General features: G+C 75.5%; 49 protein-coding genes (2 of these 49 cut by a window edge). 14 read left to right on the forward strand and 35 right to left on the reverse strand.

What is annotated here, in order from left to right; translation table 11 throughout:
• Positions 1-718, forward strand: partial view of an FAD-dependent oxidoreductase gene (locus ABEA04_RS22230; protein WP_345464251.1) — the 3' portion only. The gene continues 368 nt to the left of window position 1, outside the view; only the last 718 of its 1086 coding nucleotides appear in the window; the start codon falls outside the window, past its left edge; it ends in the stop codon at positions 716-718.
• On the opposite strand, the gene ABEA04_RS22235 is transcribed toward ABEA04_RS22230, so the two are convergent.
• From ABEA04_RS22235 to moeZ, 17 genes are all read right to left on the reverse strand, one after another.
• Positions 708-3977 carry an ATP-dependent helicase gene (locus ABEA04_RS22235; protein ID WP_345464254.1) on the reverse strand — a complete coding sequence of 1090 codons (3270 nt, stop codon included), beginning with the start codon at positions 3975-3977 and terminating at the stop codon, positions 708-710. The genes ABEA04_RS22230 and ABEA04_RS22235 overlap by 11 nt on opposite strands.
• On the reverse strand, positions 3974-7249 hold the full coding sequence (locus ABEA04_RS22240; RefSeq protein ID WP_345464257.1) for an ATP-dependent helicase: 3276 nt from the start codon (positions 7247-7249) through the stop codon (positions 3974-3976). The genes ABEA04_RS22235 and ABEA04_RS22240 overlap by 4 nt, the downstream gene beginning before the upstream one ends.
• Positions 7250-7354: 105 nt before the next feature.
• Positions 7355-10654 carry an Ig-like domain repeat protein gene (locus ABEA04_RS22245; RefSeq protein ID WP_345464260.1) on the reverse strand — a complete coding sequence of 1100 codons (3300 nt, stop codon included), beginning with the start codon at positions 10652-10654 and terminating at the stop codon, positions 7355-7357.
• A 108-nt stretch (positions 10655-10762) separates the two neighbouring features.
• Positions 10763-11434, reverse strand: coding sequence for a lysophospholipid acyltransferase family protein (locus tag ABEA04_RS22250; protein WP_345464262.1), 672 nt, complete (start codon positions 11432-11434; stop codon positions 10763-10765).
• Positions 11435-11582: 148 nt separating this feature from the next.
• A complete protein-coding gene (locus tag ABEA04_RS22255) occupies positions 11583-12788 on the reverse strand; it encodes a VWA domain-containing protein (protein WP_345464264.1) in 1206 nt (401 codons plus the stop codon).
• Entirely contained in the window at positions 12781-14994 is a 2214-nt protein-coding gene (locus ABEA04_RS22260; RefSeq protein ID WP_345464267.1) for a DUF5682 family protein, read from the reverse strand. Before ABEA04_RS22260 ends, ABEA04_RS22255 begins: the two co-directional genes overlap by 8 nt.
• Before the next feature lie 15 nt (positions 14995-15009).
• The gene (locus tag ABEA04_RS22265) at positions 15010-16110 is read right to left on the reverse strand and encodes an ATP-binding protein (RefSeq protein WP_345464270.1); all 1101 of its coding nucleotides are present in this window, start codon (positions 16108-16110) and stop codon (positions 15010-15012) included.
• Positions 16107-17597, reverse strand: a complete 1491-nt coding sequence (locus tag ABEA04_RS22270; RefSeq protein WP_345464273.1) for a DUF5691 domain-containing protein — start codon at positions 17595-17597, stop codon at positions 16107-16109. Before ABEA04_RS22270 ends, ABEA04_RS22265 begins: the two co-directional genes overlap by 4 nt.
• The gene (locus ABEA04_RS22275; RefSeq protein ID WP_345464276.1) at positions 17594-18940 is read right to left on the reverse strand and encodes an SWIM zinc finger family protein; all 1347 of its coding nucleotides are present in this window, start codon (positions 18938-18940) and stop codon (positions 17594-17596) included. Before ABEA04_RS22275 ends, ABEA04_RS22270 begins: the two co-directional genes overlap by 4 nt.
• Before the next feature lie 953 nt (positions 18941-19893).
• Positions 19894-20229: an MGMT family protein gene (locus ABEA04_RS22280; RefSeq protein ID WP_425577064.1), complete on the reverse strand. Its 336-nt coding sequence runs from the start codon at positions 20227-20229 to the stop codon at positions 19894-19896.
• 2 nt (positions 20230-20231) lie between these two features.
• Complete coding sequence (locus ABEA04_RS22285; RefSeq protein ID WP_345464279.1) at positions 20232-20783, reverse strand: hypothetical protein; 552 nt, start codon at positions 20781-20783, stop codon at positions 20232-20234.
• Entirely contained in the window at positions 20780-22102 is a 1323-nt protein-coding gene (locus tag ABEA04_RS22290) for a DUF58 domain-containing protein (RefSeq protein ID WP_345464282.1), read from the reverse strand. Before ABEA04_RS22290 ends, ABEA04_RS22285 begins: the two co-directional genes overlap by 4 nt.
• Positions 22099-23091, reverse strand: a complete 993-nt coding sequence (locus tag ABEA04_RS22295) for an AAA family ATPase (protein ID WP_345464285.1) — start codon at positions 23089-23091, stop codon at positions 22099-22101. Before ABEA04_RS22295 ends, ABEA04_RS22290 begins: the two co-directional genes overlap by 4 nt.
• The gene (locus ABEA04_RS22300) at positions 23091-23585 is read right to left on the reverse strand and encodes a hypothetical protein (protein WP_345464287.1); all 495 of its coding nucleotides are present in this window, start codon (positions 23583-23585) and stop codon (positions 23091-23093) included. Before ABEA04_RS22300 ends, ABEA04_RS22295 begins: the two co-directional genes overlap by 1 nt.
• Positions 23582-24349: a DUF4129 domain-containing protein gene (locus ABEA04_RS22305; RefSeq protein WP_345464289.1), complete on the reverse strand. Its 768-nt coding sequence runs from the start codon at positions 24347-24349 to the stop codon at positions 23582-23584. Before ABEA04_RS22305 ends, ABEA04_RS22300 begins: the two co-directional genes overlap by 4 nt.
• A gap of 106 nt (positions 24350-24455) precedes the next feature.
• Positions 24456-25346 (reverse strand): hypothetical protein, encoded by an 891-nt coding sequence (locus ABEA04_RS22310; protein WP_345464291.1) that lies wholly within the window; start codon positions 25344-25346, stop codon positions 24456-24458.
• Positions 25347-25554: 208 nt separating this feature from the next.
• Positions 25555-26754, reverse strand: coding sequence for an adenylyltransferase/sulfurtransferase MoeZ (gene moeZ / locus ABEA04_RS22315; RefSeq protein ID WP_345464293.1), 1200 nt, complete (start codon positions 26752-26754; stop codon positions 25555-25557).
• 137 nt (positions 26755-26891) lie between these two features.
• On the opposite strand from moeZ, the gene ABEA04_RS22320 reads away from it, so the two are divergent.
• Positions 26892-27542: a TetR/AcrR family transcriptional regulator gene (locus tag ABEA04_RS22320; protein WP_345464296.1), complete on the forward strand. Its 651-nt coding sequence runs from the start codon at positions 26892-26894 to the stop codon at positions 27540-27542.
• Between the two features lie 73 nt (positions 27543-27615).
• Positions 27616-27837, forward strand: a complete 222-nt coding sequence (locus tag ABEA04_RS22325) for a DUF3107 domain-containing protein (RefSeq protein WP_345464299.1) — start codon at positions 27616-27618, stop codon at positions 27835-27837.
• Positions 27838-28010: 173 nt separating this feature from the next.
• Here the strand turns inward: ABEA04_RS22325 and ABEA04_RS22330 are convergent, their stop codons facing one another.
• Positions 28011-28709, reverse strand: a complete 699-nt coding sequence (locus tag ABEA04_RS22330; protein ID WP_345464302.1) for a ferritin-like fold-containing protein — start codon at positions 28707-28709, stop codon at positions 28011-28013.
• Between the two features lie 151 nt (positions 28710-28860).
• On the opposite strand from ABEA04_RS22330, the gene ABEA04_RS22335 reads away from it, so the two are divergent.
• Complete coding sequence (locus tag ABEA04_RS22335) at positions 28861-30393, forward strand: DEAD/DEAH box helicase (protein ID WP_345464305.1); 1533 nt, start codon at positions 28861-28863, stop codon at positions 30391-30393.
• Between the two features lie 549 nt (positions 30394-30942).
• Here the strand turns inward: ABEA04_RS22335 and ABEA04_RS22340 are convergent.
• A complete protein-coding gene (locus ABEA04_RS22340; RefSeq protein ID WP_345464308.1) occupies positions 30943-31716 on the reverse strand; it encodes a L,D-transpeptidase in 774 nt (257 codons plus the stop codon).
• Positions 31713-32516, reverse strand: coding sequence for a ParA family protein (locus ABEA04_RS22345; protein ID WP_345464311.1), 804 nt, complete (start codon positions 32514-32516; stop codon positions 31713-31715). The genes ABEA04_RS22340 and ABEA04_RS22345 overlap by 4 nt, the downstream gene beginning before the upstream one ends.
• Before the next feature lie 68 nt (positions 32517-32584).
• On the opposite strand from ABEA04_RS22345, the gene ABEA04_RS22350 reads away from it, so the two are divergent.
• On the forward strand, positions 32585-33352 hold the full coding sequence (locus ABEA04_RS22350) for an SDR family NAD(P)-dependent oxidoreductase (protein ID WP_345464314.1): 768 nt from the start codon (positions 32585-32587) through the stop codon (positions 33350-33352).
• A gap of 107 nt (positions 33353-33459) precedes the next feature.
• On the opposite strand, the gene ABEA04_RS22355 is transcribed toward ABEA04_RS22350, so the two are convergent.
• The 3 genes from ABEA04_RS22355 to ABEA04_RS22365 are packed head-to-tail and all read right to left on the reverse strand — an operon-like array spanning position 33460 to position 35611.
• Positions 33460-34326, reverse strand: a complete 867-nt coding sequence (locus ABEA04_RS22355; RefSeq protein WP_345464317.1) for a PHP domain-containing protein — start codon at positions 34324-34326, stop codon at positions 33460-33462.
• 26 nt (positions 34327-34352) lie between these two features.
• The gene (locus ABEA04_RS22360; RefSeq protein ID WP_345464320.1) at positions 34353-34988 is read right to left on the reverse strand and encodes a DUF6758 family protein; all 636 of its coding nucleotides are present in this window, start codon (positions 34986-34988) and stop codon (positions 34353-34355) included.
• A gap of 56 nt (positions 34989-35044) precedes the next feature.
• Entirely contained in the window at positions 35045-35611 is a 567-nt protein-coding gene (locus ABEA04_RS22365; RefSeq protein ID WP_345464323.1) for a histidine phosphatase family protein, read from the reverse strand.
• A 55-nt stretch (positions 35612-35666) separates the two neighbouring features.
• Between ABEA04_RS22365 and ABEA04_RS22370 the strand changes: the two genes are divergently transcribed.
• From ABEA04_RS22370 to ABEA04_RS22380, 3 genes are read left to right on the forward strand one after another with little or no spacing between them, the layout of a single operon-like run.
• Positions 35667-36254 carry a PadR family transcriptional regulator gene (locus ABEA04_RS22370; RefSeq protein WP_345464326.1) on the forward strand — a complete coding sequence of 196 codons (588 nt, stop codon included), beginning with the start codon at positions 35667-35669 and terminating at the stop codon, positions 36252-36254.
• A complete protein-coding gene (locus ABEA04_RS22375; protein ID WP_345464328.1) occupies positions 36251-36973 on the forward strand; it encodes an ABC transporter ATP-binding protein in 723 nt (240 codons plus the stop codon). Before ABEA04_RS22370 ends, ABEA04_RS22375 begins: the two co-directional genes overlap by 4 nt.
• Position 36974: 1 nt before the next feature.
• Positions 36975-39566, forward strand: a complete 2592-nt coding sequence (locus ABEA04_RS22380) for a hypothetical protein (RefSeq protein ID WP_345464330.1) — start codon at positions 36975-36977, stop codon at positions 39564-39566.
• Between the two features lie 183 nt (positions 39567-39749).
• Here the strand turns inward: ABEA04_RS22380 and ABEA04_RS22385 are convergent, their stop codons facing one another.
• The 4 genes from ABEA04_RS22385 to ABEA04_RS22400 form a co-directional block, all read right to left on the reverse strand.
• The gene (locus ABEA04_RS22385; protein ID WP_345464333.1) at positions 39750-40277 is read right to left on the reverse strand and encodes a MaoC family dehydratase; all 528 of its coding nucleotides are present in this window, start codon (positions 40275-40277) and stop codon (positions 39750-39752) included.
• An 82-nt stretch (positions 40278-40359) separates the two neighbouring features.
• Positions 40360-40542: a DUF5302 domain-containing protein gene (locus tag ABEA04_RS22390; protein WP_345464336.1), complete on the reverse strand. Its 183-nt coding sequence runs from the start codon at positions 40540-40542 to the stop codon at positions 40360-40362.
• 74 nt (positions 40543-40616) lie between these two features.
• Positions 40617-41585: an FkbM family methyltransferase gene (locus ABEA04_RS22395; RefSeq protein WP_345464339.1), complete on the reverse strand. Its 969-nt coding sequence runs from the start codon at positions 41583-41585 to the stop codon at positions 40617-40619.
• 10 nt (positions 41586-41595) lie between these two features.
• The gene (locus tag ABEA04_RS22400; protein WP_345464342.1) at positions 41596-42654 is read right to left on the reverse strand and encodes a DUF2332 domain-containing protein; all 1059 of its coding nucleotides are present in this window, start codon (positions 42652-42654) and stop codon (positions 41596-41598) included.
• Positions 42655-42769: 115 nt separating this feature from the next.
• On the opposite strand from ABEA04_RS22400, the gene ABEA04_RS22405 reads away from it, so the two are divergent.
• Entirely contained in the window at positions 42770-44065 is a 1296-nt protein-coding gene (locus ABEA04_RS22405; RefSeq protein WP_345464345.1) for a dicarboxylate/amino acid:cation symporter, read from the forward strand.
• A gap of 177 nt (positions 44066-44242) precedes the next feature.
• Here ABEA04_RS22405 and ABEA04_RS22410 read toward each other — a convergent pair whose 3' ends face one another.
• Positions 44243-45490, reverse strand: a complete 1248-nt coding sequence (locus ABEA04_RS22410) for a DUF480 domain-containing protein (protein WP_345464348.1) — start codon at positions 45488-45490, stop codon at positions 44243-44245.
• The gene (locus tag ABEA04_RS22415; protein ID WP_345464350.1) at positions 45487-46392 is read right to left on the reverse strand and encodes an aminoglycoside phosphotransferase family protein; all 906 of its coding nucleotides are present in this window, start codon (positions 46390-46392) and stop codon (positions 45487-45489) included. Before ABEA04_RS22415 ends, ABEA04_RS22410 begins: the two co-directional genes overlap by 4 nt.
• Before the next feature lie 55 nt (positions 46393-46447).
• On the opposite strand from ABEA04_RS22415, the gene ABEA04_RS22420 reads away from it, so the two are divergent.
• Positions 46448-47725, forward strand: a complete 1278-nt coding sequence (locus ABEA04_RS22420) for an MFS transporter (protein ID WP_345464353.1) — start codon at positions 46448-46450, stop codon at positions 47723-47725.
• A gap of 69 nt (positions 47726-47794) precedes the next feature.
• On the opposite strand, the gene ABEA04_RS22425 is transcribed toward ABEA04_RS22420, so the two are convergent.
• A complete protein-coding gene (locus tag ABEA04_RS22425; protein WP_345464356.1) occupies positions 47795-49096 on the reverse strand; it encodes a lanthionine synthetase LanC family protein in 1302 nt (433 codons plus the stop codon).
• An 85-nt stretch (positions 49097-49181) separates the two neighbouring features.
• Here ABEA04_RS22425 and ABEA04_RS22430 point away from each other — a divergent pair, with 85 nt between their 5' ends.
• Positions 49182-50225, forward strand: coding sequence for a type IV toxin-antitoxin system AbiEi family antitoxin domain-containing protein (locus tag ABEA04_RS22430; protein WP_345464359.1), 1044 nt, complete (start codon positions 49182-49184; stop codon positions 50223-50225).
• On the opposite strand, the gene ABEA04_RS22435 is transcribed toward ABEA04_RS22430, so the two are convergent.
• On the reverse strand, positions 50155-50688 hold the full coding sequence (locus ABEA04_RS22435; protein WP_345464362.1) for a 2'-5' RNA ligase family protein: 534 nt from the start codon (positions 50686-50688) through the stop codon (positions 50155-50157). The genes ABEA04_RS22430 and ABEA04_RS22435 overlap by 71 nt on opposite strands.
• A complete protein-coding gene (locus ABEA04_RS22440; RefSeq protein ID WP_345464365.1) occupies positions 50676-52175 on the reverse strand; it encodes a cryptochrome/photolyase family protein in 1500 nt (499 codons plus the stop codon). The genes ABEA04_RS22435 and ABEA04_RS22440 overlap by 13 nt, the downstream gene beginning before the upstream one ends.
• 99 nt (positions 52176-52274) lie before the next feature.
• Between ABEA04_RS22440 and ABEA04_RS22445 the strand changes: the two genes are divergently transcribed.
• The 3 genes from ABEA04_RS22445 to ABEA04_RS22455 are packed head-to-tail and all read left to right on the forward strand — an operon-like array spanning position 52275 to position 54314.
• Positions 52275-52814, forward strand: a complete 540-nt coding sequence (locus tag ABEA04_RS22445; protein ID WP_345464368.1) for a hypothetical protein — start codon at positions 52275-52277, stop codon at positions 52812-52814.
• Entirely contained in the window at positions 52811-53554 is a 744-nt protein-coding gene (locus ABEA04_RS22450; protein ID WP_345464371.1) for a DUF2510 domain-containing protein, read from the forward strand. Before ABEA04_RS22445 ends, ABEA04_RS22450 begins: the two co-directional genes overlap by 4 nt.
• Before the next feature lie 25 nt (positions 53555-53579).
• The gene (locus tag ABEA04_RS22455) at positions 53580-54314 is read left to right on the forward strand and encodes a dienelactone hydrolase family protein (RefSeq protein ID WP_345464374.1); all 735 of its coding nucleotides are present in this window, start codon (positions 53580-53582) and stop codon (positions 54312-54314) included.
• A gap of 190 nt (positions 54315-54504) precedes the next feature.
• On the opposite strand, the gene ABEA04_RS22460 is transcribed toward ABEA04_RS22455, so the two are convergent.
• The 3 genes in view from ABEA04_RS22460 to ABEA04_RS22470 are tightly spaced (each overlapping or abutting the next) and all read right to left on the reverse strand, a layout consistent with a single transcriptional unit that may run on beyond the window.
• The gene (locus ABEA04_RS22460; RefSeq protein WP_345464377.1) at positions 54505-55248 is read right to left on the reverse strand and encodes a hypothetical protein; all 744 of its coding nucleotides are present in this window, start codon (positions 55246-55248) and stop codon (positions 54505-54507) included.
• Positions 55245-55832, reverse strand: a complete 588-nt coding sequence (locus ABEA04_RS22465; RefSeq protein WP_345464380.1) for a phage tail protein — start codon at positions 55830-55832, stop codon at positions 55245-55247. The genes ABEA04_RS22460 and ABEA04_RS22465 overlap by 4 nt, the downstream gene beginning before the upstream one ends.
• Positions 55829-57272, reverse strand: partial view of a putative baseplate assembly protein gene (locus ABEA04_RS22470; protein ID WP_345464383.1) — the 3' portion only. It continues 515 nt past the right edge of the window; the window shows 1444 of its 1959 coding nt (coding positions 516-1959); its start codon lies beyond the right edge, outside the window — the gene reads right to left on this strand; the stop codon is at positions 55829-55831. Before ABEA04_RS22470 ends, ABEA04_RS22465 begins: the two co-directional genes overlap by 4 nt.

Raw genomic sequence — 57272 nt, forward strand, 5'->3', positions numbered from 1 at the left:
GACGACGCGCACGCTCGTCAACGCGACCGGCACCTGGACCCGGCCGTTCGTGCCGCACTACCCCGGTGCCGAGACGTTCGGAGGCACGCAGCTGCACACCGTCGACCACCCCGGCGCGGAGTGGTTCCGTGGCCGGCGCACCGTGGTCGTCGGGGGCGGGGCGTCGGCGGTGCAGCTGCTCGGTGAGATCGCGCCGGTGACCGACACGCTGTGGGTCACCCGCCGCGCGCCGGTGTGGCGCACCGACGACTTCACGCCCGAGGCCGGGCGGGCCGCCGTCGCGCTGGTCGAGGACCGGGTGCGGCGTGGTCTGCCGCCGGCCAGTGTGGTGAGCGTGACCGGGCTCGCCCTGCGCGAGCAGGAGCGGGCCGCCGAGGCGCTCGGCGCGTACGTGCGGCGTCCGATGTTCGCCTCGCTCGAGCCGGATGGCGTGCGCTGGGCCGACGGCACGTTCGAGCCGGTGGACGTCGTGCTGTGGGCCACCGGGTTCCGCCCGGCGGTCGGCCACCTGGCCCCGCTGCACCTGCGCAGCCCGCACGGCGGCATCCGGCTCGACGGGACCACCGCCGTGGCCGACCCGCGGGTGCAGCTCGTGGGCTACGGGCCCTCGGCCAGCACGATCGGCGCCAACCGCGCCGGGCGGGTCGCGGCCCGCGGGGTGGCCACCTGGCACGACGGCCGGCACGGCGGCGCCGACCGGGCCTCGCTCACCGCCTGAGGAGCGCCTCGAGCCCGGCGCGGTCGAGCAGGTCGGTCGGCTCGACGAGGCGCCCGTCGCGCACGTAGAGGAACCCCGCCCGCACGTGCTCGACCGGGACGCCGCGCAGCTCGGCCCAGGCGAGCCGGTAGACGGCGAGCTGCAGCGGGTCGGCGGTGTGACCCCGGCTCGTCTTCCAGTCGACGAGCAGGAAGCGGTCGGCCTCGCCGGGGCGGTCGGGGTCGGCGTAGACGGCGTCGATGCGCCCGCGCACGACCTGTCCCTCGAGCACCAGGGCGAACGACGGCTCGACCGCGAGCGGCACCCGCTCGGCGAACGGACCGGCCTCGAAGGCGTCGACCAGCTGCTGCAGCTCGTCGTCGACGAGGTCGTCGTCGCCGCGCCCGGCGATCTCGTCGGCGTCGAGCAGCGCCGGCTGCCCGAAGCGCGCCTCGACCCAGGTGTGGAACCGGGTGCCGAACCGCGCCGCGGCCGACGGACGACGGGGCATCGGCCGCGCGAGGTCGCGGGCGAACGAGGCGGGGTCGTCGCGCAGCCGTGCCAGCGAGGTGGCCGAGAGGCTGGGCGGAAGCGGGACGACGACCTCGGGCCCGCGGTCGCGGCGGGCCTCGACGAGGAGCCGCTCGATCTCGTCGTCCCACTCGGCGACGAGCGCGGAGGCGACGAGGTCGAGCCCGTCGTCGGGCGCCTGCGGGTCGGCCTCGGCCACCATCGCGGCGGAGGCGACGCGCAGGCGCGCCTCCTCGTTGCCGGTGTTGGTCGGCCAGGGCCGGGCGGGGTCGACGCCGTCGTAGGGGTTGGGGTCGCCCTTCTCGGGCTTCTCGCGCCACAGCGGCGGGGGCTCGTGCCACTCCTCGAGCTGGTCGGCGACCACGCGCTGGTAGGCGGAGGGGCCGAACGGGGTGGTGCGCTCGCTCCAGCAGTAGGAGCTGACCGACAGCAGGTGCGCGGCACGGGTGAAGGCGACGTAGCCGAGCCGCAGCTCCTCCTCGGCGTCGTGCTCCTTGGTGGCCGCGCGGTAGGCGTCGACAGCGGCCTTGTCGTAGCCCTGCAGCTGCGGCAGGTCGGCGGAGTCGCCCCGCAGCGGGGCGGGCAGCACGGCCGGCGAGGAGATCCACAGGGTGCGCGACCGGTTGGAGGGGAACCGCGTCTCGCACGCCCCGACGACGAACACCGCGGCCCACTCCAGGCCCTTGGCGCGGTGGACGGTGAGCAGCTTGACCGAGTCGGCCTCGGTGGGCGTGGCGATGTCGAGGCCATTGCCCTGGTCGTCCTCGGCGGTGAGGTAGGCCAGCAGGGCCGGCAGGGTGACGTCGCCGTCGACGGCCTGGAAGTCGGCGACCGCCTTGACGAACAGGTCGAGGTTGTCGCGCCGGGCCGCGGCGGCCGGGCTGACGGCGGCGGCCAGCTCGACGTCGACCCCGCTCGCGTCCATGATGCGGCGCACCAGGTCGAGCAGCGGCTCGCCGACGAAGCCGCGCAGGTAGCGCAGCTCGCCGGCCAGCAGCGCGAACCGCTCGCGGGCGGCCCCGGAGTAGTCGGCCTCGCCCGGGTCGGCCAGGGCGTCGTCGAGCGCGGCGATCTCGGCCGGGTCGATGCCGTCGGCGATCTCGACCAGCTGGGCGGCGACGTCGGGGTGCTCGGCGCGCGAGGCGCGTCCGGCGTGCCCGGCGATCTCGGCCGCGCGTCGGCTGAGCAGCCGCAGGTCGCGCGGACCGACGGCCCACCGCGGGCCGGTGAGCAAGGTGAGCATGGCGGCGTTGGCGGTGACGTCGTGCAGCAGGTGCAGCGTGGCGACGACCTCGGCGACCTCGGGCAGCCGCAGCAAGCCCTTGAGGCCCACGATCTCGACCGGGACACCGGCCGCGGTGAGGGCGTCGAAGACGTCCTCGGCGTGGGCGTTGTCGCGGGTGAGGACGCCGATGTCGGCCCAGGTGCCGCCGGCGTCGTGCACCTGGTGGACGGCGGCGGCCAGGGCGGCGAGCTCGTCGGCGTGCGTGTCGTGGACGGCGACGCGCACCTCGCCCTCCCCCGCGCCCTCGGCGGCCGAGAGCGGCTCGACCTGGTCGAACCGCTCGTAGAGCGGCTGGGCGAGCCGGTTGGCGACGTCGAGGATGCGCCGGTCGGAGCGGCGGCTCACGCTGAGGTGGAACAGCCCCGCCTCGCCGGCGGTGGGCCGGAAGGTCTGGCCGAAGCCGAGGATGTTGCTGACCGAGGCGCCGCGCCAGCCGTAGATGGCCTGGTTGGGGTCGCCGACCGCCGTGACGGCGTGCCCGCCCCCGAACAGCCGCGCGAGCATCTGCGCCTGGGCGACGGAGGTGTCCTGGTACTCGTCGAGCAGCACGACGCGGAACCGGCCGCGCTCGGCCTCGCCCACCTCGGGCCGCTCCTCGGCCAGCCGGGCGGCCAGCTCGATCTGGTCGGAGAAGTCCATCAGCCCGAGGTCGCGCTTGAGCCGGCGGTAGTCGGCCACCAGGCCGAGCAGCTCGCCGCGCCGCAGGATCGCCGAGAGCGCCTTGTCGACCGGCTCGAGGTAGGTCTTGCGCGCCTTGCCGGCCAGCTCGTCGGCGCGGGCGCGCTCGAAGCCGCGCCGGTGCTCGGCGTCGAAGGCGCGGACGTCGTCGGGGCCGACGAGGTGCTCGCTCAGCTGCCCGTCGAGCGCCAGCAGGTTCTGGATGGCGGTGGCGGGGTGGTCAGTGAGGTGGCGGACGTCGCCGGTGTGCCGGTCGACGACCCGCGCGCCGAGCTGGTAGCGGGCGGCGTCGGTGACGACCCGGGTGTCGGGCTCGTGGCCGATGCGCAGGCCGTGCTCGGTGAGCAGGGTGGCGGCGTAGGCGTTGTAGGTGGCCACGGTGGGCTCGAGCGGCTCAGCGGGCTGCTCCGGCTCGAGGCCGCCCCTGGGGTCGACGGCGGCCCGCGGACCGGCCGCCGGCAGCGCGCCGGCGGCGACGAGCGCGTCGCGGATGCGGCGTCGCAGCTCGCTGGCGGCCTTGGTGGTGAAGGTGAGGCCGAGGACCTCCTCGGGGCGCACCTGGCCGGTGACGACGAGGTAGACCACGCGGGCTGCCATCAGCGTGGTCTTGCCGGAGCCCGCGCCCGCGACGACGACCGCCGGCTCGAGAGGAGCCGAGATGGCCGCCCACTGCTGGTCGCTCGGCGCGTAGTCGGTGCCCATCACCTGCTGCAGCTCGCGCGGGCTGCGGATCGGCCGGCCGGCGGGCGCGCCGGTGCGGCCGGGGGCGTCGTCGAGGACGGTCACGGCGCGGTCACCGCCCCGGCACTGCGCGAGGGGCAGACCGGCACGAAGCCGCAGTCGCGGCACTGCGGGCCGACGACGGCCGGGAAGGTCTCGCGCCGCAGCAGGTCGGCCGCGCGCGCGAGGCCCTGGCGGAGGGTCTCGCGCGGCTCGCCGCCGTCGTCGTGCGGCGACTGGCCGGCGACGTCGGCGGTCTCGGAGGTGGACTCGATGCCGAGCTGCACGAGCTCGGCACCGCCGCTGCGCGCCGGTCGCTCGGCGCCCTCGGGCAGCAGGTGGTCGACGGCGCCGCTGTCGACGGCGTACTGGTAGAGCGCGAGCTGCACGTGCCGCTCGGCGTCCTTGGGGCCGACCCGGGTGCGGGCGGTCTTGAAGTCGACCACGACCACGGCGCCGTCGCCGTCGAGCTCGACGCGGTCGGCGTAGCCGGTGAGGCGGACGGCGACCGGCTCGCCGTCGGGCGTGTCGAGCCGGACGACGGCGTCGAACCTCTCCTCGGTGCCGAGCACCGTGCGGGTGTCGGCGTGGTGCCAGCGCAGGAACCGGGCGAGGGCCTGCCGGATGCGCTCGTGCTCGCGCTGCCGCGACCAGGGGGTGCGGAACTCGAGGCGCTGCCACACCTCGTCGACGTGGGCCATGAGCCGCTCGCCGTCGTCGACGTCGGCGTCGATCTCGCCCCGTGCGACCCGCTCGGCCAGGGCGTGCACGATCAGGCCGAGGTTGGCCGACTGGTGCTGCCGCGAGACGCCGCCCGCCTCGCTCTCGAGGAACCACTGCATCGGGCAGGTCAGCATCGAGGTGAGCACGCTGGCCGAGACCGGCACGGGGCGGTCGGGCTCGCGCAGCGGGACGGGCGCGTGGCTCAGGGCCCGGGTGCCCCACCAGGTGGCGGGGTCGGCGGCGGGCACGAGCCGCCGCTCGCCGGACGGCGTCGTCACGGTCTCGGCCGCGAGCCTGGCCAGCCGTCGGGCCGCGGCCTCGCGGAGCGCCGCGGGCTGGGCGGGGTCGGCGGCGCGGCGGCGCAGCTCGCCGACGAGGCCGTTCATCGACAGCGGCCGGGTGGGGCGGCCGACGACGTGCCCGACGTCGCGGACGCCGAGCTCGTCGAGGAAGCGCGACGGCTGCTCGCCGTCGTCGTCGGGCGAGGCGACCGCGGTGACGACCAAGCGCTCGCGGGCACGCGTGCAGGCGACGTAGAACAGGCGTCGCTCCTCGAGCAGCAGCTCGCGGACGGTGACCGGCAGCACGAGGCCCTCGGCGCCGATGCGGTCGGCGCCGAGCAGGGTGGCGCGGCGCCGCAGGTCGGGCCAGCCCTCCTGCTGCACGTGGGCGACCACGACCACCCGCCACTCCAGGCCCTTGGACCGGTGGGCAGTCAGCAGCCGCACCGCGGAGCCGCGGGTGCCGCGCTCGGCCAGGGTGTCGGCGGGGATCTGCTGGGCGGCCAGGTTGGCGAACAGGTTGGCCACGCTCACGTGCACCCGCTGCTCCTCGGTGCGGGCGACGGCCTCGAACAGGGCGCAGACCGAGTCGAGGTCGCGGTGGGCGCGGCGGGCGCCGCCTCCCCCGGCCTCGACCGTGCGCCGCAGCCGCTCGGGCCAGCGGGTGCCCGACCACAGGTGCCAGAGCACCGCCTCGGCCGAGGCGCCGTCGTCCAGCTCGGCGCGGGCGGTGGCGAGCAGGGTGGCGAGCGCGCGGGCCTTGCCCACCTCGGGGCCTTCCAGCCCGTCGAGGAAGCCGGGCTCGACCAGCGTGCAGCGCAACAGCGAACCGGACGGCGCGGGCGGGCCGCCGTGCTCCTCGGCCTGCGTCTTGGCCCGCGCACGCAGCAGCCGCACCAGGCGGCGCAGCTCGCCCGCGTCGAGCCCGCCCAGCGGGCTGAGCAGCAGCGACTCGGCCCGCGAGGGGTGCAGGAAGTCGACGTGGTCGAGGTCGTCGTTGTCGAGGTTGACCACGGCGCGGACGGCGTCGAGCAGCGGCAGCACGGCGGGGTCGCGCACCAGCGGCACCTCGTCGTGCGTGACCTCGACCGGCACGCCGGCGGCCCCGAGCGCCCGCCGCAGCGGCGGGATCGAGCCTCGGCCCGAGCGCACCAGCACCGCCATCTCGCTCCAGTCGACGCCGTCCTCGAGGTGGGCGCGGCGCAGCAGGTCGGCGAGGTGCTCGGCCTCGGCCCGCTCGGTGTCGAAGGTGCGCACGGTGACCCGGCCCGGCGTGGGCGCCTGCGCCTCGGGCTCGAGGAAGGCCTGCTTGGCCTGCTCGGGGATCGAGCCGGGCAGGGCGAGCCGCGAGGCGACGCGCTGCGAGGCCGCGAGCAGCCGCGACCCGAACCGGCGCGTGGTGCGCAGCGCCACGACGTCGGCGGGGCGGCCGTCGGCGTGCGGGAACTGCGCCGGGAAGTCGAGGATGCCGCGCACCTCGGCGCCGCGGAAGCCGTAGATGGACTGGTGCGGGTCGCCGACCACGACGAGGTCGCGCCCGTCGCCCGCCAGCTGGCGCAGCAGCGCGACCTGGCCGGGGTCGGTGTCCTGGTACTCGTCGACGAAGACGTGGGCGAACCGGGCGCGCAGCTCGGCGCGGTGGTCGGCGGCCTCGACGGTGGCGCGGCGGATCAGGTCGGCGTAGTCGGTGGCGCCGACGGAGTCGAGGTTGTCGAGGTACTGGTCGAGGAAGAGCCCGGCGGCGCTGAGCTCGGGCAGCGCGTGCTCGTCGCCCAGCGCCCGCAGGTCGACGCCGTCGAGGCCCTTCTCGCGGGCACGGGACAGGACGGCGTTGACCTCGCGCGCGAAGCCGCGGGTGCCCAGCGCGCGGCGCAGTGCGTCGGGCCAGCGCACCGACTCGGGGTGGTCGGTGAGCAGCTCGCGGAGCACGACGTCCTGCTCGGGGGCCGAGAGCAGCCGCAGCGGCGCGGCGTAGATCTCGGCCGGCGCGTAGCGGCGGACCAGCGCGTAGGCGAAGGAGTGGAACGTGGAGCACAGGTGGGCGTCGAGGGTGCGGCCGAGGCGGGCCGTGACGCGGTCGCGCAGCTGCTCGGCCGCCTTGCGGGAGAAGGTGAGGGCGAGCACCGACTCGGGCGCGGCCCCGGCCTCGATGCGGGCGGCGATCGCCTCGACGAGCGTGGTGGTCTTGCCGGTGCCGGGGCCGGCCAGCACCAGCAGCGGGCCGCCGGGGTGGTCGACGACGCGCTGCTGCTGCTCGTCGAGGTCGGGCACCACCGTCGCGACGTGCTCGCGCACCAGCCGGTAGGCCGGGCCGTCGAGGGTCGGGGTGCTCATGTGGTCACCCCATCACAGACCTCCGACAGGCTCCGGGAAGCAGCCGGCGCCGCCCGGTCCTGGGGGTCCCAGGTGACCGGACGGCGCCGTCCTGCTGCCTCCGGATCAGCGCGTGGTGACCGCCACCGGTGACGACGCGCTACGGGCGACGAGGTCGGTGCCGTCGTAGACCGCACGCAGCGCGTGGCTGCCGGCGGGCAGCCGGACCGTCACGGTCTTCGTCGCGGTGCCCGAGACGCCGTCCAGCCGCACCGTGCGCAGCAACCGGCCACGGTCGTTGAGCCGCACCGTGCCACGCGGGGTCAGGCCCGCGATCCGCAGCGTCACCCGCACCGTGACGGCACGCCCCGACTTCTCGACCACGCGCAGCCCGGTGGTGGAGACGGCCTTGGTGACCGTCACCTGCACCGGTGTGCTGGTCGAGCCCTCGACGTCGGCGGTCTCGGAGGTGAAGACGGCGGTGTAGGACGCCGTGCCGGGCCGCAGCCCGCTGACGCGCACCGTCGCCGTGCCGCCGTCGACCGGGGCCGAGCCGACCACCTGGCCGGCGCCGTCCACGACGTCGACCCGGCCCGAGGCTGCCTCGACGTCCGCGGCGGTCGCGGTCACCTGGAACGCCACGGCGCCGGGGTAGGCGACGCGGTCGGGCGCGGTGAGCGAGACCGTGCTGGCGCCCGGGGCCGCGACCTCGGGTCCCTCGGGTCCGGCCCAGTAGATCGCGCGGCCGGCCTGGCCGATCAGGCCCTTGGGATGGTTGCGGTAGAAGACCGAGGTGCCGAAGACGACCGTGCGGGCGCCGGAGGCGTACTCGTTCGAGATCACCGAGGCTCGCCCGGCCGCGTCGGCCGGGCCGTTGGGCAACGGGTTGCCGCCGCTCGTGCCGGGTCGCCAGTGCCCGGCGAGGAACGGGTCGGCCGCGTAGGTCTGCTCGACGGCGAACGCGCCCTCGGGCCCGGTGAACCAGGCCGCCGGCGAGACGAACGAGCTGTCCTGCGCGTGGTCGGCCAGCAGCGAGCCGTCGGGGGTGTCGACGTCGACGATGCCGTTGCTGCTGCCGTTGCCGGTGAGGACCGCGGCGCTGCTGGGGAGCAGCCCGTAGGTCTGGGCGGCGGTGAACGCGGCGCTCCCGCGACCCACGATCGAGCGGCCGGACGCCACGAACCGCTGGACGGCGTTGCGCCCCGCCGACCCGTCGGCGAGGGTCAGCGTGGTGCCGACCCACAGCACGTCGACGTCGTCGAGCAGGGTCGGCGTGGCGTTCAGCGCAGCGGCGGTCAGCTGCCGCGGCGCGTCGAACCCGAGCTCCTCCAGCGACACCCGGTCGTCCTGGGTGCCGACGTAGCCGACGGCGAGGTCGGACAGGCCCCGGGTCGTCTCGTCGTCGAGCGCGGCCAGGTCGTCGGCGCTCGCGCGGGTGACGGCGAGGTCGAAGTCCTGCGCCACGGCCGCCACCGCGGCCCGGTCGGCCGGGGCGACGACCACGGAGGCGTCGTCCAGCATCGAGACGGCGACGCCGTCGTCGAGCAGCGCGTCGACGGCCGCGTAGTCGCGCACGCCCGCGACCTCGAAGGTCAGGTAGCCGCCGTCGGGCATCGAGGCGACCGGCGTCGGCGCGGTGACCGGCTCGGTGGCGCCGACGGGCGCGTCGGTGGTCAGGCCGACCTTGTCGACCGTGGCCCCCCACAGGTAGCTCCAGCTCCAGGCGGAGATGTCGTACATCGAGGGCACCTTCGCCGAGATGTCCTCGCCGAGGTCGAGCAGCGCGTTGGCCAGGCCCCGCAGGGGCTGGTGCAGGTCGACGACGTACGAGCCGGCCGGGTAGGTCGTCCCACCCACCGTCGCGGCGTCGGTCAGGCGACCGACCTCGATGTCGTGCAGCAGCAGCTGCTCGACGAGCCGGGTGGCGTCGCTGGCCGACCGCTGGCCCTCGCCGACCGGGATGACGTAGGCACGGGGCAGGGTGACCGGCTCCTGGTCGTCGACGACGTCCCACAGCGGCTTCCATTGAGAGGGGCCCGGGACGGCGGCGACGTCGGCGGTGGTGAGCGCCTTCTTCGGCTCGCCGGCGGCACCGCGCCGGAACACCTCGATCTGGTTGCTCAGCATCTCGCGTGCCGTCGTGGCGTCGTTGAGGTACTCCACGATGCTCTCGACGGTCTGGGTGCCGACGGCGGTGTTGACCCGCGCGTTGGCCGGGCTCTGCCGCGACCCGTTGGCGGCGCCGCGCTGGAGCGGGAGCTCGACGGTGGCGGTCGCGGCGCCGTAGAACGCGGAGTACTGCGCGGTGAAGATGGGCGGGAAGTCGTCCCAGCCCGACGGGGTGTCGCGGTAGGGGATCTTGATGAAGCCGGTGTTGGTGGTGGTGACGTCGTTCGGGAACGCCTGACCGGGCGCGTAGTAGGTGTTGCCCGGGATGTTCGCGGCGACGACGTCCTGCTCGACCTTGAGGGCGAGCGCGTAGTTGTGCGGCAGGTAGAGGTCGTACTCGTAGTTCGACCCGTGCGGGGGCCCGCACGGCTCCATCTGCAGCACGCGGGTGTAGCCGTGGAAGTCGGCGCTGTAGATGGGCTGGATCGCCTGCGCGGTGCGGATGTAGGAGCGCGTCTCGGGGGTCGAGTTGGTGATCATGTCGCGGTTGGGGTCGAAGCCCAGCGCGGTGGCCCGGGTGGCGTTGGTGCGCCCGTCGGGGTTGAGCGACAGCGAGAAGTAGAGGCGGTTGTTGCGCAGGATGCTGCCGACCTCGGCCTGCGGGGCGCTGACCAGCCAGTCGATGTAGCGCATCGTGGCGTCGGTCCCCTCCCACTCGTTCCCGTGGATGTTGTTGCTGATCCAGATCGGGGTCTTGTACTGCGACAGCAGCCTCGGGTCGGCCGCCGCGGCCTCGGGGTCGTCGTGGATGAGCTCGCGCCAGGCGCTCTGCTCGGCGGTCGCGTCCTCGCTCTCGGGCGCGGTCACGGTGACCAGGTAGAGGTCGCGGCCCTGCGTCGACTGGCCGACGACCTGGGTCGAGATCCGGTCGCTGGCCGCCATCCACTCGGTCAGCTGGGGCGCGAGGTCGGGGTGGCCGAGCAGCTCGGCGGTGTCGGAGGCGTCGTCGGGGTTGTCGCGGTAGAACCGCAGCTGCGGCTGGTAGGGGTAGGACGTCGGCATCTCGATCGGGTCGCCGGCGACGATCGCCGCGGCCGCGCGGCGCACCACCTCCGCCTTGTCCGCCGGCAGGCCACGCGTGGCGGTCCCGGCGCCGCGTCCGCCGCGGGCGTCGGCCTCGGTGGCCTGGGGGTCCGGCTCGGCGGGAGCGGCCGGTGCGGGTGCCGAGCGGGCCACGGGCGCGGCGACGCTCGGCGCAGCGGCGGGCAGCGCGAGCGCCAGCACGGCGCCGGCGGCCGCTGTCAGGGTGCGGTTCAACAGTCCTCCTGGGGCTGGTTCCTCGTCCGGGAGTGGCGAGGTGCCCGCGGAGTTTGTCTGACAATTATTTCGGACTCGCTACGTGCGCTTTGCGCGCGGGATCGTGCCTCAGGCGTCGATCGGCCGCTCGTTGTAGACGCCGGCCGGCTCCTGGCCCGACAGGGCGGCGACGGCGGTCATGATCTCGTCGGTCAGCACGCGGCGCGCCTTGCCGAGCGGGACGCCGTCGAAGCGGCCGGCGACGGCGATCGGCTCGCCGAACGCGACGGTCACCGGCACGACCTTCGGCAGCCGCGAGCCCACCGGCTGCAGCTTCTCGGTGCCCACGAGCCCGACCGGCACGACGGGGACGCCGGCGGTGAGCGCGAGGTGGGCGACGCCGGTACGGCCGCGGTAGACCCGGCCGTCGCGCGAGCGGGTGCCCTCGGGGTAGATGCCGAATGCCTCGCCGCGGCCGAGCACCTCGAGTGCGATGTCGAGGGAGGCGATCGCCGCGCGGGTGTCGTCGCGGTCGACCGGCAGCATGCCGAGGCCGGTGAACCACGCCCGCGACAGCGCGCCCTTGACGCCGGTGCCCTCGAAGTAGTCGGACTTGGCCAGGAAGACGACCTTGCGCGGCACCACGCACGGGATGACGACGGAGTCGGCGAAGCTGAGGTGGTTGCTGGCCAGGATGACGCCGCCGCGCTCCGGCACCCGGTCGAGGCCGGTCACGGTGGGTCGCCACACCGCCTTCGCCAGCGGCGGGACGACGGCGTGCAGGACGCGGTACAGCGACACGGGGGTCAGTCTGGCCGGTCGGGGCCTCGGCGGCCACGGTGTCCGGCGGGCGTGGCGGGTCGGGGCCTGTCGACGAGCTGAGGGTCCGTGGGTCGGGTCGGGGCCCTTCGACAGGCTCAGGGTCTGTGGGTGCGGGTCGATGCGACGGTCAGGGGTCGTCGGTGGCGTGGGTGGTGACGATGTCGTTCTCGGCGGCCCACCCGGTGAGGTCGCGGCGCTCGATGGCGGCGGCCATGAGGTCGGGGAACTGGTCGGGGGTGCAGGCGAAGGCGGGGACGCCGAGGGCGGCGAGGGCGGCGGCGTGGTCGGCGTCGTACGACGGCGCGCCGGAGTCGCTGAGCGCCAGCAGCGCGACCATGGTGGCGCCGGAGTCGACGACCTGGCGGGCGCGGCGCAGCATCTCCTCGGCGATGCCGCCCTCGTAGAGGTCGCTGACGAGCACCAGCACGGTCTCGGTGGGCCGGGTGATCAGGCCCTGGCAGTAGGCCAGCGCCCGGTTGATGTCGGTGCCGCCGCCGAGCTGGACGCCGAAGAGGACGTCGACGGGGTCGTGCAGCTCGTCGGTGAGGTCGACGACCTCGGTGTCGAAGACGACGAGGCTGGTCTGCACCGAGCGCAGCGTGCCCAGCACGGCGGCGAAGACGCTCGCGTAGACCACCGACTCGGCCATCGAGCCCGACTGGTCGAGGCACAGCACGACACGCCGCTCGACCCGCCGGCTGCGGCGCGCGAAGCCGACCAGCCGCTCGGGCACGACCGTGCGGTGCTCGGGCAGGTAGTGGCGCAGGTTGGCGGCGATGGTGCGGCGCCAGTCGACGTCGCCGCCGCGTGGACGACGGGTGCGGGCCGACCGGTCGAGCGCGCCGCTGACGGCCTGCTCGAGCCGTGGACGCAGCCGCTGCTCGAGCTGGTCGGTCACGGTGCGCACCAGCGTGCGGGCGGCGTCGCGGCTGCGCTCGGGGACGGCGCGGTTGAGCGCGACCAGCGTCGAGACGAGCCCGACGTCGGGCTGGACGGCGTCGAGCGTCTCGGGCTCGAGGAGCAGCTCGGCGAGGCCGAGCCGCTCCATCGCGTCGGCCTGCATCACCCGCACCACCGAGGACGGGAAGTAGCCGCGGATGTCGCCCAGCCACCTCGCCACCCGCGGCGCCGACCGGCCCAGGCCGCCGGTGCGCGAGCGACCGCCGTACAGCTCGGCCAGCGCCCGGTCGCGGGCGAGGTCGTCGGGGCCCAGCCCGACCGGTCCGAGGCCCTCCTCGCCGGCGCCGCTCTCGCCGCCCGCGGCGTGCTCGGCGTCCTCGGCGCCCAGCACCAGCCGCCACCGGGTCAGCCGGTCACGCTCCGGCTCAGCCACCGCCGCGGCCCCCCGTCAGCCCGATCAGCTCGGCCACCCGCAGCGCGGCGGCCCGGCCGCGGTCGACGTCGACCGGGACGACGGCGACGGCCGCCCGCCCGTGCCGCAGCCGGTGCCCCAGCCGCCGCCGGTCGGCCGGCTCGTAGCGCGACATCGTGCGCCGCAGCAGCGGCAGCAGGTCGTCGAAGGTGGCCTCGTCGACGCCCGCGACCCACGCGTCGAGCAGGCCGAGCAGCTCGCCGTCGTGCACGAGCAGGGTGGCGTCGCCGTCGAGCAGGCCGTCGACCCACGCGGCCGCGGCCACGGCCTCCGACCCGCGCGAGAGCCGCCGCTGCAGCCGGACGGCGACCTCGTCGGTCTGCAGGACGCCGAGGTCGAGCAGCAGCCGGTTGGCGCGCCCGGCCACCGCGGGGGCGACCCGGTCGTCGGCGGCGACCCCCTCCAGCGCCGTGCGCCACGGCGCGACGAGCGCCGGGTCGTCGACCAGCTGCACACCGCGCTGGGCGGCGTCGACCGCCGTCCGCATCGCCGCGGCGGCCTCGTCGTCGAGCGCGAGGCAGGCGGCCCGCAGGCCCACCGAGGCCCGGGCGACGACCGTGGCCAGCACGCCGCCGACCCGTGAGGTGTCGCTGCCGCGGACGTCGCCGTAGCGGCGGCTGCGGGCCAACGGCTCGACGGCCTCGAGCAGGGCCAGGGTGTCGTGCTGCCGCGCGGTGCGCTCGGCCAGCGTCTCGACGACCGCGGCGAGACCCTCGTCGAGCTCGGCGACCAGGCACGCCTCGACGAGCCGCGAGAGGGCGGCGAGGTCGGGCGCGGCCGCCGCCTCGGCGCGCACCTTCGCCTGGGTGGCCGCGACGACGGTGGTGCCGTGCAGGCCGGCCTCGATGAGCGCGACGGCCAGCTCGGGCTCCCACTCGAGCAGCCAGCCCTCCTTGAACGTGCCGGTCGAGCCGCCGGCGTCGGCCGGACGCCCCCACGGCACGCCGAGCAGCCGCAGCCGGTGCAGCAGCACGCTGCGCGCCCGGCCGCCCTCGCGGCGCAGGTCGAGCACGACGGTGGACGGCGTCGGCGACGGCCTCAGCTTCAGCGACCGCTGCTGCCGGGCGAGGTCGTGGGCCAGCGGGGTGAGCGGCACCGAGTCGGGCACCCGGCCGATCTCCTCCCCCACGACCAGCCGCCGGTGCACGTCGCGCATCGGCAGCGCCGAGCCCTCGCACAGCACGGCCTCGCTGGCGTCGTCCAGCTCGGCGAGCCCGACCGACGGCCGCGCCCGCACCGCGGCGAGCGCCTCGGCCAGCCGCACCGCCTCGACCACGGACGCCGGAGCCGCCGCGTGGCCGTGCCCGCGCAGCTCGCGCGCCACCCGGGTCAGCCAGGCGGGCACGACCTCGGCGGGGTCGTCGGTGACGAACAGGTGCCGGTACCAGCCCGGGGAGGTGACGCCGGCGCCGTAGCCGCTCGCCACCGCCAGCCGCCCCGCCGACCACGGCACCCAGGTGGCCGCGACCTTGGTGCGCGGCAGGTGGGTCAGCAGCCGCGCGTCGCGGCTGGCGGGCGGGAAGGCGTCGGGGTGCACGGCGGGCGCGTGGTAGGCCCCGCACACGAAGGCGACCCGCTCGGCGCCGTCCTTGAGCACCGCGCGCAGCACCCGCCGCATGGCCGCCTCGCGGCGGTCGTTCTCGGGATCGGGCGGGGCGCCCTCGCGCACCTGCGCCATCGCCTCGCGCAGCAGGTCGAACCCGGCGAGCGTCGAACCGGTGCGGTGCTCGACGGCGTCCTCCCACCAGCGCTCGGCGTCGTCGTAGCCGGCGGCCGCGGCGAGCGTGGCGAGCGGGTCGGGACGCCGGTGGCGGGGCGGGACGTCGTCGTCCTCCTCGGCCGCGGAGCGGTCGGCCAGCACGTGCACGGCCGGCAGGTCGGCGAACCGCACCGGGACGCCGCGCCGCGCCGCCCACCGCAGCGCGACCCACTCGGGCGAGAACTCCGCGAGCGGGTAGAACGACGCACGCCGCGGTGTCTCGACGGCGTAGACGAGCGCCGCGACCGGCGGCACCAGGCCGGGGTCGAGGACGACGGGCGCGAGCGGGTCGAGCTCGGGCGGGCCCTCGACGACCACGACGTCGGGGTCGAGCTCGTCGAGCGCGGCGCGCACCGAGCGGGCCGAGCCGGGCCCGTGGTGGCGCACGCCGAGGACGGAGACGGTCATCAGGTCAGGCGTGGGTCAGGCCAGCTCGCGGCAGGCGCGGTAGAGGTCGGACCACTCCGGGCGGTCGCGCACGACCGTCTCGAGGTACTCGCGCCAGACGAGGAGGTCCTGCACGGGGTCCTTGACGATGGCGCCGGTCATGCCGGCCGCGACGTCGTCGGCGCGGATGACGCCGTCGCCGAAGTGGGCGGCCAGCGCGGCGCCGTTGGTCATGACCGAGATCGCCTCGGCCGTCGACAGGGTGGCCGAGGGGCTCTTGACCGTCGTGCGCTGGTCGAGGGTGGCGCCGGAGCGCAGCTCGCGGAAGACGGTGACGACGCGGGAGATCTCCGACAGCGACTCGAGGTCGTCGGGCAGCTCGAGCGAGCGGCCGATGGCGGCGACGCGGGTGCGCACGATCTCGACCTCCTGCTCGAGGGTGTCGGGCAGCGGCAGGACGACGGTGTTGAACCGGCGCCGCAGCGCCGAGGAGAGGTCGTTGACGCCCTTGTCGCGGTTGTTGGCGGTGGCGATGACGTTGAAGCCGCGCTGGGCCTGCACCTCGGCGTCGAGCTCGGGCACCGGCAGCGTCTTCTCGGACAGGATCGAGATGAGCGCGTCCTGCACGTCGGCGGGGATGCGGGTGAGCTCCTCGACGCGCACCAGGCTGCCGGTGCGCATCGCGCGCATCACCGGGCTGGGCACCAGCGCGTCCCACGAGGGCCCCTCGGCGATGAGCCGGGCGTAGTTCCAGCCGTAGCGCAGCGACTCCTCCACGGTGCCGGCGGTGCCCTGCACCACCAGCGTCGAGGCACCGCTGACCGCCGCGGCGAGGTGCTCGCCCACCCACGTCTTGGCGGTGCCCGGGACGCCGAGCAGCAGCAGCGCCCGGTCGGTGGCCAGCGAGGCGACGGCGATCTCGACGAGGCGGCGTGAGCCGAGGTACTTCGGCGTGATCTCGGTGCCGTCGTCGAGCCGGCCGCCGAGCAGGTAGGTGGCCACCGCCCACGGCGAGAGCCGCCACGACGGCGGGCGCGGGCGGCCGGCGTCGGCGTCGGCCTCGTCGAGCGCGGCCAGCTCGGCGGCGTACTCGACCTCGGCGTGGGCGCGGAGGACGTCGGGGGTCGGCTCGGTCACTGGAAGGACTCCTCGATGGTGGGGACGAGCGCGAGGTGCTGGACGACGCCCGCGAGCGGCCGGCTGAGCGCGTCGCCGCGGCCGACGAGCCGCTCGAGCGCGGGCCGGGCGGCCGGGTGCAGCCGGGTGGCGAGCAGCAGCGTGAGCGCGCCGGGGTCGGCGACGGTGGGCGGCAGCGCGGCGAGGCGGGTGACGGCGTCGAGGCTGAGCGTCTCCGACCAGGGGCCGTCGACGAGCGCCAGCAGCCCGGTGAGCTCGGTCGCGCTCGCACAGGCCCGCACCCGCGCCGCGGCCAGCGTCGTGCGCTCCTCGGCCGGCAGCACCGCGGCCAGCGCGGCGTCCCAGGCGTGCTCGAGGTGCGCGCGGGCCCAGTCGGGGTCGCGGCGGCGCAGCGTGGTGAGCCGCAGCGCGGTCGAGGCGACGGGCTCGTCGAGGCGGCCGACGACGGCGGCGCGGTCGAGGCCGGTGGCCGTCGTCCAGACCTCGAGGGGGGCGCCGCGCACGGCGACCTCGAGCCACCAGCCGCGCTGCGAGCGGCCGCGCGGGCCACGACCGAGCCCGTCGCGCTCGCCGGCGGGCCCGGGCTGGCCGGGCAGGTCGACGACGACGCGGGCGCGACGGCCGCGGCCCTCGACCGAGACGAGCGGGGCGAGCAGCGCCCCGAGCCGGGCGGCGCGGGCGGAGCCGGGCAGCAGGTCGAGCAGGCCGCGGGCGACGTCGCGCACGCGGGCCGAGCGGTCGTCGAGCGCGGCCTCGAGCAGCGGCTCGTCGTCGGCGGAGAGCCCGGGGGCGAGGGCGCCGAGCAGGTCGGCGCGGGCCGGGGCGGCGTCGCCCGACCACGTGAGCCCGAGCAGGTCGCGGCCGCGGGCGGGATCGACCGCGCGGACCGTGGTCAGGGTGGCCACCCGCCGGGCGGTCGGCGAGCGGGACCAGTCGGCGTCGGTGACCTCGGGCGTCGCGGGCGCCGGCGCGTCGCGCGCGGCCCACCGCCAGGCGGGGTTCTGCGTGGCCAGCCACGTGCCGCGCTCGTCGAGCACCGGCCGGACGACGTCGCGCAGCTCGCGGTCGGCGGTGGCGGACTCGAGCAGCGCGACCAGGGCGCCGTGGTGGGCGCGGACGCCGGCGCGCCCCGCCGCGCGCGCCCACACCCCGAGCACGACCGGCTGCAGCCGGCGTCCGACGGGCGGCTGGGCGAGCACGAGGGCGAGCAGGAAGCCGACCAGCGGCGGGCGCGGCGGACGGCGGTCGGCCGGCGCGTGCGGCAGGGGGCCGGGACGACGGTCGGGCACCCGGCCCGCCCAGCGCAGCGCGGCGCCGACGGCGGCGGCGTCGAGCAGCCGCACCTCGGCGCCCGCGTCGCGCTCGGCGAGGCCGCCGAGGCCGCCGAGGCCGCCGAGGCCCAGCAGGTCGTCGGGCAGCCCGCGGCGCGCGGTGCCGACCAGAGCCGCGGTGGTGAGCTCGGCCCAGCCGTCGGTCGGCGCGGTCATGCGACGTCGCCGGGCGGGGACGGCTCGACGGTGAGGGGCCGGAAGCCACCGGCCTCGAGCTCGCCGAAGACGCGGCCCGGGTGGCCACCGGTGAGCGCCGCCAGGTCGAAGGGTCTCTCGACGTCGAGCAGCGGCACGGTGGCGCCGTCGTCGTCGCGCACCAGCCCCTCGGCCACCGAGACCGCGGCCGGGTCGAGCACCACCGGCACCCGACGCACCCACGGGTTCTCGGCCCACGCGTGGGCGAGCAGCGACTGGGCCTCGTCGAGGCCGACGCCGGGGGGCAGCGGCGCGGCGGCGTCGGCCACCACCGGCTCGTCGACCAGCAGGGCACGGCGTGGCGGCGAGCCGGGGTAGCGCGCGACCGCGCCGGTGAGCACCGAGCCGACCAGCCGCGCGGTGGCGAGCGGCTGCCCGCGGCCGGCGAAGTCGAGCAGGACGACGGTCTCGCCGCCGTCGACGCCGCGCAGCCAGGTGCGCTGCTGCTGCAGGCGGCCGTCGTCGCTGCGGTGGGCGCCGAGCACCTGCCACCGGTCGACGACCTCCTCGGCGCGGCGCACCTCCTCGCTCGGCACCGACCAGCCGACGACGACGCGCAGGTCGGCGAGGGTGCGGGGGTCGAGGTGCTCGCGGCGGCGCCAGGCCGAGACGACGGTCCACCAGCGGCCGACCTCGTGCAGCAGGTGGTCGGCCCAGTCGTCACGGCCGGCCAGCCCGGCGCCGACGTCGCGCACGTGCTCGGCGAGCCCGGGCAGCTGGGCGTCGACGAGCCGGGCGGCCGCGGCGTCCCACCAGGCGTAGGGACGTCGGCGCGCCTCGGCCAGGCCCCCGCGCACGAGGTCGGTCAACCACGTGCCGAGGTCGTCGACCCCGTCGTCCATCAGCCGCAGCCGCTCGGCCCGCCGCCTGGCCTGCGCGTCGGGGTCGACCGCGCGGGCGGGCCTCGCCTCGCGACCGGCGGCGTCGGCGGCGCGGGCGGCGCGCTGCTCGGCCCACTGGCGGGCCTCGTCGGGCGCGGCAGCGGCGACGCCGTCGGTGCCGAGCCGGCCCGACGACCACAGCAGGAGGAGCGCCACGGCGTGCTTGCAGGGGAACTTGCGGCTCGGGCACGAGCACCGGTAGGCAGGCCCGGTGAGGTCGACGCTGACCTGGTAGGGCGTGCGCCCCGAGCCCTGGCAGCGGCCCCACACGAGCGTGTCGGTGGCGCCGGCGTCCGACCACGGACCGGGCGTGGCGAGCCGGCGGGCCGCGGCGAGCGAGGCGGTGTCGGGGGCCGCGCGCTCGACGCGCTCGCGGCTCCACCGCGAGCCGCTGCTGGTGCCGCTGGTCGGGCCGCTGGTCATGGTGCGCCCATCATGGCCGACGCCTCCGACACCGCTGGGACGACGCCGACGGCCCTTCGACGAGCTCAGGGTCCGTGCGGTGGCGCTGGCCTCGCAGGGCCGGCCCCACGGTGGTCGAGCCTCGACACCTCGGAACGTCGACGCGAACGTTCGCGCGGAGGGCCCTTCGACGAGCTCAGGGTCCGTGCGGTGGCGCTGGCCTCGCAGGGTCGGCCCCACGGTGGTCGAGCCTCGAGACCTCGGAAGGTCGACGCGAACGTTCGCGCGGAGGGCCCTTCGACGAGCTCAGGGTCCGTGTGGTGGCGCTGGCCTCGCAGGGTCGGCCCCACGGTGGTCGAGGTGCGAGGCCGGCCACGGCCGAGCCTCGAGACCTCGGAAGGTCGACGCGAACGTTCGCGCGGAGGGCCCTTCGACGAGCTCAGGGTCCTTGTGGTGGCGCTGGCCTCGCAGGGCCGGCGGTCTCGACGAGGCTCGTTCCTCGCTGGTGAACCGGTCGCGATCGCGCTCGGGCGCCGACGGGTACCGAGATGGACGAAGGGCCCTCGTGAGTATGAGTCACGAGGGCCCTTCAGGTTGACCGGTCGGGTGACGCTCCCGGTCGACGTCCCGCAGCTCTGGTCCCCGCCTCCTCGTCACCTGGTGGCGGCGGCTGCGGCGCCGGACGAGCCGGTGCTGCTGCCGCGCGGACCCTCGCCTGGCGAGTCGTCCCGCTCCCCCGTGCGGGAGGGCGTGGGAGGAGTTCTACGCCCGCCCCCGGCGACGTCGCAAGGGCTTGCGCCGACATTCCTGCGGTTCCGACGCGTGTGCACAGCCGGGGTGCCCGTCGTCCACCACACCGGCCCCGTCTCCACAGGTTCTCCACACCCCTGTGCACAGGGACGCCGCCGCTGTAGCTCGGTGTCCGGTGCGCTTCCTCGGTGGCAGGACACCGAGGTAGTGGCACGGACACCGAGCTACAGCGCGGCGGGCGGCTCGGGCGGCTCGGACGGCTCGGGCGGCCAGAACGCGGCGACGAGGTCGACGGCGAGGCCGGAGCGGCGCAGGGGGGTGCCTTCGGCGAGGTAGGCCGGGCGGGCCTCGTCGTGGTGGCTGGGGGGCAGCGAGCCGTCGGCGCGCACGACGCGCCACCACGGGACGCCGGCGCCGTGGCGGGCCATGACGTTGCCGACGAGCCGGGGACCGCTGCCGACCAGGTCGGCGATGGCGCCGTAGGTGGTGACGCGTCCGGGCGGGATCGACTCCACGATGCGCAGCACGGTCTCGACGTAGGCCTCGTCGGCGCGCACCACGGCTACCAGTCCCCCCGCACGCCGTCGCGAGGGGCGGCGAGCAGCACGGCCGCGCCGGCCACCAGCACCAGCACCACCGCCAGCGCGGCCGGCCACAGCGCGTCGGGCCGGCCGCCGTCGCGCAGCGCCCCGGCCAGGAGCCACAGCACCGGGGCCGCCACCAGGACGCCGGCCGCCCGCCCCGCCCACAGCCGCGCCACCCGGCGGTCGAGCGCGGCACCCGGGGGCGCCGTCGCGCACAGCAGCGCCGCGACGTGCGCGGCCAGCAGCGCCGCGGCGGCGGGCACGACCGCGACGTGCAGGGCGTCGCCGTCCGCCTGCGCCCACCGCACCACCACCGCGGCGAGGGTCAGGCCACCGACGCCCGAGCCGGGCGCCGCCGCCCAGCCCACGGCCAGCAGGGCGACCAGCGGCCAGACCCACCACCGCGCCGGCTCGGAGGCGACCACGGAGCAGGCCAGGGCCACGAGCGGTCCGGCCAGGACGACGAGCCGCAGCACCCGGTGCGAGGCCGGCCAGGCGTCGACCCGGGCGAGCGCGTCCACGGCCGTCATGCCCCGCCCACCCCCGGCCGCTGACCACGCCGTGCGAGGCGCCGCATCACCTCGTCGACCGTGCCGGCGCCGCGCCAGACGACCACGGGGCAGCCGATCGCGGCCAGCGCGGTGGCGACCTGCTCGCGCTCGAGGCGCCGCATGCGCCAGGCCAGGTCGACCAGCACCGGGTCGGACTGTCCCGGGTCGGGCCGCAGCCCCGGCGGCAGCGTGTCGACGACCACCACGGGCAGGCCCCGCCGCACCAGCGCCGCCGCGGTCGTGGCCACCGCGTCGACCAGCAGGGGCGAGAGGACGACGACCGTGGTGCCGGCGCCGGCCCGCAGGTCGAGCGGGGCGACGTCGTCGGCCGACGACGAGCCGGTGCGCACGTCGGCGAGGGTGCCGAGCACGCGGCGCAGGTGTCGCTGCCCGGCCCCCGGCGGGACGGCGCGTGCCCGGCCGCCGATGGGACGCAGCGCCACGCGGTCGCCGGTGCGCACCGCGTGCTCGGCCAGCGCGGCCGCGGCACGCACGGTGAGGTCGAGGCTGCTGGCGTCGCCGTCGACGCCGCCCGACAGGCCGTGCTCGGCGAACAGGTCGACGACGAGCAGCAGCCCGGCGTCCTGCTCGGCGCGGGTGGTGGTCACGTGCAGCTCGTCGGTGCGCAGCGAGACCCGCCAGTCGATGCGCCGGAGCCGGTCGCCGGCCTGGAAGGGCCGGATGCCGGCGAGCTCGGTGCCCGACCCCGGACGGGCCGCGCGGTGGGCGCCGACGAGCCCGCGCGGGCGGGGCGCCTCGGCGCGCGAGCGGTAGACGCCCGCCGGCATCACCCGCACGGCGCGCCCCGTGACCGCGACCGGCCCCCACCGCCAGCCGCCCCAGCGGCTGAACAGCGCGACCTGCTCCTCGCCGAGCACCGGGGTGCCCCACCGCCGCGGGCTCACCTCGACCTCGATCGAGCGCTGCCACCCGTCCCGCACCAGCCGCGAGACCTGCCCGCCGTCGGGCCGGGCGCGCTGGAAGGCCGTCGGGACGACGACGCGGGTGACCTGCTCGACCTCGCGCGCGCCGTCCGGGCCCCCGGGTGCCTCCGACACCTCGAGGTCGAGCCCGACCCGCACCGCCTGCCCCTCGCGCAGCGAGCCGTGGTCGACGGTGCTCGCCGGCCGCGGCCGGCTGCGGGGCCGGACGACGGCCGGCACCGCGAGCAGCAGCAGCGGCGCGGTGAGAGCGAGGACGGCGGGCTCGCCGCCGACCACCGCGAGCACCAGCCCGCCCAGCCCGACCAGCGCGGCGCGCAGCAGCGCCGCGGTGGGCTCCCAACGGCCCTCGCTCACCGCCGGAAGCCGGCCTCGAGGGCCGCCGGCGTCGGCACCTGCCGCAGCACGTCGTCGACGACGGTGGTGCCGCTGGCCTCGGTCATCCACAGCTCGGGGCGGATCGAGACGCGGTGGGCCAGCACCGAGCGCGCGACCGCCTTGACGTCCTCGGGCACGACGTAGTCGCGGGCGCGGAGGGTGGCGTGTGCCCGGGCCGCGAGCGCCAGCCCGAGCGAGCCGCGCGGCGAGGCGCCGGTCTGCACGTGGCCGTGGCCGCGGGTGCCCGCGGCCAGCGCGACGCAGTAGCGACCGACGCTCTCGTCGACGCGCACCGCCTCGACGGTGGCCTGCAGCGCCCGCAGGCCGTCGGCGTCGGTGAGCCGCTCGAGGGCGACGTCCTCGCGGCGCCGCTCGACCCGCCGGGCGACGACGTCGTACTCGTCGTCGGCGCTCGGGTAGCCGAAGGCCACCCGCAGCAGGAAGCGGTCGAGCTGGGCCTCGGGCAGCGGGTAGGTGCCCTCGTACTCGACCGGGTTGGCGGTGGCGAGCACGCAGAACGGGTCGGGCAGCGGGAAGGTGCGCCCCTCGACGGTGACCTGGCGCTCCTGCATCGCCTCGAGCAGCGCCGCCTGCGTCTTGGGCGGCGTGCGGTTGATCTCGTCGGCGAGCAGCAGGCCGGTGAAGACCGGGCCGGGGCGGAACTCGAAGTCGCCGGCCGCGCGGTCGTAGAGGAACGAGCCGGTGAGGTCGGCCGGCAGCAGGTCGGGCGTGAACTGGGCGCGGGCGAAGTCGAGGCCGAGCACCTGCGCGAACGAGCGGGCGGTCAGCGTCTTGCCGAGGCCGGGCAGGTCCTCGATGAGCACGTGCCCCTGGGCCAGCACCGCGGTGAGCACCAGCTCGAGCGGACGCCGCTTGCCGACGACGGCCCGCTCGACCTCGTCGAGCACCGCCTCGGCCAGGGCGGCGGCCTCGCGGGCCGGCAGCGGGGTGGCGTCGGGTCGGTTCATCACAGCTCCTCGATGGTCGTGAGCAGGTGGTCGATGCGGCGGGGCGAGAGACGCTCGACGGGCCCGGTGAGGGCGTCGAGGACGTCGTCGCCGAGCAGGTCGCGGGCGCGCGGGTCGTCGAGCCGCACATGGTGGCGCAGCACGAGCGTGCGGTCGGCGAGGGCGGCCAGCCGGTCACGCACCTCGGGGCCGGGCTGCCGGCTGGTGCGGTGGTTCTCCAGCACCCGCAGGTGGGCCTGGGTGGCGCCGTCGCGGCCGGCGGTGACCGAGGGCGACACCGCGGCGGCCCGCCACGTCGGCTGCGGTCCCCCGGCGCTGCCGAGCAGCAGCGCGAGGCAGGCGAGGGCGAGCAGCACGAGCAGGGACACCACGACGGGGTCGGGCTCGAGACCGAGCAGCGAGGTCGCCACGACGGTGACCGCGGCGAGCACGACGCCCACCACGACGCCCTGGGCCAGGCGCCGCAGCGGCCGCCCGGGGCCGGGCCGGCTCACGGCGTCCGCTCGCCCGCGACGCGGCCGGACGGCCGGGCCCGCAGGCCCTCCTGGACGACGGTCAGCGCGTCGCGCGCCTCGCCCCGGTCGGCCTCGGTGACGGGGTGGTCGGAGAACCGCGCCTCGCGGTAGCGCAGCGCGAGACGGCCGACGGCGCGGTCGTCGGCGGCGACGAGGTCGAGCAGCCGCATCGTGAACTCCGACGACGTCTCCCACGGCTCGCGGGCCACCCCGACGGCCGCGGCCCGCACCTCGAAGCGGTGCCAGCAGGCGACGATGCCGTTGCGCGGGCTGCCCTCCTCGAGTGCCCGCAGCTGCTCCTCGGCGTCGTCGGCCAGGGCCGCGCCGACGGCCCGGACGACGTCGGCGTCGTCGGCACCGAGCGTGTGGTCCTGCTGCGTGCGGGCCCGCCGGCGTCGCTCGCGACGCAGCTGCGGGCGCACGGCGAGCAGCAACCACAGCACGCTCGCGAGCATCGCGGCGCCGATCACGCCGAGGACGATCGACATCAGGGTGTTGAGGCTCCCCTCGTCGTCGGGCTCCTCCCCGCCCTCGTCGACCTCGACGGGCGCCGACGTCTGCTCGGTCTCGCTGGGCGTCACCCGGGCGGGCTGCACGCCCTCGCCGGGCAGCGGGTCGCCGGGGCCGGTGCTGGCGGCCCACACGGCGAGCAGCAGCACGAGCGCGGTGGCCGCGGCGACGGCCACCGCGGCGACCAGCCCGCTGCGGGCGGCACCTCGCCGAGCGGCGTCGTCCGGTGGCATGGACGGCAAACTACCCGCGCCCGCCGACGTCGGGTGGACGCCGGACGCGACCGGGCCCCGTCCGCTGCGGCGGACGGGGCCCGGTCGGGAGCGTGGGACCTCTGGGTCAGAGGACGGGGTCGAAGTCCTCGGTGCCCTCGACCAGCTGCAGGCCGTCGATGCCGGAGTGGGCCTGGGCGTAGGTGAGCTCCTTGGAGAGGTCGCCGATGTTGTTCGACAGCGGCAGCGGGGCCAGGCCGAGGGTCGACAGGGTGCCGACGGCCTTGCCGTCGGCGCTGAGGAACGCCGAACCGGAGTCTCCGGGGACGCCGGGGGTCACGGTGTAGAGCGGGTGGCTCCAGCCACCGTCGGCCGCGGCGTCGCCGAGGCTCACGCCGGTCTTGGGCGACAGCAGGGCGACGCCGCCGCGCAGGCTGGAGTTGCCGTAGGACCACACGCGGTCGCCCGCGGCGGTGCCGTCGGTGTCGATGCCGGTCGGGCCGCCCCAGAACGGCAGGCTCGGGTTCACCTTGCCGACGTCGCCGGCGCTCACCTTCACCAGCGCGAAGTCGTTGTAGGCGCAGGTGTTGGCGTCGGTCTCACCGAGCGCGCGCATCGTGCGCCACGAGCTGTAGACCAGCTCGCCGGTGCCGACCTGCGTGCCCTCCGAGACCAGCGAGCCGCCCTCGTTGAAGGTGACCTTCGTGCCGAGCGGCACCGACTCGTTCTCGCAGCCGTTGGTGTCGGTGGCCTCGCCGAGCCCGGCGCAGTGGGCCGCGTAGCCGACGTAGACGCCGCCCGAGGAGTCGCTGAAGACGAAGTTGCCGGTGCACTGCGCACCCTCGGTGTACATCTGCGTGCCCGGGGTGATCGCGGCGGAGTCGGCCGGCGCCCACGCGGTGTTGCGGGCGGCGAGCGCGGTGCTGGACGGCGCGGCGACCAGGCTGGCGCCGAGGACGGCGACGGCTCCGGTGGCGGCGGCCAGGGCGACCTTGCTGCGGACGGCGAGCTTGCTCATGGGTCGGGGTTCCCTCCCGTACGTCGGGCCGCCGGCTGCGGCCACGGGTGCGATGTGACGTACGGGTAACTTCGACTAGCCCGTTCGGGTTACGCGCCTAGTCACAAATGACCGGACGCTCGTACCGAAGGGCCCCGGTCCCGGTGACGGGATCGAGGCCCTGCGACAGGCTCAGGGTCCGTGAACAGACGCGCTCGCGCCGACGAGCTCAGTACGACGGCTGGCTGGGGTCGATCTGGTTGACCCAGGCGACCACGCCGCCGCCGACGTGGACGGCGTCCGCGTAGCCGGCGCCCTTGACGATCGCCAGCGTCTCGGCCGAGCGCACGCCCGACTTGCAGTGCATGACGATCGGCTTGTCGCTGGGCAGCTTCTCCAGCGCCGAGCCGTTGAGGAAGTCGCCCTTCGGGATCAGCACCGAGCCGGGGATGCGGTTGATCTCGTACTCGTTGGGCTCGCGGACGTCGACCAGCACGAAGTCGCGGGTGCCCTCGTCGCGCTCCTTGAGCATGTGCTCGAGCTGGGTGACCGAGATGGTCGAGCCGGCGGCGGCGTCCGCGGCCTCGGTGGAGATCGCGCCGCAGAAGCTCTCGTAGTCGATCAGGTCGGTGACCGTGGGGTTCTCGCCGCACAGCGCGCAGTTGGGATCCTTGCGCACCTTCAGCTTGCGCCACTCCAGCTCGAGGGCGTCGTAGATGACCAGCTTGCCGACGGCGGGGTCGCCGATGCCCGTGAGCACCTTGATCGCCTCGTTGACCTGGATCGAGCCGATGCTGGCGCACAGCACGCCCAGCACGCCGCCCTCGGCGCACGAGGGGACCATGCCCGGCGGCGGGGGCTCGGGGTACAGGCAGCGGTAGCAGGGGGCGTCGTCGCCCGACTGCGGCCAGAACACGCTGGCCTGGCCGTCGAAGCGGTAGATCGAGCCCCACACGTAGGGGATGCCGAGGAAGTACGCGGCGTCGTTGACCAGGTAGCGCGTGGCGAAGTTGTCGGTTCCGTCGACGATGAGGTCGTAGCCGGAGAAGATCTCGCGCACGTTGTCGTTGTCGAGCCGCTCGTCGTGCACCACGACGTCCACGTAGGGGTTGGCCTCGCCGATCGACTCCTTCGCCGAGAGCGCCTTCGGCTTACCGATGTCGGACTGGCCGTGGATGATCTGACGCTGCAGGTTCGACTCGTCGACCTCGTCGAACTCCACGATGCCGAGCGTGCCGACGCCGGCCGCGGCGAGGTAGAGCAGCGCCGGGCTGCCCAGGCCGCCCGCGCCGATGACGAGCACCTTCGCGTTCTTCAGCCGCTTCTGCCCCGTCATCCCGACGTCGGGGATGATCAGGTGGCGGCTGTAGCGGCGCACCTCGTCGATGCTCAGCTCGTCGGCCGGCTCCACCAGCGCGGGAAGGCTCACGGGTTCTCACTCCTCGGTTCGGACGTCGGTCACGCGGCAACGCGCGCACCGGCGTCCATTGTTCCCGGCGGGCGGGGACGCCGGGCGCGCCGCGGTCCGTCATCCGGACCCTGCCGGTCGGCCAGTAGGCTTCCGAGGTGGCTTCGACGACATCGCGTGTGGGCGGTGACCCCGCGGTGGACGCCGCCCGTCCGCGCGGCGGGCGCCTGCCGCGCCGCGAGCGGCGCGCCCAGCTGCTCGACTCGGCCCTCGGGGTCTTCGTCGAGCACGGCTACCACGCGGCGGCGATGGACGACATCGCCGAGCGGGCCGGGGTCTCCAAACCCGTGCTCTACCAGCACTTCCCGGGCAAGCTCGACCTCTACCTCGCGCTGCTCGACTCCTCCTGCGACGCGGTCATCGAGAACTGCCGGGTCGCGCTGGAGTCGACCCACGACAACAAGCAGCGCGTGGCCGCGGCGATGGGCGCCTTCTACGACTACGTCGGCGCCGAGACCGGTGCCTTCCGGCTCGTCTTCGAGTCCGACCTGACCAACGAGCCGGCCGTGCGCCAGCACGTCGAGCGGGTCACCACCGAGTGCGCCGCGATGATCGCCGGCGTCATCCACGACGACACCGGCCTGCCCGACGAGGCCTCGCGCCTGCTGTCCGTCTCGCTCGTCGGCATGGCCCAGGTCAGTGCCCGCTACTGGCTGCAGGAGGCCGGCACGCTCGACCGCGAGCAGGCCGTCGCCCTCGTCTCCGGGCTGGCGTGGCGCGGCATCCGCGGCTACCCGCTCACCGACTGACGTCCTCCCTTCCCGGCCGGCGCGTGGGCGCGCCGGACCCCTCGACCCACCCAACGACAGAAGGAGCCTGACCGTGGAGGTCAAGATCGGCGTCCAGCACTCCCCCCGCGAGCTCACCGTCGACGTCGACGAGCCCGCCGAGACCGTGCAGAAGCACGTGGCCGAGGCCGTCGAGTCCGGCGGCGTGCTCACCCTCACCGACGCGAAGGGCCGCACGCTCGTGGTCCCCGCCTCGAAGATCGCCTACGTCGAGGTCGGCGGCGGCGTCGCCGGCACCGTCGGGTTCCGCTCTTAGCGCAACGACCGCGGCACGAGGTCGAGGCCGCTGATGGTGGTCGAGCGAGCCGTCACGCCCTGAGCCTGCGAAGGGCGTGAACCGGCGTGCCGAGACCTCCGGACGTCGACGAGGACCCGGCCACACAGCCGCCCTTCGACAGGCTCAGGGTCCGTCGGCGACGACCTGCAGAGCTAGGCGTCGAGGCCGAGGTCGGCCATGCGCTGCTGGTGGTGCTCGGTGAGCCGGGTGAACATCCGGCCGAGCGCCGCGAGGTCGAGGCCGGGGCGGTCGACCGTGCCGGTGAGCAGGGCGGTGAGGCTGTCGCGGTCGGCGGCGACGCGCTGTCCCTGCGTGAGGGCCTCGCCCATGAGGCGGCGTCCCCACAGCGCGAGCCGGCCGCCCTGCACGGGCTGCTCGCGGATGGCGGCGCGCACCCGGTCGACCACGAAGGCGGCCTGGTCGCCGTCGTCCAGCGACGACAGCACGAGGTCGCGGGTCTCGGGGTCGAGGAAGGCCGCGATCTCGCGGTAGAAGTCGTTGGCGAGCCCGTCGCCGACGAAGGCCTTCACCAGCCCCTCGAGCCAGTCGGACGGCGCCGTGTGGCGGTGGAAGTCGTCGACCGCGACCCGGAACGGCGCCATCGCCTCGAACGGGTCGGCGCCGAGGGCGGCCAGCCGCTCGTGCAGCCCGGCCACCTTGCCGAGCTCGGTGGCGGCCATCGTGGCGAGCGCGACCTTGTCCTCCAGCGTGGGCGCCAGCTTGGCGTCCTCGGCGAGCCGCTCGAAGGCGGAGATCTCGCCGTAGGCGATGACACCGAGGAGGTCGACGACGGCGGCGCGGTAGTCGGGATCGGCGACCGCCACGCCGTCCGGCTCGACGGATTCAGCCATGCGCGCACCCTACCGATACCCTGGCAGGGCGAGCGGCGCCTCTTCGCCGCTCCCGGATGTGCGCGGTTGACCCGCCCTCCCACCCCTCGACGGGTGACGTTCGCGGTCGGCCGCACCTTGCGACGACGACCCACTCACCGAAAGCAGAACATTGACGACCTTCCGCGACCTGGGCGTGCAGCCCCAGATCTGCGACGCGCTCGAGCGCGCCGGCATCACCGTCCCGTTCGCCATCCAGGAGATGACCCTCTCGGTCGCCCTGATGGGCACCGACCTGATCGGCCAGGCCCGCACGGGCACCGGCAAGACCCTCGCCTTCGGCATCCCGCTGCTGCAGCGCAGCGTGGCCCCCACCGACCCCGACTACGCCGAGCTGCCGCAGGGCAAGCCGCAGGCGCTCGTCGTGGCGCCCACGCGTGAGCTGGCGCTGCAGGTCTCCAACGACCTCAAGCTGGCCGGCGCCGACCGCGGCCTCCGTGTGCTCACCATCTACGGCGGCGTCCCCTACGAGGGCCAGCTCGAGGCGCTCGAGAGCGGTGTGGACGTCGTCGTCGGCACCCCCGGCCGGCTCATCGACCTGGCGAACCGCCGAGCGCTCGACGTCTCTCACGTGCACGCGCTGGTGCTCGACGAGGCCGACGAGATGCTCGACCTCGGCTTCCTGCCCGACGTCGAGCGCATCCTGAAGATGACGCCCGAGACCCGCCAGACCATGCTGTTCTCGGCGACCATGCCGGCCGCCATCGTGGCGCTCGCGCGCACCCACATGCGCCACCCGATGAACATCCGGGCCGAGTCGTCCTACGAGAACGCCACCGTGCCCGCCACGGCGCAGTTCATCTACCAGGCCCACGACCTCGACAAGCCCGAGATCATCGGGCGGGTGCTGCAGGCCGAGGACGCCGACAAGATGATCGTCTTCACCCGCACCAAGCGCGCCGCGCAGCGCGTCGCCGACGACCTCGCCGAGCGCGGCTTCAACGCCTCCTCGCTGCACGGCGACATGACGCAGGTGGCGCGCGAGAAGGCGCTGGCGAAGTTCCGCGAGAACAAGCTGCGGGTGCTGGTGGCCACCGACGTCGCCGCCCGCGGCATCGACGTCGCCGGCGTCTCGCACGTCGTCAACTACTCCTGCCCCGAGGACGACAAGACCTACGTGCACCGCATCGGCCGCACCGGCCGCGCCGGCGCCACCGGCACCGCGATCACCTTCGTCGACTGGGCCGACATCCACCGCTGGAAGATGATCAACAAGGCGCTGGACCTGCCGTTCGAGGAGCCGCAGGAGACCTACTCGACCTCCGAGCACCTCTACCACGACCAGGGCATCGCCCCCGGCACGAAGGGCCGCATCGTCGACCCGGCGCCGGTCGAGCGCTCCGGCTCCTCCGACCGCGGTGAGCGCGGCGCCGACCGGCCCCGCGCCGATCGTCCCCGCCGCGACCGCAGCCGCAGCCGCACGCGCGGCGGCCAGACGGTCCAGGCCGGAGCCGGCAGCGCCGACACCGACGCCCCCGTCACCGCCGGCGAGGCGCAGGAGCGCACCGCGTCCGAGGTCTCCGGGTCGGGCTCGGCGGGCTCGGGTGAGGGTGGCGCCAGCCGCAACCGCCGCCGCCGTCGCCGCAAGTCCGGCGCGTCGTCCGGCGCGGGTGCGCCCGCGTCGTCCGAGGGCTCCGAGGGCTGAGTCGCCCCGGGCCGCGGCCCGACCGGTGGGCGGTGGGTCAGCCACCGTCCGTCCCGCTCGGACCAAGGCCCACGCACCGCCCACCCGGCTCAGGTCGGGACGGCGGTGCGCCAGCTACCGTCCGTCCCGCTCGGACCGTGACCCACGCACCGCCCACCCGGCTCAGGTCGGGACGGCGGTGGGTCAGCCACCGTCCGTCCCGTTCGGACCGTGGCCCACGCACCGCCCACCCGGCTCAGGTCGGGACGGCGGTGAGCTGGTTACCGTTCTGAGGCGCGATTCGGTAACCAAGTCACCGCTCCCCCGGCTCAGCCCCAGTCAGCGGTGAGCTGGTTACCGTTCGGCGCCGCGATTCGGGAACCCAGTCACCGCTCCCCCGGCTCAGCCCCAGTCGGCGGTGAGCTGGTTACCGTTCGGCGCCGCGATTCGGTAACCCAGTCACCGCTCCCGCGGCTCAGCCCTGGTCAGCGGTGAACTGGTTACCGTTCGGCGGCCCGAATCGGTAACCCAGTCACCGCTCCCCCGACGCCACCCCACGACGGCGGCGGGTCAGACGACGACGACGGTGGTGCCGTCGTCCGCGAAGTCCCACATGGCCTTGGCGTCGGGGGTGGCCTGGCGGATGCAGCCGTGGGAGCGGGGGGTGCCGAGCTGGGCGATGGTCTGCATGCGCTGGTCGCCGTCGGTGGGGTCCGTGGGGATGGTGTGGAAGCCGATCGCCGCGCCGCTGGGGCCGCGGGTGAAACGCACGAACAGCTTCATCTCCGAGCCGTCGATGCCAATGGCGTCCTCGGACCGCGAGAACACCTCGTAGGTGCCGGGGTCGAGGTTGTCGGTGAGGCTGCCGGAGACCAGGTACGTGCGCTCGACGGTGCCGTCGTCGTCGACCAGCCACACCCGCTGCTCGGTCTCGCTGAACACGACGCGTCGTCCGTCGCCGGAGTCGGCCGGCAGCGGCGCCGGGACGCCGCCCTCGGACGACTCGACGTCGTCGGTGCCGGTCGGCGGCTCGACGACGTCCTCGGTCGGCTCGTCGGTCGGCTTGTCGGCCGGCTGGCTCGGCGCCGTCCGCGGCGACGGAGCGGCGTCGTCGGTCGGCTCCGGCGTCGCGACGGCGGGGACGTCGTCCCGCTCGGCCTGGGTCTGGGCGGCGACCGCCTGCGCCGTGACGGCCGCGTGCGGGGTGTCGTCGGCCGCCGACGGCAGCACGCCGACGCCGCCGAGCAGGGCGATGGCGGTGGTGGTCAGCGAGATGCCGAGCACCGCGACCCGGCCGTGACGGGTGCGGTAGACCGGCTCGGTCTCGGCGCGGTGGCGACTCATGCGAGCTCCCTGGCCTGGGGGTCGGCCATGCCGGCGCGGGCCGCCAGGTTGGCCGCGACCTCTCGGTAGGCGGCGGCGCCCTTGCTGCTGCGGCTGGTCTGCAGGATGGAGCGGCCGGCCGCGGGTGCCTCGGCGAACTTGATGGTCTTCGGGATCGGCGGCTCGACGACGGCGAGGTCGTAGGTCTCGCTGATCGTCTCCAGCACCCGGCGCGCGTGGTTGGTGCGGCCGTCGTACAGCGTCGGCAGCACGCCCCACACCTCGAGGTCGCGGTTGGTGAAGCGCCGCACGTCGTGCACGGTGTCGAGCAGCTGGCCGACGCCGCGATGGGACAGCGTCTCGCACTGCAGCGGGATCAGGACGCCGTCAGCGGCGGTGAGCGCGGCGACGGTGAGCACGCCCAGCGAGGGCGGACAGTCGAGGACGACCCAGTCGTAGGCGGGCCCACCGTCGGCGGCGAGGTCGTCGAGCACCGAGCGCAGCACCTGCTCGCGGCCGGTGCGGGTGAGCAGGTCGGCCTCGGCACGGGCCAGCTCGATGGTCGCGGGCAGCAGGTCGACGCCGTCCTCGGTCGCGAGGATCGCCTCGCGCGCCGGCAGGCCGCGCGTGAGCACCTGGTGCACGGAGATCTCGAGGTCCTCGGGGTCGATGCCGAGCGAGAACGTCAGGCACGCCTGCGGGTCGAGGTCGACCAGGAGCACGGAGTGACCCCGCTCCACCAGCGCGGCCCCGATGGACGCGACGCTGGTGGTCTTGGCGACGCCACCCTTCTGGTTGGCGACGGCGAGCGTGGTGGTCATCGGTGCTCATCATGCCGGACGTCGGCCGCCGTCCGTCGGAGGCCGCACGGCGTGCTTGGATGCCGCCCATGCCTCCTGCCGCCCCGGGCACCGCCCTCGTCACCGGCGCGACCGCCGGGATCGGCCACGCCTTCGCCGTCCACCTCGCCCGCCGTGGCCACGACCTCGTGCTGGTCGCCCGCGACGGGGAGCGCCTCGCGCGGGTCGCCGACGAGCTCTCGTCGCAGCACGGCGTCGGCGTCGAGACGCTGGTGGCCGACCTCGTCGACCCCGACCAGCTCGCCACCGTCGCCACCCGGCTCGCCGACACCGAGCGGCCCGTCGACCTGCTGGTCAACAACGCCGGCTTCGGGCTGAAGAAGCGCTTCCTCGACAACCCGGTCGAGGACGAGGTGGCGATGCTCGACGTGCTGGTGCGCGCCGTCCTCGTGCTCAGCCACGCCGCGCTGGGGGCGATGACCGAGCGCGGCCGCGGCGGCATCATCAACGTCTCGAGCGTGGCCGCGTTCCTGCCGCGCGGCACCTACGCCGCCGCCAAGGCGTGGGTGAACAGCTTCAGCGAGTGGGCCGCCAACGAGTACCGCGACCGCGGCGTCACCGTGACGAGCCTGTGCCCCGGCTTCACCAAGACCGAGTTCCACGAGCGCATGGACGTGCGCCGCGGCGACGGCTTCATGTGGCTCGACGTCGACTTCCTGGTCGCCAAGGCGCTCTCGGACCACGACAAGGGTCGCGTCTACTCGGTGCCCGGCGCGCAGTACAAGACCATCGCCGCCATCACCCGCGTCGTACCGAGCCGGGTGCTGCAGACCTTCCAGTCGGTGGGGCGCAAGTAGGTCGGTCACCGCCCGGGCGGGCCGTCGTTCCGTTCGATCGAACGGATCGACCCGTTCAAACCGCCGATCCGAGGCGCGAACCGTTCGATCGAACGAACCGGGCGACGTCAGCCGACCACGGCGGGCGTCGCACGTCCGGACGCCGCCGAGGCGGCCGCGGCGGCGGCGAGCAGGCGCTCGTACTGCTCGGGGTCGGTGGTGTGGCAGCCGAGGTCGTGGTCGACCTTGCCCGTGCCGTGGTGGTCGCTGGAGCCGGTGACGACCAGGTCGAGGTCGCGGGCGAGCGCCCGCAGCTCGTCGCGCACGTCGGGCCGCTCGTGCTCGCGGTGGTCGACCTCGACGCCGGTCAGCCCGGCCGCGGCGAGGACGGCGAGCTCGGACGGCGGCAGGGCGTCGCGCCGTCCGCGGGCCCACGGGTGCGCCACGACGGTGACGCCGCCGGCGTCGGCGACGACACCGATGGCCTCGACGACCGGCGCGGCGTAGCGGTCGACGTAGCCGGGGCGGCCGACGTCGAGCCACTGCTCGAACGCCTCGTCGCGGCTGGCCACGACGCCGAGCCGCACCAGCGCGTCGGCCACGTGCGGACGACCGGTGACGGCGCGCTCCCCCACGTCGTCCAGGGTGATCGCGACGCCGGCCCGGTTCAGCGCCGCCACCATCGCCGGAGCGCGGCTCGACCGGCCGGCGACGATGCGCTCGAGCATCGCGGCGAGCGCGGGATGGGTGGGGTCGGGCAGGTAGGCGAGCAGGTGGACGCCGTGCCCACGGTGGCGGGCGCTGACCTCGATGCCCCGCACCAGCGCGACGCCGTGCTGCACCGCGGCGTCGGCGGCCTCGGCCCACCCGGCGGTGGTGTCGTGGTCGGTGAGGGCGACGACGTCCAGGTCGGCGGCGCGCGCCTGCGCGGCCAGCTCGGCCGGCGACGCCGTCCCGTCGCTCATCGCGGAGTGCGTGTGGAGGTCGATGCGCACGGCCTCGACCCTACGGTCGGCCCGTCTCACCAGGCCGGCGCCGGACCCCCGAACGGCAGCTCGACCAGCTCGGGACCCGACTGCGAGCAGTCGCGCAGGATCCAGTCGTCGCGCAGCAGCAGCACCGCGGACGCCGGCCGCAGCACCAGCCACAGCCACCGGCCGTGCGCCTCGCCCACGACGACCGAGCGGTCCCACTCGCCGTCGGACGCGCTCACCGAGACCGGCCAGAGCGGGACGACGGCGCGGTCGACCCGCACCCGCACGGTGGCGGGCCCGTCGCCGAGGTCGGCGCCCGGGTCGGCGTGCCGGACGCCGGCGATGCGCGCGCCCAGACCGGTGCCGGGCTCCTCGGCGACCACGATGACGTCGACCGGGCCGTCGAGCGCGCTCGTGCCGGAGGTGCAGGTCATCGTGGCGCGGGCGCGGCCGGGCTCGGCGCCCACCGCGGCGAAGTCGCTGACGCTCCAGCCGGGGCTCATCGGCCACGGCAGGTAGGTCGGCATCGCGGTCGATCGGCGCAGGTGGTCGGCGAACCCGGCGTAGCTCGCCTCGTCGGGACGCCACAGCGGCTCGACGTCGCCGTGCTCGACGCACGCCCATCCCGCGTCGGTCTCGGCCACGGGAGCGGCACAGCGCGGGCACCCGACCGAGAGCGGCATGGCGACCACCGTCGTGGTGACGGGCCGTGGCGTCAAGGCCTGGCAGCAGACCCGGCTCAGCCGTTCCAGCGCAGCACGACCGGCGTCTCGCGCTCCCAGCCGAGCACCGAGACGGTCGCGGTGTCGAGCTTGAGGTGGCGGCCGTCGGCCACGGGCAGGCCGAGCCACCGCGCGGCGAGCACCCGCAGGGCGTGGCCGTGGCCGAAGCACAGCGTCGGACCGTCGACGGCGCGGGCGCGGGCGACGACGCGGTCGAGCCGGGCGCCGACCTGCTCGGCGGTCTCGCCGCCGGGGCTGTCGTGGGTCCAGACGGTCCAGCCCGGGACCGTCTCGCGGATCGTCTCGGTGGTGACGCCCTCGTAGTCGCCGTAGGCCCACTCGACGAGGTCGTCGTCCACCTCGACCCGGTCGGGGCCGAAGCCGGCCAGCTCGGCGGTGCGCACCGCCCGCTGCCGCGGGCTGCTCAGCACGAGCGCCGGGTCGAGGTCGGCCAGGCGCGGCGCGAGGGCGCGGGCGTCGTCCTCGCCGTCGGTCAGCAGCGGGAGGTCGGTGACGGAGGTGTGCCGCCCGTCGCGGCTCCACTCGGTCGGACCGTGCCTGACCACCCACAGCTCGCTCGACACGCCGAGAACCGTAGCGCTTGCCGCACCACATACCGAGTATGCATACTCCGTATCCATGAGCATCCCGCACGGCCTGCTCGCCCTCCTGGGCGACGGCCCCCGCTACGGCTACCAGCTGCGCGCCGAGTTCGAGCGCGCCACCGGCTCCACCTGGCCGCTGAACATCGGGCAGGTCTACACGACCCTGACCCGCCTCGAGCGCGACGGGCTGGTGACCGGCCACGAGCCGGACGCCGAGGGCCGCCAGCGCTACGAGCTCACCGCGTCGGGGCGCGAGGCCCTCGCCGCCTGGTTCGCCAAGCCGGTGACCGCCGGCGACCGTCCGCGCGACGAGCTCGCCATCAAGCTGGCGCTGGCCGCGACGACGCCGGGGCTCGACGTCCGCACGATCGTGCAGACCCAGCGCACCGCCACCATGCAGCGGCTGCAGCAGCTGACCCGGCTCAAGCGGGACGCCGACCCCGAGCCGGCCGACGGCGACCTCGCCTGGTCGCTGGTGCTCGACAACCTGCGCTTCACCGCCGAGGCCGAGCTGCGCTGGCTCGACCACTGCGAGGGAGCGCTGACCCGGGCCCGCCGCGGCCGGCCCGCCCCCGCGGCGGACCCGGTCCGCACCGAGGCCGACGAGGAGGTCGCCCGATGAGCGAGCAGGTGCTCGAGCTGGTCGAGGTCGACCGCATCCACGGCGCGGGCAACACCGCCGTCCACGCGCTGCGCGGGCTCACGATCCGGGTCGCCGCGGGCGAGCTGGTCGCCGTCATGGGCCCCAGCGGGTCGGGCAAGTCGACCCTGCTCAACCTGGCCGGCGGCCTCGACCGTGCGACGGCCGGGCAGGTGCGGGTGGCCGGTGTCGAGCTCGGCGAGCTGGCCCCGCGCGACCTGGCGCGGCTGCGGCGCCGCCGCGTGGGCTACGTCTTCCAGGACTTCAACCTCATCCCCTCCCTCACCGCCGCCGAGAACGTCGCGCTGCCGCTCGAGCTGGACGGCGTCCGCCCCCGTGCGGCGCGCGAGCACGCCGTGACCGCGCTGAGCGAGGTCGGCGTCGGTGAGCTGGCCGACCGGCTGCCGCAGGACATGTCGGGCGGCCAGCAGCAGCGGGTCGCGATCGCGCGGGCCGTGGTCGGCGAGCGCAGCCTGATCCTGGCCGACGAGCCCACGGGCGCCCTCGACTCCGAGACCGGCGAGCAGGTGCTGCGGCTGCTGCGCGAGCGCTGCGCCCGCGGCGTCGCCGCCCTGCTGGTGACCCACGACGCCGGCCACGCCGCGTGGGCCGACCGGGTGGTCTTCCTGCGCGACGGCGCCGTCGTCGACGACACCGGCGCGCAGGCCGAGCCCGAGTCCCTGCTCGGCGCGGGCGCCTGAGGTGGGCGCCCTCGAACGCGTCAGCCGCTGGCGTCCGGCGCTGCGCATGGCGTGGCGCGACCTGCTGGCTCACCGGGTGCGGACGGCGGTCGTCGTCGTCCTGGTGGCGCTGCCGGTGGCCGTGGCGGTCGTGGCCGCCACCGTGGCCGTCACCACCGACTACCGCTCGGCGAACGGGCTCTACGTCGACCACGGCGCCGCCGACGCCCAGGTCGACGTCACGCCCTACGCGCAGGTGCGCTCACGGCTGGTCGACGGCGGCCGCTACACCGACACCCGCCCGGCGCGCGGAGCGGACGAGGTGCGCGACCCGCTCGACGTCGACGTCGCGGCCCTGCTGCCCGAGGGGTCGCGGGTCACGCCGATCGGCTACACCCAGGTGCGGCTCGCCACCGGCGGCACGGCCACCGGCCGGGTGCTCGACCTCGCCGACCCGTTGACCCGCGGCCTCGACGAGATCGCCTCCGGCCGCGCGCCCGAGGCGCCCGACGAGGCGGCGGTGAGCCCGACGGTCGCCCGGGCCTTCGACCTCGTGGACGGCGACCGGCTGCGCGACGGCGCGACCCTCGCGCTGGCCGACGGCGAGCTGCGGGTGACCGGGCTGCTCACGCCCGCGCCCGGCGAGGGCGAGTGGGGCGGCCTGCGGGTCGTCGTCCCGCCGGGCTCGGTGACGCTCGCCGACCGGTTGCCGGGCGACGACGTGGCGTCCTACCTGGTCGACCTGCCGGAGATGGACGTGGCCGCGGGGCAGGCGCTGCGCCGCGACCTCGCCGCGGCCGGTGTGGGCTCGTGGGTGCGCGCGGCCGCCGAGGACCCCGCCGCCTGGGGCCTGTCATCACCGGCCCGGCCGGCGGGTGACCCGGTCGCGGTCGCGGTCGGTGCCCTCGTGATCGGCGTCGGCCTGGTCGAGGTGCTCGTGCTCGTGGGCGCGGCGTTCGCCGTCGGCGCCCGGCGTCAGGGCCGCACGCTCGGCCTGCTGGTGGCCGCGGGCGGCACCACGGCCGACGTGCGCCGCACCGTGCTCGCGCAGGGCGTGTGGATCGGCCTGGCCGCCGCGCTGCTCGGCGTGGCCGGTGGCGCCGGCGTCCTCGTGCTCGGACGACGACGCCTCGGCGCGCTGGTCGACCAGCGGCTGATCGAGTACTCGGTGCCGGTGGTCGGGGTGGTCGCCATCGCGCTGCTGGGCGCGCTGAGCGCCGTCCTCGCCGCGGCGGTGCCGGCGTGGGGCGTCGGGCGGTTGACCGCCCGTCAGGCGCTCGACGGCCACGTCGCCGTCGGCCCCCGGGCCGCCGCGCACCGCTGGCGCGGCGCCGGCCTGTGGCTGGTCGCCCTCGGACTGGTCGGCCTGCTGGCCTGCGGCTTTCGGATCGCGAGCGCCTACGCGCCCTCGCGCGACCAGGTGGGCTCGGCCGTGCCGGTGCTGCTCGGGGCGCTCAGCGCGCTCGCCCTGCTGGCCGGCACCACGCTCGTGCTGCCGTGGGTGGTCACCGAGGCCGGGCGGGCCGGTGGACGCGGCCGGCTGCCCTGGCGGCTCGCGGTGCGAGACGCCGCCCGCCACCGCGGCCGCACGACCGCGGCCGTGCTGGCCATCGGCGTCGTCACCACGGGCGCGGTCTTCGCCGGCTTCGGGCTGCAGGCCCAGGCCGCGACGCCGACGTCCCAGGAGCAGAGCCCCGTGCCCGCCGAGGCCGCCGAGCTGTACACGACCCCGGCCCCGGGCGGCCTCACCGGCGAGACGGCCGGGCGCATCGAGCGCACCGCGGCCGAGGTCGGCCTCGACGCCCGGGTGGTGACGTGGTCGGAGGCCCGCGCCGGACGTCGTCCGCTCAACGACCGCACGGGCCAGCGCGTGCGCGTGGTCGACGAGACCTACCTCGATGCGGTGGGGGCCGACGACGCGACGCGGACGGCGCTCGCCGACGGCTCGGTCGTGGTGACCGCCCCGCGGCTGGTGCGCGACGGCGAGGTCGTGCTGCGCGTCGGCCGCGGTCGCTCCGCCGACCGGCGGGAGGTGCCGGCCGTGGTCGCGCGGACGACGACGTCGGGCGGGTTCGAGCCGGTGTGGCTCAGCCGCGAGACCGCCGAGGGGCTCGGCTACGACGTACGGCCCGCGTCGACCGCGTGGCTGGTGGCCAACCGTCCGTTGACCCAGGCCGACAGCGACGCGCTGCGGTTGTACGGCATCGACGCCTACGTCGACGCGCCCTACGTGCAGGACAACACGCGGTACGTGCTGCCGGTGGTGGGCGGCACGCTGGCACTGATCGCGCTGGTGGTGGGGCTCGTGGTGGCGCTCGCGGCCGCCGACGGGCGCGACGACAGCGCCACGCTCACCGCCGTCGGCGCGCCACCGGGCCTGCGGCGCGCGGTCGGCGCCGGGCACGCGCTGTTCGTCGGCGTGCTCGGCGCCGGGGTGGGGCTGGTGGTCGGCGGCGCCGGCGGCGCGTCACTGCTGCAAGTGGTCGGCTCCCCCGGCACCCCGGTGCCGTGGGCCGGCCTCGGCGCGCTGCTGCTCGGCGTCCCGCTGCTCTGCGCCGCCGCCGGCTGGCTCGTCGTCCCCACCCGCCTCACCCTCACCAGACGCACCGCTTGACGCGCCGGTCCCAGCGACGTCGGGAATACCCGGTTCACCGGGTATCCCTGACGTTCTCGGGCAGTGCAACGCCCGAGAAGCGGAGCGACAACCCCAGAAGCTGCGGGCCGGGCGTCGACCCGTCAGACATGTTCGACGGGTCACCGCGAAATCGACGCTGACCCGTCAGACATGTCTGACGGGTCAGCTCGGGCCGGGCCAGTTGCGGTCGGGCTGGGGGGTGGGGCGGCCGGGCTGCTCGCCGCCGCGGGCGTCGAGGTAGCTCTGCTTCGGCACCATCACCTTGCGCCGGAAGATGCACACGACGGTGCCGTCCTGCTTGTAGCCGATGGTCTCGACGTGGACGACGCCCCGGTCGTCCTTGCTGGTCGACTCACGCTTGTCGAGCACCCGCGTCTCGCCGTAGAGGGTGTCGCCGTGGAAGGTCGGCGCCACGTGGCGCAGCGACTCGATCTCGAGGTTGGCGATGGCCTTGCCCGAGACGTCGGGCACCGACATGCCGAGCAGGATCGAGTAGACGTAGTTGCCGACCACGACGTTCTTGCCGAACTGCGTGGTCTCCTCGGCGTAGTGCACGTCGAGGTGCAGCGGGTGGTGGTTCATCGTCAGCAGGCAGAACAGGTGGTCGTCGGCCTCGGTGACGGTCTTGCCCGGCCAGTGGCGGTAGACCGCGCCGACCTCGAACTCCTCGTAGCTGCGACCGAACTGCACGGGCTGCCTCCTGGCTGACGTCTGCTGACCTCGGACGTCGCGCATTGTGGCAGGGCGTGGTGCCCCGGTGGCCGTCGCCCGGCTACGCTCCGCCGCCTCCGGCCTTGCGGCGGTGCATCTTCGGGGCGGCGCCGCCGGAGACCTCGGGACCGTGGGCCTTCTCGTGCACCACGCCGTCGTCGTGGACGCCCTTCTCCTTCTTGTTCTTCCGGTCGAGCGCCTCGCGCATCTTGGCCTTCAGGTCGTCGTTCTGCGAGCCGGTCATGGCTCCACCCTCGCACCCGGCGCCCACGCCGTCGAGGGGATTGCGCGGCTGCTCAGCGAGTGTTCAGCGGCCTCTCACGGATGACGGTCGGGGTGCTCCGGGTCGGGGTCGCGCACCAGGAAGGCGTCGAACTCGATGACCCGCATGGTCGGCACGTGCCGTGAGACCGGGAACATCGCGGTCAGCGAGAACCCGGCCGCGGTGTAGGTCTCGAGCGCCTCGCTCATGCCCGGCATCCCCTCGTAGATCGGCAGGCACGCCACCTCCGACTGCATCCCGAGGACGTCGGAGACCCGGTCGCCGAGACCCGCGAACGCCTCGAGGTCGAAGCCCTGCGTGTCGAGCTTGAGGTAGAGCCGCGGCGCCGCGCCGTCCGCACCGGTGACCCCGTCGAGCACCTCGGCGAGGACGCCGTCGAGGCGTCGCACCTGGATCGTGGTCGTGGGCGCGCGGCCCATCGACTCCTTCCACTCCACGCCGAACTCGCTGGCGTCGAGCATCGAGCTGAGGGTGTCGTTGACGTGGATCTCGGCCTCGCCGTCCTCGCGGCCCAGCGCGTAGGGGACGACGTCCCACAGCGGGTCGTCGCGGCTCACCTCGCGCAGCCGGTCGAGGGTGGCCGGCACCGGCTCGAAGCTGATGATGCGACCCTCGTAGCCGGCCGCGCGCAGCCCGCGGGCGTACTGGCCGCGGTTGGCGCCGACGTCGAGGACGACGTCGATCTTCAGGCGGGTGAGCAGCCAGACCAGGTGGCCCTGGCAGGCGTGGTCGAGCAGCGCCTTCTCGTAGAGGTGGCTCGGCTTGAGCCGGCGCACCTTGCGGCCGGTGGTGAGCAGCGTGGTGCCGAGGTCGGGTGCGCCGAGGGGGACGACGCGCCGCCGCTCGCCGCGCTCGACCAGCCACGTCGTCTCGTCGAGCTCGGTGACCCGCGCCGGCGCGGCATTGGGGTCCTCGACGAGCGCGAGGTCGTCGGTCAGGGGGGTGCGGCGCTCGCGCAGGCGGGTCTGCGCGCTCTTCGCACGGTCCAGCCACCGGTTCGTCACCCGGGGCACTCTATGAGGGCTCCCCCGCCTCCCACGTGGTGGGCACGCCGTGCCCGCGCGAGCGGGCGAGGAAGCGGCGGCCGCCGTCCGGCCAGGTCTCGAGCACCAGCCAGAACGCGTGCTCGTCGTCCGGCGTGCGGCGCGTCGGCTCGAGGAACAGGTGCGCCAGCGGACGCCGCTCGCCCGCCCCGGCGCCGAGCACCTCGAGCCGGTCGCGCACCCGCTGCTGCTCGGCGGCGTCGAGGTACTGCCACATCACCGAGTGCCACAGCACGGTGACGGCGTCGTCGGCGAGCTCGAGCCGGTCGACGAAGTCGCCGGCGCCGCGGCGCTCGACCCTGACCGGGTGCTCCTGCGCCAGCCGCAGCGCGCCGCGCAGCCGCTCGTGCCGCTCGCGCTGGTCGGGCCAGACGTAGGCGGTGAGCGCCAGCCGGCCCTCGGTGGTGGCGACGTCGACCGGCATCACGTCGCTGCCGCGACGCTCGACGACCTCGGGCCACGGGGCGTGCGTGGGCACCGGACCCTCCCAGGCGCCGTCCAGGACGACGGGCGAGCCGGCCGGGCCGAACGAGCCCTGCGCCGTGGCGTAGCGGAAGCGGTCGGCCAGCAGGTTCAGCCCGCCCGACGAGCCGATCTCGTGCAGCCGAACCGGCAGCCCGGGGTGCTCGGCCGCCAGCTGCAGCAGCCCACCCATCAGGCCGGTCGAGCGGCCCACCTCGTTGGTCTGCGGCGGCCGGTCGAGCCAGGCGCGGACGTCGTCCGGCCGCTCGGCCAGCAGCGTGCGGAACGCCGTCCAGCAGCCCTCGGGCTCGAAGGTGCCGCCGACGCTCGGGTAGTACGCCGCCAGGGCGCCCGCGCGGCGCTCGAGCACCAGCCGGTGCACCGAGCCGGCGAGGCGGAGCGCGAGGGCCGAGGGGCCGGGGTCGTCCTCGTGGCCGGCCAGGACGGACGCCGTCGGGCCGCCCGCCTCGACGTCGTCGGCCGCGCGGGTCAGCAGGTCGGCGTACATCGGCGACCCGAGGGAGGCGCACGCCTCCGCCTGGCCGCGCAGGGCGCTCACGAGGTCCACGGGACCAACCTGCCACCCGACGTGATCACCCGCACACGGACCGCGGTGCGGGAATGATCACCCGGCGAGGGCGGGTTCGACCCACATGTCCTCGTTCTCGGCTCCCCTCGCGGCCGTGCGCCGCGTCCCGTTCTGGGTGCAGGTCGTGGCCGGCCTCGTGCTCGGCGTCGTGCTCGGCTTCGTCGCCCGCCAGTACGGCGTCGGCTGGCTCGACACCACGCTCGACACGATCGGCAGCGTCTTCGTCGGTTTGCTCACCGCCGCCGTCCCGCCGCTGATCCTCACCGCGATCATCGTCAGCGTCGCCAACCTGCGCCAGGTGAGCAACGCGGCGCGGCTGGCCGGGCAGACGCTGCTCTGGTTCGCCATCACCTCGCTGGTCGCGGTGACCATCGGCATCGTGATCGGCCTGGTGACCAACCCCGGCCGGGCCGCCGACATCAGCACCGAGGGCGCCACCTTCGACGGCGGCAGCGGGTCGTGGCTCGACTTCCTCACCGGCCTGGTGCCGGCCAACTTCCTCGGCCTGAACGTCGACGAGGGCGGCGCGTCGTTCAACGCGCTGCAGCTGGTCGTGCTGGCCCTGGTGATCGGTGCCGCGGTGCTCAAGGTCGGCGAGCCCGCCGAGCCGTTCCTGAACTTCATGCGCTCCGCGCTGAGCGTCGTCCAGCAGGTGCTGTGGTGGATCATCAAGCTGGCGCCGCTCGGCACCCTCGGCCTCATCGGCCGCGCGGTCTCGCAGTACGGCTGGGACCTGGTCGCCCCGCTCGCCACCTTCACCGTCGACGTCTACGTCGGCTGCGCGATCGTGCTCTTCGTGGTCTACCCGCTGATCCTGCGGGCCCACGGCCTGTCGCCGGTGAAGTTCTTCAGCGGCGCGTGGCCCGCCATCCAGCTCGCCTTCGTCTCGCGCTCCTCGATGGGCACGATGCCGCTGACCCAGCGCGTGACCAACCGCAACCTGGGCGTCCCGCTCGACTACGCCTCGTTCGCGGTGCCCTTCGGCGCCACGACCAAGATGGACGGCTGCGCGGCGATCTACCCGGCGCTGGCCGCCATCACCGTGGCGCAGCTGTTCGGCATCGACCTCGGCCTGCAGGACTACCTGCTCATCGCCTTCGTCTCGGTGATCGGCTCGGCCGCCACCGCGGGCCTCACCGGCGCCGTGGTGATGCTGACCCTGACGCTCACCACGCTCGGCCTGCCCCTCGAGGGCGTCGGCCTGCTGCTCGCCATCGACCCGATCCTCGACATGATGCGCACCGCCACCAACGTGGCCGGCCAGGCGCTCGTGCCGACGGTCGTCGCCAAGCGCGAAGGCCTGCTCGACGAGAGCGTCTACAACGGACGCCGCGACGACCCGCTCGGCGGCGCCCCCGAGGTCCGCGAGCCGGAGACCGCCGCGGCCTGACCCGGGCGAGCTGCGAGTCGGGAGTTTCACCACTTAAGTGGTGAAACTCCCGGTTCTGCGACAAACCTTCGTCGCAGAACCCGCAGTTTCGTCGGCGCGCGCGGGCTCACGTGGGCGGCGTCACGCGGTCCCGAAGCTCGGCCGTGGCCGGCCACACCCCTCGACCAGCGTGGAGGCTCAGGGCTTGCGGGCGAGCACGTACAGCCGCTCGGAGGTCTCGCCGCGGGCGGCGACGGGGCCGCGGCGGTACCACTCGACGTCGACCAGGCCCGCGGCGGTGACCAGCGCGACGACGTCGGCGGGCTCGTGCAGCACGAAGTCGAGGTCGACGTCGTGCTCGAACCACGTGTCGGCGTGGCGCACCTCGGAGCCGGCGTGCAGGGCGAGCACCAGCCAGCCGTCGGCGCGCAGCGGCCGCACCAGCGCCTCGACGGCGGCGGGCAGCTCGGACGCCGCGAGGTGGATCAGCGAGTACCACCCGAGGACGGCGGCCCACCCGGTGGCGGTGACCGGACGCATCAGGGTGCGCAGGTCGCCGACCTCGTAGACCCCGTCGGGGTAGCGGCGGCGGGCCTCCTCGACCATCTCGGGCGTCACGTCGAGGCCCGTCGCGTCGGCGCCGGCCTCGGCGAGGTAGGCGGTGACGTGGCCGGGCCCGCAGCCGACCTCGACCACCGGGTCGGTGCCGGCGTGGGCGGCCACGCGCTCGAGCAGCCACCGCTCGAACGGCAGGTCGTCGAGCTCGCCGGTGAGCGAGGCGGCGTACTCGGCGGCGATGGCGCCGTAGCCGTCCCGCACCCGCGCGTCCCGCGCCTCGGGGCCCTCGGCCAGCACGGCGTCGCGGTCGACGGCCGGTGCGGCGGCCGCGGCGGCCGGGCCCTCGGCGTCCTCGACCGGGCCGAGCAGGTGCACCCAGCGGTGGTCCTGCTCGCGCGGACGACGCGGCTGCTGCTGCACCAGGGGCGGCGAGGCGGCCGCCATCCGCTGCAGGCAGGCATCGACCTGGTCACGGTCGGCGAACGGGTGCAGGCGTTCGGTGCGCGTCTTGAGCGCCCCCGGCGGCTGGGCCCCGCGCAGCAACAGCACGGTGAGCAGTGCTCTCTCGTCGGGCGCGAGGTCGAGGCGCGCCACGAGCGTCTGCACGTACTTGAGGGTGCGGCGTCCGCGGTCGTCCCAGGTGACGGCGACGAGCTCGCGCGACTTCAGGCCGCGCAGGGTCTCGTGCACCACCCGCTCGTCGTAGTCGGTGACCGGCTCGCGGCTGCTCGTCTGGTTGCAGCCGGTGCGCACGGCGTTGACGGTCATCGGGTACGACGCCGGGACCGTCACCTCCTTCTCGAGCAGGACGCCGAGCACGCGCTGCTCCTCGGCGGACAGTTGTGGCAGCTGGGGCAGCCGGGTCTCGTCGGGCCGGGTCTCGGTCACGGACCCGACGGTAGGACATCCGCCGCGTCGGCGAGCACGACCTCGACCGTGCGCTGGCCGCGCTGCGCGAAGGCGGGCACGGTGTCCCAGTAGTAGGGGATGCCGGTCAGCGCCGGCGCGAGCGCCCAGCCGCGGGCCCGGCGCCAGGTGGCCTCGTCGTGGCCGACGGCGTCGCGGAAGACGGCCCGCGGACCGGCGCCGAGCAGGTTCCAGCGGGCCGCGAGGTCGGGCGCGGGGTCGCCGGCGTCGAGGGAGAGGAAGTCGATGACGCCGCTCAGACGGCCCGCGCCGTCGAGCAGCAGGTTGCCCGCCATCAGGTCGCCGTGCAGCCACACGCCGGGGCCGTCGTGCTCGGGGGCGGCGAGGGCGTCGTCCCACACGGCGAGGACGGCGTCGCCGTCGACCCGGTCACCGCAGAGCCGCACGGCCCGACGCACCGAGGCGTCGACGTGGTGCAGCGGCGCGCCACGGGCGCCGGCGGGCGGGGCCGGGACGCCGTCGGCCGGCAGCGCGTGCAGGGCGCGCACGAACGCGGCGAGGTCGCGGGCCAGCGGCGCGTCGTCCTCGTCGTAGGTGGTGGCGGTGCGGCCGGGCAGCCACGGCACCACCGACCACGCCCACGGGAAGCCCTCCCCCGGCCGGCCCAGCGCGACCTGCGTCGGCACGGCCGCGGGCAGGTGCGGCGCCAGCCGCGGCAGCCACCGGGCGACCTTCTCGAGCTGCTCGACCGCGGACGGCACCCGCGGCATCCGCACCACGAGGTCGTCGCCGAGACGGAACAGGCAGTGGTCGGTGCCGTGCTCGGCCACCGGGACGACGGGCCGCCCGGCCCACTGCGGGTGCTGGTCGGCGACCAGCCGCGTCACCTGCGCGGCCGTGGCCACCTGCTCGTCGGCGTGCATCGCCGCGACCCTAGGCCGGACGGCGTCGTCCCGCGCGCGGGTTTCGCTGGTACACATGAGCGCGATGTCCGACGACGCCGCGACCGCCACCGGTGTCACGCCCCTGACCTGGCCCGAACGGCGCTTCTACCTGCGGCTCGGCACCCCGGCCCTCGGCATGGCGCTCGTGGTCACGGTGGTCTCGACCTACCTGCCGGTGCTGGTCGAGCAGGCCTCGGGGCCGGTGCTGGTCGGCGTCCTCATCGGCGCCGAGGGGTTCTTCGGCATCTTCGTGCCCGCGATCATCGGCGCCTGGGCCGACCGGACGTCGACCCGCGTGCGCGACCGGGTGCCGTTCCTGCTGGCGTGCGCGGCGGCCGTGGTCGTGGCGATGACGACGGTGGGCGTGGTGGCGGCGCTCGGCGGACGGTCGTTCGCGGTGTTCGTGGGCGTGCTGGTGGTGCTCTACGCCGGCTACTACGGCTTCCTCGCGCCGCACTGGTCCCTCTACCCCGACCTCGTGCCCGACGAGCACAGCGGCCGCTCCCGCAGCTTCGAGGGCACGCTGCGGGTCATCGGCACCGGCCTGGCGCTGGTGGGCGGCGGGCTGCTGCTTGACGTGTGGGTGGCGCTGCCGTTCCTGGCGGCCGCGCTGGTGGCCGCGGTGTGCGTCGGCGTCCTGATCACCGCGCTGCGCTCCCGGTTCGACGAGCCGGTGGAGCGCGACGAGTCGGGCCGCTCGTCGTGGCAGGCGAACGTGGCGCTGCTGCGCGACCGGGGCATCCGCACCATGTGCCTGTGCGAGGGGCTGTGGAACTTCGCGCTCGCCGCGCTGCGGGCCTTCGTGGTGCTGTTCTTCACCGTCGGGCTCGACCGGTCCTCGACCTTCGTCTCCACCGTGATCTTCCCGCTCGTCGCCATCGGCATCGCCGTCGCGGCGCCGTTCGCCGGCGGGGTCGCCGACCGGCACGGCTACGTGCGGGTGCTGGTGGCGGCCAGCGCGATCTACGCCGCGGGAATGGTGCTGCCGGCCTTCACGGCCTCGGCGTGGGTGATCGTCGCGATCCCGCTGGTCGCGGCCGGCGCCGCGACGGTGATGACGATCCCGTTCGCGGTGCTGATGCGGATGCTGCCCGCCGAGGGCCACGGCGCGGCGTCCGGCCTTTTCGGCTTCAGCCGCGGCCTCGGCTCGACCCTCGGCCCGGTCGTGGCCGGCGTGGTCGTCGTCCTCACCGCCGACAACGTCTTCGAGAGCACCGAGGGCTACGCCTCGATGTGGCTGGTCTGCTCGGCCGCCCTGCTGCTCGCCGTCCCGCTCATGTGGTCGCTGCGGGACGACGAGCGGGTGCGGTAGGCCGGTGGCAGGAGTCACCGGTGATCCGGTGACTCCTGACGTTCTCGGCCGTTGCACCGGCCGAGAACGTCAGGAGCCGGCTGAGAAGGCCGGCGGGCCGGCCCACCACGTGTCGGCGCGGGGCACGCGGGTGAGGTCGCGGTCGGGTCCGGTGCCGCGGGCGAGGCGGAACAGGGCGGCGGCGATGCCGGCGGCGCCCTGCATCCAGCCGGTGCCGGGCGGCAGCAGGGGGTCGTCGGCGGTGGGCTCGACGAACCGCCACCAGGCGCGGTCGCCGTCGCGCTCGGCCCGCTCGACCAGGGCGTCGCCGAGCCGGACGGCGAACCCCACCTCACCGGCGTCGAGGGCGAGGTCGACGACGCCGGCCGTGCCGCAGCAACGACCGTCGTTGTCCCAGAACCCCGGCTTCAGCCGCGCGGGGATGCCGGAGCCGCGGACGGCGTCCCAGCACCGAGCGCGCCAGACCCGCGGCGCGGTGCCAGCCACCTCCTCGACGCCAAGGTGGTCGAGCGCGGCGAAGAGGGACGACGTGCCGCTCGGGCCGTGGCACCAGCCCCACGCGAAGGTCACGACGCTGTCGACGGGCGGCACCTGGCGTGGCACCCGGAAGCCCGCGTCGTCGTGCGTGCCGAGGGCGACCAGCTGCTCGGCCCCGGCGCGGCCGAGGGCGAGCAGGTCGGGCCGGTCGAGCTCGCCGCCCGCGAGGGCGACGGCCGCCGCGATGCCGGCCAGGCCGTGCGACCAGTTGGGCATCTCCGAGCGGGGCTCGCGGTGGAAGCGGACGGGCACGAACCGCCACGTGACGCCGGACGGCGCCGCCGCGGCCTCGGCGGCGAGGACGCCGGCGGCGTGGCGGGCGAGCTCGCCGGCCCCCGCGACGCCGTGCCGCCGCGCCCACAGCCCGGCGAGGAGCACGCCCGCGGTGCCGATCGTGGCGTCGCTCAGCCGGGCGCCGTCGGCGTAGCGGGGCGGGCCGACGTGCTGCTGCGGCCAGCCGTCGGGGGTGGCGAGGTCGAGCAGCCGCCGCACGCCCGGCGTCGGGTCGGCGCCGAGCGCGAGGAGGGCGTCGACGTGCCCGGCCGCGCCGTCGAACAGGTCGTACTCCGTGGCGGTCGCGCAGTCGTCGGCGAGGCGCTCGACGATCGCCTCGGCCAGGCGGCCCTCGGCCGTCGTCCACGGCCGCGCGAGCCGCACCTCGGCGAGCACGTGCGCGAGCCCGCCGAGCCCGCTGTGCAGCCCGAGGTACGTCGCCGGCCGGACGTCGTCGTGCGGCACCGTCTCGGGCAGCCACGGCCCGTCGGCGTCCCACACCAGCTGGTCGAGCACCCACCGCCACCCCGCCTCGGCGAGCTCGCGGTGGCTGTCGGACACGCGCGCAACCTACCGGCGGAGCGCGTCGTCCACAGGCCGTTCGCGGACGGTCGCCGCGCCCCTCGGGATCGGTCACCATCACCGCATGGACGAGATCGCCGAGCTGCTGCGCGAGCAGGACGGCGTCGTCGCGCGGCCGCAGCTGCTCGCCCTCGGTCTCGACCGCACCGCCGTGGCGCGGATGCTGCGCCGCGGCGAGCTGGTGGCGCTCCACCCGGGCGTCTACGCCGAGCGCGACGGTCAGCCGAGCTGGCAGCAACGGGCGTGGGCGGCCGTCCTGCACGCCGGAGACGGCGCCGCGCTGTGCCTCGACTCCGCCGTGCGCGCGGCCGAGGGGCCCGGACGACGCGGCCGTGACGAGGGCGTCGTCCACGTGGCGGTCCCTGACGCGCGGCGGCTGCGGCCGACCGCGGGGGTGCAGGTGCATCGCGCGGCCGGGCTCGTCGGGCGGGTCCAGGCGAACGCCTCGCCGCCCCGGGTCAGGTACGAGGAGGCCGTGCTCGACCTGGCCGCGGCGGCACGCTCCGACCTCGACGCCGTCGCGGTGCTCGCCGACGCGTGCGGGTCGCGGCGGACGACGGCGACCCGGCTGCTGAACCGGCTCGGGTCACGCGAGCGGGTCGGGCGACGCGCCTGGCTCACGTCCGTGCTCGCGGACGTCGCCCACGGCACCTGCTCGGAGCTCGAGCACGGCTACCGGACGCGCGTCGTGCAGCCCCACGCGCTGCCCGCCGGGCGCCCGCAGACCCGCGACCACGGGCCGGACGGCACCGACCACCGCGACGTCGCCCACGACGACCTCGGCCTGGTCGTCGAGCTCGACGGCCGCGCCTTCGACGCGTCCTCGACCCAGCCGAGCTGCGACCGCGACCTCGACCTCGAACCGAACGACCCCGGCGCCACCACGCTGCGCATCGGCTACCGACAGGTCTTCGACCGCCCGTGCCTGACGGCCGCACGGGTGGCGGCCGTCATGCAGCGCCTCGGCTGGGCGGGTCGCCCCGCCCGCTGCCCCGAGTGCGGGACCTCGGATGGACCAGGTCGACCCGATCTTCCGGCTAGCGCGCCGGGGCCGACCACAGGTCGCGCGTCTCGCCCGCCTCGGGGTCCCAGCGCCGCAGCACCGTGAACGTGACGGTGGCGTCCTCGAGGTCGGGCAGCGCGTCGAGGGCGGGGCCGAGCTGCTCGGGCCGCAGCCGCAGGCTCGCCGACAGGTGGGGCAGCCAGCCGCCGTAGCGGCGGTCGCCGACGGCCTCGCGCAGCCGCAGCACCGCCTCGACGAACGGGTCGGGGGCCTCGACGAGCCGGGCCAGCGCGCGACGTCCACGCTTGCCCTCGAGGACGCCGAGACCCGAGACCCGCGCGGTCAGCGGCAGCATCGGCGCGACCAGGTCGACGGCGAGCCGCTCGTGCTCGGCGGTGATCGAGGGCGCGCCGACGACGGTGACGTGCGGGGCGTTGCTGGCGTTGGTGTTGTCGGCCAGCGACGGCAGGCCGGCGTCGGTGAGCGCCGTCCAGTCGGCCCGCACCAGGTCGTGGCCCGCGGCGTCGGGCAGCAGCTCGATGGAGTGCATCCGGGTCACGACAGCCACCGGTTGGCCCGCCTCGTGTGGCGCGCCTTGGTGCCGGCGTCCATGCGGTCGTAGGCCGAGACGACGAACTGCGAGCGGGCGTTGCCGGTGAAGACCTCGTGGTGGTCGCGCACGAAGGTCCAGTAGAGGGCGTCCCAGTCCTCCTGCCACTCCCCGTCGAGCGCCGAGGCGTAGTCGCTCATCTTGCGCAGGTAGTTCGACCCCGAGACGTAGGGCTTGGTGGTGATCGCCTCCCCCGCGGCGAACTGGCTCATGGCGTAGACGTTCGGCACCATCACCCAGTCGTAGGCGTCGACGAACAGCTCCATGAACCACTCGTAGACCTCGTCGGGGTCGATGCGCAGCAGGCACATCGCGTTGCCGAGCACCATCAGCCGCTCGATGTGGTGGGCGTAGCCGTGGCGCAGCACCCGCTCCAGCACGTGGTCGACCGGCGCCAGGCCGGTGGACGCCGTCCACCACCCGTCGTCGAGCCTGCGCGCGTGCTCGAGCCGGTTGCCGGTGCGCAGCCGCCGTCCGTAGAGCGCGTAGGTGGCGCGCATGTACTCCCGCCACCCGATGACCTGCCGCACGTAGCCCTCCAGGCTCGCCAGCGGGACGTCGTTCGCCTCGCCGACCTCGAGCGCGCGGTCGAGCACGTGGCGCGGGCTGATCAGCCCGACGTTGAGCGCCGGGGTGAGCACCGAGTGGAAGACCCACGGGTGCTCGCTGGGCAGGGCGTCCTCGTAGGGCCCGAACTCGTGGAAGCGGTCGGCGAGGAACTGCTCGAAGGCGGCGTCGGCCTCGTCGTGGCTGGTCGCCCAGGCGAAGGCGTCCGCGTCGCCGGGGTTGTCGGGGAAGGCGCGCTTGACCCACGCGATGGCCTCGTCGACCGCCTCGTGCCGCTCGGGCGGCGTCGGCTCGGGCACGGGGTGGTTCCTCGGCAGCTTCTTGCGGTTGTCCTCGTCGAAGCTCCACCTCCCGCCGCGCGGCTGGTCGCCGTCCATGAGGACGTCGAGCCGCCGCCGCTGCCACTCGTAGAACGCCGCCATGCGCGCCCGGCCCTTCCTCGACCCGAACACGTCGGCCAGCTGCTGCCGCGTGGTGAGGAAGTTGGGCGTCTCGAGCACGTCGTGGGGCGTGAGCTCGAGCCCGGCGTCCGCGACGGCACGCGAGAGGTCCTGGCCGAGCCAGTCGTCGACGACGTCGTAGACGCTCACCGCCGACGGCGCGAGCCGCTCGAGCGTGCGGGCCAGCGCGGCGCGCGACGTCGTCCGGCCGTCGGTCTCGAGGTGCTCGACGTCGAAGCCGCGCTCGCGCAGCCGGTCGGCGAAGCGCCGCATGCTCGCCCGGTGCAGCACCAGCTTCTGGGTGTGGAAGCGGTACCGGCGGAACAGCAGGTCGTGCTCGACCAGCACGAACCGGGTGCCGTCGTCGGCGTCGAGGTGGCTCTCGAAGAGCTGGTGCGGCATCACCAGCCGCACCGGTCGTGACCGCCTGCTCGCCATGCCGCGACGGTAGGCACCCGGCCGGACCGGCTGGCACACCCACGCGGCCGACCGCCGTCCGGGTGATTGCCCGAGCGGCACCGGGGGCATGCTCGCTCCGTGCACGGAGTCCCACCCACGACCACCGGCGAGGTCGCCGCGCGGGTCGTCTCGATCATCGTGCTCGTGCTGACGCTGGGCGTCATCGGCACCATCGTGGTGCTGCACGAGGACGCCGACAGCAGCTCGCCGACCGCGGCCGCCGGTGAGGACGGCCCCCTGGCCTCCGACTCAGGCTCCGACTCCGGGTCCGGCTCGGACGACGGCGCCACCACGGCGCGGCCCACGCAGGCCTTCCCCCTGCCGCCCGGCGCCCGCCGCACCCGGGTGCAGTTCCCCTCGCCCGGCGAGAAGTACTACGTGGTCAGGGCCCGGCTGCCGCAGGTCAAGCAGTTCTACGACGACCGGCTCCCCGCGGCCGGCTACGAGTGGAGCAGCCCGACCACCACCCAGTACACGGGCAGCGGACGCGTCACCGCCTGGCACGGCCCGTTGTACGCCGCCGGCGACCAGAGCTCGCTCGGCTGGCTCGACATCGACGCCAGCAGCGTGCTGGTCGACCGCCGCGGCGTCGTCGTCATCACGGTGGACCGTCCGTGAGCGCCGGCTGGTTCGACGACCCGACCGGGCGCTTCGGCCGGCGCTGGTACGACGGCGCCGCCTGGACCGAGCACGTCGTCGGCGCCCACGGCCAGCCGCTGGGCGATCCGCTGCCCGAGCGCGCGACCCCGCTGCCGCCGCCGCGACCCGTCGAGCGGCACGCCCCGACCGCGCCACCACCGCCCCCGGGTGCGACGCCGCACCACCCGGGCCCGGCCTTCCACCCCGGCCCGCCACCGGGCCTCGGCCCCGGCGGGCCCGGGTTCGGCCCGGCTTCCGGCGTGCGCCACCAGCCCGGCGCCGGGCTCGCCGTCGGGGTGCTCGGGCTCCTGCTCGTCGTCCTCGGCCTGTTCGCCCTGCCGTGGGCCGACGTCGACCCCAGCCGCTTCACCGACCTCAGCAGCACGCTGCGCGACGCCGGCAGCGACGGCGTGCAGGGCCTCGACGACTGGGTCGTCTACCTCTACGGCGCATGGGCGGGCTACCTGCTGCTGGCGCTCGGCCTGGTCGGGTTGACGCTCGGCTGCGTGCCGCTGCCACCGACCGCCGGCGGCAACGGCGCGATGCGCATGGTGCTGGCCGTCGTCGCCGGGATCGCGGCGAGCGCCCACATGCTGCTGGTCGACCAGCTCTTCCCCGGCGACCTCGACCCCGAGGTCGCCGCCTACCTGCCGGTGGCCGGCTACGTGCTGCTGGTCGTGGCCGCCGTCCTCGGTGCGCGCCGGACCCCTGCCGGCTGAGCCGCGCGGGCCCTAGGCTCGGACGATGGGCGTGCTGGATGCGTGGACCGAGGGCGAGCACACCGGCGACGGGCGCACCTTCCCGACCTACCGCCGCGGCAGCGGGCCGGGCGTGGTCGTCGTCCACGAGATCCCGGGGCTCACCCCGCAGGTGGTGGCCTTCGCCGAGGAGGTCGTCGAGGCCGGCTACACCGTCGTCCTCCCGCACCTGTTCGGGATGCCGGGCGCCCGGGTCAACCCGCTGACGCTCGCCAACGCCGTGCGGCAGGTGTGCGTCAGCCGCGAGTTCACCAAGCTCGCCACGGGTGAGACCACTCCGGTCGCAGGCTGGCTGCGCAGCCTCGCGCGTGAGCTGCACGCCGAGCTCGGCGGCCCCGGCGTCGGCGCGCTCGGCATGTGCTTCACCGGCGGGTTCGCGCTCGCGATGATGGTGGACGACGCCGTGGCGGCCCCCGTGGTGGCGCAGCCGTCGGCGCCGTTCGCGATCGGTGGGCGCCGCGCCGCCGACCTCAACCTCTCCCCCGCCGACCTCGCCACGGTGCGCGAGCGGGCCGCCGGCGGGTGCCCGGTGCTGGGGCTGCGCTACGCCCAGGACCCGGCCGTCGGCTCCCGGTTCGAGACGCTCACCGACGAGCTCGGCGAGGCGTTCATCCGCGTGGAGTTCCCCGGACGCCGCCACGCCACCCTCACCCTGCACCGCCAGCAGGAGGCCGTCGACCGCGTGCTCGCGTTCTTCGCCGAGCGGCTCGGCGGGGCGTAGCGCGGCCGGCTCTCGAGCGCCCTTCGACAGGCTCAGGGTCCGTGGGGCCGGGTCTGCGTGCAGCGACCCTGACGATGGTCGAGGTGCGAGGAGCCCTGGCGACGAGCCTCGAGACCACCGGCCGGGCACGCGAACGTCCGCGGACGACGTCCCTTCGACGAGCTCAGGGTCCGTGGGGTCGAGCTACGGCTCACTCGCCGTAGATGAGCACCAGGACGACGGCGACGACGAGGGCGAGGGTGAGGACGCCGACGGCGACCCACGGCCAGATGGAGGGCTTGGCGGGCGGGGCGGCGACGGGCGGGGGCGGGGCGATGGGCTCGGGGGCCGGCGGCGGGGCCGCGGGGTGGAGGTCGCTGTGGCAGCGCAGGCAGGTGACGCCGTTGATCGGGTTGGCCTCGTTGCACACCGGGCAGGCCATCGAGCCGATGGTCTGACGACCCGCGGTGCCGGGCAGCCGCTTCAGGGCGGCGTGGGCGGCGGCGTCGGAGTCGTCGCGCACGACCTGGGACGGCGTCCAGAACAGCGGGAAGTCGCAGCTGACGCAGAAGTCGTGCGACTCGCGGCGATTGACCGTCACGCGCGCGACGGTGCCGCACTCGGGACAGGTGACCTCGCGGCCTGCACCCGAGCCCGCGACGGTCAGGGGCTGCGGCGTCGCGCTCAGCTGCCGGGTCGAGACGTCGTGGGCGTGGCTGCCGTTGGACCCGTTCGAGCCGTTCGAGCCGTTCGAGCCGTTCGACCCGTTCGGGCCGTGGTGCCCGTTCGAGCCCTGCTGCGGCGCGTCGTCCTCGAGCGGGGTGGCGATGCCGGGCGGCGGCGCCGCCGGTCGCGGGCCCAAGCCGGCGCGCAGCGAGGCGGTGGCCGCACTGTCGTTCAGGCCGCTGGGTGCGGCGGTGTCGGGAGCCCCGTAGGGGCCAGCGTGCTTGCTCACCAGTCCTCGTCCTCCTCGGAGTCCCACACCAGCTCGGTGCCGACCCACAGCTCCGCACGCACGTGCGCGGGAACCTCGTCCCTGACCATGTCGACGAACGCGGCCACGTCGAGCGCACCGGTGCCCGCCACGCGCATCCTGACCCAGGCGGTGTCGTCGGGCACCTCGCCGGCGCGCCAGACCCCGCCCCCCTCGTCGACGTCGACCGTACTCCCGCTCAGCAGCTCGAGGTAGGCACGCAGGCCGGGCACGGTGCCGCGGGTCGCGAGCGTGGTGGCCGAGGTGGCCACGATCCGGCGGCGCAGGTCCTCCGGCATCGACGGGTCGAGCTTCTCCACGCCGATCCACGACCCGAGCCACGCGATCGACGACTCGGGCGCGACCGCCAGGTCGACGGTGTGCTCGACGCTGTCGACGTCGTCGAGCAGCGTGTCGCCGAGCTCTTGGAAGATCGAGACGAACCGCACGAAGAAGTCGTGCGCGAGCATCTGCACCGGCAGCTGGCGCACCATCCAGTCGTCGGGACGACGCGAGCGCGGACGGCGCGCCGGCCGGCTCGACGAGACGCGCACCAGGCTGGTCATCGCACCACCACCTGGTGCGCGGCGGAGAGGAACAGCGACTGCCGGTCGAGACGCACGACGTCCTTGGCGGCGCCGAGGCGCTCGCCGCTGCGCAGGTCGTACTCGAACAGCAGCGCCTCCTCGACCCGGTCGACACCCTCGACGGCCTCGAGCAGCTGGGTGATCGTGGCGACGTTCAGGTCGGCGTCGAAGGGCCAGCCGGCGCCGTCGGAGCCGCCGGTGAGCGGGTTGATGTAGCGGTTGAGCACGTCGACGGCGCGCTGGCGGACGACGCCGGGCGGGCGGCCCGCCGAGCCGTGCAGCAGCGCCACCACCGAGACGCCCTGGTAGTAGGGCGTGGTGACCTCGACGGCGGTGCCGACCACCCGGTGCTCGTCGAGGTAGTCGGAGATGGTGCGCATCAGCGTCTCGGAGATGGCGTAGTCGTCGATCGTGTGCAGGCCGACGTCGCCGCGCACCTGCGGGACGACGAGCAGCTGGGCGGTGCCGTTGCTGCGGCGGGCCGAGCGGCACCGCGCCCGCGCCACCTGCGGCGACGACTCCAGGGTGAGGCGCTCGTAGTCGCCCGCGGTGACCGCGCGCTGGCCGGTGCGCAGCGCGAGCGGGCCGCGCACCTTGGCCTCGGCGACGCTCTCGGCGTCCACGCCGCCGGCCGCCGCCTGCAGGTTCACCACGCCGCTCACGAAGGGCAGCGTGGTGCGCAGCAGCGTCAGCGTGCGGGCACCGACGTTGCCGCGGGCGCCGCCGCCGTGCCGGTAGCCGGTGACCTCGACGAAGGCGCCGTCACCGGGGATCTCGCCGTGCTGGCGCACCGTGCCGTCGGGGTAGCGCACCCGGGGGCCGAAGAGCACCTCGCCGCTGCCGCCGTCCCACACGAAGTGCTTGTCGCGCGGGCCGGAGGCGGAGAAGTCCTCGACCTCGGTCCACTCCTCGGAGGAGTCGCCCTGGACGACGCGCACCGTCTCGCCCGCCCGGCGCGGCAGCACCGGCGAGCGGCCGGTGCGGAAGCTCTGGCCCGGCGAGGCGTCGCTGCGGCCGATCTGCTCGTGGCCGGCGATCTCGGCGTGCTCGGCGCGCACGGTGCCGCCGAGGGCGGCGACCTCGAGCCCCTGCACCCGCGGCGAGGCCTGGTAGGTGGGCCGGCCGGCCGCGGTGGGCACCAGCCGCGCCCGCAGCCAGTAGGCGGTGTGGTTGCCGATGCTCATCGGCTGGTGCTGCACCGGGACCATCAGCACGATCTCGCCGGCGCGGTTGAGTCCGCCGGTGGAGTCGTCGTAGACCTCGGTGGCGAGCCAGCCCTCGCCGTTCCAGACCTCCCAGGCGATCGGGGGGTTGCGCGGGTCGACGCCGATGCCCTCGGCCTCGGCCTTGACCGAGACCCGCAGCACCATGCCCGCCAGGGACTCCTCGAAGCCCAGGCAGAAGGTGTCGCCGGGCGTC

Source organism: Nocardioides marinquilinus (assembly GCF_039543705.1).
Taxonomy (GTDB): domain Bacteria; phylum Actinomycetota; class Actinomycetes; order Propionibacteriales; family Nocardioidaceae; genus Nocardioides; species Nocardioides marinquilinus.

What these genes read in the sequence shown, in the direction of transcription:
- ABEA04_RS22240 (WP_345464257.1), bottom strand. Translation starts at nt 7,249, where the DNA reads ATGAGCACCCCGACCCTCGACGGCCCGGCCTACCGGCTGGTGCGCGAG.
- ABEA04_RS22260 (WP_345464267.1), bottom strand. Translation starts at nt 14,994, where the DNA reads ATGACCGTCTCCGTCCTCGGCGTGCGCCACCACGGGCCCGGCTCGGCC.
- ABEA04_RS22270 (WP_345464273.1), bottom strand. Translation starts at nt 17,597, where the DNA reads ATGACCGCGCCGACCGACGGCTGGGCCGAGCTCACCACCGCGGCTCTG.
- ABEA04_RS22275 (WP_345464276.1), bottom strand. Translation starts at nt 18,940, where the DNA reads ATGACCAGCGGCCCGACCAGCGGCACCAGCAGCGGCTCGCGGTGGAGC.
- ABEA04_RS22285 (WP_345464279.1), bottom strand. Translation starts at nt 20,783, where the DNA reads ATGACGGCCGTGGACGCGCTCGCCCGGGTCGACGCCTGGCCGGCCTCG.
- ABEA04_RS22295 (WP_345464285.1), bottom strand. Translation starts at nt 23,091, where the DNA reads ATGAACCGACCCGACGCCACCCCGCTGCCGGCCCGCGAGGCCGCCGCC.
- ABEA04_RS22305 (WP_345464289.1), bottom strand. Translation starts at nt 24,349, where the DNA reads ATGCCACCGGACGACGCCGCTCGGCGAGGTGCCGCCCGCAGCGGGCTG.
- ABEA04_RS22310 (WP_345464291.1), bottom strand. Translation starts at nt 25,346, where the DNA reads ATGAGCAAGCTCGCCGTCCGCAGCAAGGTCGCCCTGGCCGCCGCCACC.
- ABEA04_RS22330 (WP_345464302.1), bottom strand. Translation starts at nt 28,709, where the DNA reads ATGGCTGAATCCGTCGAGCCGGACGGCGTGGCGGTCGCCGATCCCGAC.
- ABEA04_RS22340 (WP_345464308.1), bottom strand. Translation starts at nt 31,716, where the DNA reads ATGAGTCGCCACCGCGCCGAGACCGAGCCGGTCTACCGCACCCGTCAC.
- ABEA04_RS22345 (WP_345464311.1), bottom strand. Translation starts at nt 32,516, where the DNA reads ATGACCACCACGCTCGCCGTCGCCAACCAGAAGGGTGGCGTCGCCAAG.
- ABEA04_RS22350 (WP_345464314.1), top strand. Translation starts at nt 32,585, where the DNA reads ATGCCTCCTGCCGCCCCGGGCACCGCCCTCGTCACCGGCGCGACCGCC.
- ABEA04_RS22360 (WP_345464320.1), bottom strand. Translation starts at nt 34,988, where the DNA reads ATGCCGCTCTCGGTCGGGTGCCCGCGCTGTGCCGCTCCCGTGGCCGAG.
- ABEA04_RS22370 (WP_345464326.1), top strand. Translation starts at nt 35,667, where the DNA reads ATGAGCATCCCGCACGGCCTGCTCGCCCTCCTGGGCGACGGCCCCCGC.
- ABEA04_RS22375 (WP_345464328.1), top strand. Translation starts at nt 36,251, where the DNA reads ATGAGCGAGCAGGTGCTCGAGCTGGTCGAGGTCGACCGCATCCACGGC.
- ABEA04_RS22390 (WP_345464336.1), bottom strand. Translation starts at nt 40,542, where the DNA reads ATGACCGGCTCGCAGAACGACGACCTGAAGGCCAAGATGCGCGAGGCG.
- ABEA04_RS22415 (WP_345464350.1), bottom strand. Translation starts at nt 46,392, where the DNA reads ATGCACGCCGACGAGCAGGTGGCCACGGCCGCGCAGGTGACGCGGCTG.
- ABEA04_RS22420 (WP_345464353.1), top strand. Translation starts at nt 46,448, where the DNA reads ATGAGCGCGATGTCCGACGACGCCGCGACCGCCACCGGTGTCACGCCC.
- ABEA04_RS22430 (WP_345464359.1), top strand. Translation starts at nt 49,182, where the DNA reads ATGGACGAGATCGCCGAGCTGCTGCGCGAGCAGGACGGCGTCGTCGCG.
- ABEA04_RS22440 (WP_345464365.1), bottom strand. Translation starts at nt 52,175, where the DNA reads ATGGCGAGCAGGCGGTCACGACCGGTGCGGCTGGTGATGCCGCACCAG.
- ABEA04_RS22455 (WP_345464374.1), top strand. Translation starts at nt 53,580, where the DNA reads ATGGGCGTGCTGGATGCGTGGACCGAGGGCGAGCACACCGGCGACGGG.
- ABEA04_RS22465 (WP_345464380.1), bottom strand. Translation starts at nt 55,832, where the DNA reads ATGACCAGCCTGGTGCGCGTCTCGTCGAGCCGGCCGGCGCGCCGTCCG.